Origin of the sequence: Serratia sp. CY47444 (assembly GCF_052168635.1) — a bacterium.
GTDB classification, from domain to species: domain Bacteria; phylum Pseudomonadota; class Gammaproteobacteria; order Enterobacterales; family Enterobacteriaceae; genus Serratia; species Serratia bockelmannii.
In genome coordinates, this window is the sequence record NZ_JBJNMH010000016.1 from 1 (window position 1) to 57,416 (window position 57,416).

A 57,416-nucleotide genomic window follows, 5' to 3' on the forward strand; every position below is an offset into this window, starting at 1 on the left:
GTCGGTGAACCTCTACAACACGCGGCGGCCGCACTTGTCGCTGAAATACAAAACGCCCGATGAGGTTCATCGGGCGTTATCCGGTTGAAAAGTGTCAACCTATATCAGGACTAGTCACTACCGTTTTGACAGACGTTCGCCGATGCGGCTGGCGTAATTCATCACGTGGAAAGTGTAGTTCTCTTCTACCGTACCCTGGAACAGATGGGCCCAGGGGCCGATGGCGTAGATGCCGAGATCTTCCCCGCCATGCGTCTCGCTTTTCAGCGGCACCAGCGCCGGCTGAATAAAGTCGGGCGCGGTGGCCTGCTCCATGGTCAATGTCGGGCGTTCGGCCAGCGGGATTGTGCCGCCGGGGCCATTGGCGAAGCCGACGGTGGTGTAAGGCTTGCCGTCGCTGCCCAGCCGTGGTTTGCCGTCGACGCCGACGGAAATGCCGAGGATAGGATTGCCCCGCTTGGCATAGCCGGCGATGGTCAACGTGTGGCTGTGATCGCCGGTCACGATCACCAGGGTTTCGTCCAGATTGACCTTGTCGACGATGGTTTTCACCGCCTCGTTCAGGGCGACCGCGTCGCTCAGCGTGCGGTAGGCGTTGCCGTTATGGCTGCCGTGATCGACGCGCCCGCCTTCTACCAGCAGCAGATAGCCTTCGGGGTTCTTGGCCAGAATATCGATGGCCTTGTCGGTCATCTCTGCCAGTGAAGGTTCTCCCGCCGCGTCTTGCCGCCGATCGTGCTCGAAGTTCATGTGTGATGGCTCGAACAGGGCCAACAGGTGGTCGACCTTACCCGGCTCGATTTTATCGAACTGCGCCTGATTCCATACGTATTGCCCACGCTCGCCGTAGCGCTGCAGCCAGGCCTGCGTCAGATCGCGGCCATCCTTTCTGGCGCCTGTTTTGGCGGGATATTCCGGATCGCTCACGCTGTCGGGCAGGAAGTTGGCGCGCCCACCGCCCATCGCCACGTTCAGCCCGTTGCCGTACTTCATTTCCACCAGCTGGCGCGCGATGTCGCGGCAGCCTGCGGCCAGGGCGTCCGCCGGCATTTTGGCGTCAGATTCCCAGTCGCGGTTGGCGATATGGGCATAGGTGGCGCCCGGCGTGGCGTGGGTGATGGTCGCGGTCGTCACGGCGCCGGTGGCCATGCCGAGCGTTGCGGCCATCTCCCAGAGCGTGGTGACGGCCTTGGTTTGCTGGTCATCGCAATTGTTGAGGGTAGCCGTATGGTTGAGGCCCATCAGGTCGTTGATGGTTTTGACGCCGGTGGTCATCGCCACCGCGCTGGGTGCGGAGTCGGTGATTTGGGCGTCGGCGGAGTAGGTTTTGGCCGCCGCCAGATAGGGGAAGGCCTCCCAGGCCAGCACGTTGGACTCACCGTCCACGCCGCGCTGCTGCCCTTCAAAAATGCGGGCGGCGGTCACGGTGGAAAATCCCATGCCGTCGCCGACCACCAGAATGACGTTTTTGGCACGGTTGGTGTTTGGCGTCTGCTTCAGCCGCTGTTGCAGCTGGGCTTGCGCCTGAAGGAAGTAAGGGTCTTCGCGCTGCGTCAGCGGCGCGTTGTCCGTCGCTTTGGCGGCAGCCGCCCCGGTGGCTAACAAGGACATGGAAAGCGCCAGGCGGGTTGCCAGTGTGAGTCTGAACATGAATTCCTCCTTGGTGAGACGTGATTCCCGTAGCGCCGACGAGCTGCCAACAACCTGTCGACGGAAGGAGGAGTGTATAGATTGCGTTAACAAAGAGTACATAAATTGTTCACAAATTAGATCTGTGTGGCAGTAATGCCATGGTATTCACAGAATTTATTAATTAATTGAAAAGTATGTATTTTTTAACTTTCTGTTGGCCGGTGCATTTTTGTGCTTTTTAATTCAAATTTATTGAATATCATCATCACGGTTATCCGGCTGTGTTGCTGCGGCAAAGCGCGTAATGTAACGCCATAGCACAATTTGAACTAAGGATCCCCCTATGAACACCTCTCGTATGCCTGCACTGTTTCTTGGCCACGGTAGCCCGATGAACGTGCTGGAAGACAACCGTTACACCCGGGCATGGCGTGCGTTGGGTGAGTCATTGCCGCGTCCGAAGGCGATCGTGGCGGTTTCCGCGCATTGGTACACCCGCGGCACTGCGGTCACCGCGATGGAAAAACCCAAAACCATTCACGACTTCGGCGGGTTCCCGCAGGCGCTGTTTGATACCCGCTATCCGGCGCCGGGCTCTCCCGCGCTGGCCACGCAGCTGCAGCAAATCCTGGCGCCAGTGCCGGTAACGGCGGATCTCGGCGAGTGGGGATTGGATCACGGCACCTGGGGCGTATTGATCAAAATGTATCCCGATGCTGATATTCCGGTGGTGCAGCTCAGCGTCGACGGCACACAGTCGGCGGCCTATCACTATGAGCTGGGCCGCAAACTCGCCGCGCTGCGGGACGAGGGCGTGATGATCGTCGCCAGCGGCAACGTGGTGCACAACCTGCGCATGGTGAAATGGCAGGGCGATACCAGCGCTTACCCGTGGGCGGAATCATTCAATAACTTTGTCCGGGATAACCTGCGCTATCGGGGCGACAACCACCCGCTGGTGGATTTCATGCGCCATGAGGGCGCGGCGTTGTCGAATCCGACGCCGGAGCATTATCTGCCGTTGCTGTACGTGCTCGGCGGCTGGGATGGCAAAGAAGCCATCAGCGTGCCGATCGACGGTATCGAAATGGGGGCGCTGAGTATGCTGTCGGTGCAGGTAGGGTAAAGAAAAAACGCCGGTCAGAGACTGGCGTTTTTGTCTTCAGCGGGGCGATCAGCCGAGGATGGTGTGCGGATAGAAGCGCGACAGATCCTGCGTGATCAGCTCGCGATCTTCGCGCAGGCCGATGCCGCAGGGTTGATCGTTCACCAGCCAGCTGCCGATCAGCGTGTAGCTGTCTTCGAACTTTGGCAGCGGATGGAATTGCTGCACGATCATGCCTTCTTCACCGTACGGCCCATCGACGCGCGCCACTTCCTGACCGTTTTCGACGATCTGAATATTGGCGCCTTCGCGTGAGAACAGCGGTTTGGTGACGTAATGATCCATCGGCGGATGATCGTCTTGCGCGAAATAAGCCGGCAACAGGTTAGGGTGGTTAGGGAACATTTCCCACAGCAACGGCAGCAGCGCCTTGTTGGAGATGATGCTCTTCCAGGCCGGCTCCAGCCAACGCACGCCGGCGTCTTCCAGCTTGGTGGAGAACATCTCGCGCAGCATGAATTCCCACGGGTAGAGCTTGAACAGGTTGCCGATCACCTGATCCTGCAGATCGGTGAACTGACCTTTCTCGCCAAGACCAATCTCTTCCATGAACAGGAACTCGGTCGGCAGACCGGCTTCCTGCGCGCAGTCCTGCAGATATTGCACCGTGCCGCGATCTTCTTCGCTGTCCTGGCAGCAGGCCAGGTGCAACAGGCCGAAGCCGTGATGCGCTTTCAGCTCGGCGAAACGCTCGATCAGCTTCTCCTGCAGGCTGTTGTACTGATCCGATTCCGGATCCAGCTTGCCGGCGTTGATCTGGTCTTCCAGCCACAGCCACTGGAAGAAGGCCGCCTCATACAGCGAGGTTGGCGTATCGGCGTTGTTCTCCAGCAGCTTCGGCGGGTTGACGCCGTCGTAGGCCAGATCGAGACGCGAATACAGCGACGGCTGGTTGGTGCGCCAGGAACTGCGCACGAACTCCCAGGTGTGTTTCGGAATGCAGAACTTGGCCATCAGCTCATCGCTGCCGACCACCTTTTCCACCACCTGCAGGCACATCTGGTGCAGCTCGGCGGTGGCGTTTTCGATCTCTTCAATCTGCACCAGCGTGAACTGGTAATAGGCGTCTTCACACCAGTACGGCTCGCCGTACATGGTGTGGAAACGGAAACCGAACTCGGTCGCTTTTTCACGCCAGTCCGGGCGCTCGGTAATAGCAATACGTTTCATGCATCAACCGCCCATGCTGCGAGAGCCGGAGTTGGAAGTGGCGCTGCTGCGCTGCATGCTGGTCTGCTTGGCCACGGTCTCGCCGAAACCACCGCGGGTCACGGTGTTGGTGACCGCAGGCTTTGGCGCCATGGCGGTTTTCGGCACCGTCATGGTGCGGCCGCCGGCGGTGGCCGGGCCGTAGCTCTTGCCGCTGGCGTCGACAAACTTGCCGTTCGCCGGGCTGGCGGCGTTCTTGGAAGTGAACAGTGGCTGCTGCGCGAAGCCGGAACCGCCCATCAGGCGGCCCATCATGTAGCCCGCCATCAGCGGCATCCAGAAGCTGCCGCTGCTTTGCGATTCCGCCGCCATGCCGGCCTGTGCCGGCGCTTGGGTGCACTGCGCTTCGCCGAACTCGGCGACGCAGTCTTCGCGGGTGGCGTATTTCGGCGCGGTTTTCGCCGCTTCTTGCAGGGCGTTGTTGTAGGAGGTGGTGCACTGCTCGCTCATTGAAGGATTAGCGCGCGAACAGTCATCGGCATTCTGATACAGGGAGACCGTTTCATCGCTCTTCTCGCAGCCGGCCAGCATAAAGACGGCGCTGATCGCCAAGGCCACGGGCGCGACACGGTAGCTGCGCCAGGATTTGCGGAACGTCTCTTGGTTGATGTTTTTTGTCCGTTTCATCGTTATCAATCCCATCATGCGGGCTGTTTTCGCCCTTTCCCAGTAGTGGCGCTAAGGATAGGGGAAACATGGTCAAAATTAAAGCTGAAACGCCCGTAGAATCCACTCTTTACGCAGTTATACGTTGGGGTGTGCGCCAGTTCGCTTTCGCGGCGAAAAAACGCGCGTTGGCGTTTCATCATGAAACGTTATCGCTATGATGATGTTCCATAATGGAACAAAAATCGCGAAGCTCGCCAGGCGGGTGGCAGGCGCTCATAGTCGAAGCACAACAACAAGCCGACGGCGAAGTCGGCGCGTCATCACCTGATATCTGAACGTTACCATCGCCAACTCCCTACAAGGATCCGGTTATGTTGAGAATCATCCAGTCACCAGGTAAATACATTCAGGGCGCCAATGCGCTAGCCGTCGTCGGCGAATACGCCAAATCCCTCGCCGATCATTACCTGGTGATCGCCGACGACTTCGTGATGCAGCTGGCGGGCGACACCCTAATGGGCAGCCTGCAGCAGCACGGCGTGAAACATCACGCGGCCCGCTTCAACGGCGAGTGCTGCCGCAAAGAGATAGACCGGCTCGGCCGCGAGCTGCAGGCCCACGGTTGCCGCGGAGTGATCGGCGTCGGCGGTGGTAAGACGCTCGACACCGCCAAGGCCGTCGCCCACTACCAACAGCTGCCGGTGGTGCTCATTCCCACCATTGCTTCCACCGATGCGCCGACCAGCGCGCTGTCGGTTCTCTACACCGAACAGGGCGAATTCGCCGAATACCTGATCTACCCGCGCAACCCAGATATGGTGGTGATGGACAGTTCCATCATCGCCAACGCGCCGGTGCGCCTGTTGGTCGCCGGCATGGGCGACGCGCTTTCCACCTATTTCGAGGCGCAGGCCTGCTTCGACGCTCAGGCCACCAGCATGGCCGGCGGCAAATCGACGCTGGCGGCGCTCAGTCTGGCGCGGCTGTGCTATGACACGCTGCTGGCCGAAGGGGTGAAGGCCAAGCTGGCGGTCGAGGCCGGCGTGGTAACGGAAGCGGTGGAGCGCATTATTGAGGCCAATACGTATTTGAGCGGCATCGGCTTCGAGAGTAGCGGGCTGGCGGCGGCGCACGCCATTCACAACGGTTTCACCGTGCTGGAAGAGTGCCACCACCTGTATCACGGCGAAAAAGTGGCGTTCGGCACCTTGGCGCAGCTGGTATTGCAGAACAGCCCGATGGCGCAGATTGAAACCGTGTTGGCGTTTTGCCATGACATCGGCCTGCCGATCACGCTGGCGCAGATGGGCGTCACCGGCGACGCGACGGCGAAGATGATGGCGGTGGCCGAGGCCAGTTGCGCTGCCGGCGAAACCATTCACAACATGCCGTTCAAGGTCACCCCTGCGGGCGTGCAGGCGGCGATCCTGACGGCGGACAGACTGGGCGCCGCCTGGCTGCAGCGTCATTGATACCGTTGGGGCGCGGTGCGCCGCGCCCCTGGGCTTACAGAGGAAATCATCGTGAAAAAACTGATTAATCAGGTCGAGTCGGTGTTGGAAGAGCAGTTGCAGGGGCTGGCGGAGGCCCATCCCGAGTTGCTGGTGCACGCGGATCCGGTGTTCGTGACCCGCGCCGACGCGCCGGTGGCGGGCAAGGTGGCGATCCTGTCCGGCGGCGGTAGCGGCCACGAGCCGATGCACTGCGGTTTCGTCGGCGAAGGGATGCTCGACGGCGCCTGTCCGGGCGAGATTTTCACCTCGCCGACGCCGGATAAAATGTACGAGTGCGGTCAGGCGATCGACGGTGGCGCCGGCGTGTTGCTGCTGATTAAGAACTACACCGGCGACGTGCTCAACTTCGAAACCGCCACCGAACTGCTGCACGACAGCGGCGTCGCGGTGGCGACGGTGCTGGTGGATGACGACGTGGCGGTCAAAGACAGCCTGTTCACTGCTGGGCGACGCGGGGTGGCCAACACCGTGCTGATGGAGAAACTGCTGGGCGCCGCCGCAGCGCGCGGCGACGATCTGGACAGCGTGGTGACGCTGGGACATCGCATCAACAACCACGGGCATTCGATTGGCATTGCGCTGGGTGCCTGTACCGTCCCCGCCGCCGGCAAACCGTCGTTCACCCTGGCGGAGAACGAGATGGAGTTCGGCGTCGGCATTCACGGCGAGCCGGGCATTGCGCGCCGCACGTTCACCACGCTCAACGCGGCGGTGGACGACATGTTCCATACGTTGATCGACCACGGCCACTATCAGCGCACGATCCGCGTCTGGGATCGTCAGCAGGGCGAGTGGCGCGACGAGATGCAGACCAAGCAGCCGCTGACGCGCGGCGATCGGGTGATCGCGTTGGTCAATAACCTGGGTGCCACGCCGCTGTCCGAGCTGTATGGCGTCTACCATCGATTGGCAGAGCGTTGCGCCGAGGCGGGCATCATTATCGAACGCAACCTGGTGGGTTCTTATTGCACCTCGCTTGATATGCAGGGCGTGTCCATCACGTTGTTGAACGTGGACGACGAGCTGTTGTCCTTGTGGGATGCGCCGGTGAAAACGCCTGCGCTGCGTTGGGGTTGCTGAGGAGGAATTATGGCGTTGACCAAACAACAGGTCGTCGATTGGCTGATGCGTTGCGGCGAAGTATTCAGCCGGGAGCGCGATTTTCTCACCCAACTGGACACCGAGATCGGCGATGCCGACCACGGTCTGAACATGAATCGCGGTTTCAATAAGGTGGTGGAAAAGCTGCCGTCGGTGGCGGACAAGGATATCGGCTTTATCCTGAAAAACACCGGTATGACGCTGCTGTCGAGCGTGGGCGGCGCCAGCGGTCCGCTGTTCGGCACCTTCTTCATCCGCGCGGCGCAGGCGGCGAACGCCAAGCAAAGCCTGGATCTGGTGGAGCTGCATCAGGTGATGCAGGAAGGGGTGGAAGGCGTGGTGATGCGCGGTAAGGCGGAGCCGGGCGACAAGACCATGTGCGACGTCTGGTGGCCGGTGGTGGAAAGCCTCGGCCAGTCCGCGCAGCAGAACCTGAGCGTGGCGGAGGCGCTGCAGCGCGCCGCCGACAGCGCCGAGCGGGCGGTGGAGAGCACCATTACCATGCAGGCGCGTAAAGGGCGGGCCAGTTACCTGGGCGAGCGTAGCATCGGCCACCAGGATCCCGGCGCCACTTCGGTGATGTTGATGATGAAAACGCTGGCCGAGGTCGCCGGCAGTTAGCAGGAGGCGAGATGATTAATATCGTGGTGGTTTCGCACAGCGCGTTGCTGGCGCGCGGCGTTGAGCAGTTGGCGCGGCAGATGATGCGCGGTGACGGCTGCAAATTGGCGCTGGCGGCGGGCGTGGATGACGAGCAGCACCCGATCGGTACCGACGCGGTCAAAGTGATGGAGGCGATCGAAGCGGTCGCCGGCGGCGACGGCGTTCTGGTGCTGATGGATCTGGGCAGCGCGCTGCTCAGTGCCGAAACCGCGCTCGATCTGCTGGACCCGGACCTGGCCGCCAAAGTGCGGCTGTGCGCGGCGCCGCTGGTTGAAGGCACCCTGGCGGCGGTGGTGGCCTCCAACTCCGGTGCTTCGCTGGAACAGGTGGTGGCGGAGGCGCAGGGGGCGCTGCAGGCCAAGCAGGCACAGCTGGGTGAGGCTTCACCGACGGCGAAAAGCGTGGCCTTGCCGCTGGCGCAGGGCAAAAGCGTAACCTGGACGGTGCAGAACCCGCACGGGCTGCATGCGCGCCCGGCGGCGCGGCTGGTCGAGACGCTGGCGCCGTTCAAGGCCGAGCTGGTACTGGAGAAGCAGGGGCAGTGCGTCGATCCGCGCAGCCTCAATCAGCTGGCGCTGCTGCAGGTGCGTCACGGCGACACCGTTCGCCTGATTGCCGACGGTGCGCAGGCGGACGAGGCGCTGGCGGCGTTCAAAGCGCTGGCGGAACAACATTTCGGCGAGACGGTCTCCGAGCGGCAGCAGCCTTCGCTGCACGGTATCCCGGTGGCGGAAAGCGTCACCAGCGGACCCGTGTTCCAGGCCCACAGCTTTTGGCCGCCAACCGTCGATCGACGGATTGGTGCGGACGAGGTGTTGGGCGAACAGCAACGCCTGCGGGAGGCACTACAGCACACGCTGAGCGATCTGAACCGGCTGGCGGAGCGTACCGGCACGCTGATCGGCAAGCCGCAGGCGGCGATCTTCGGCGCCCACAGCATGCTGCTGGACGATCCGGATCTGCAGCAGGCGGCTTACACCCGCATCGCGCAGCAGCTGTGCTGCGCCGAGCAGGCCTGGCGGCAGGTGCTGGGGGCGATCGCCGAAGAGTACCGTGAGCTGGATGACGACTACATGCGGGCGCGCGAATTGGACGTGCGCGACATGCTGCGCCGCACGCTGTGCCATCTGCAGGGGCTACCGCTGCCGGCCATGGCGCTCGCAGAACCGTCAATCTTGGTGATGGACGAGCTGATGCCCTCGGAGGTGGTGATGCTCGACAGGCGGCTGGTGCTCGGCATCTGCCTGAGCGGCGGCAATGCCCTGTCGCACAGCGCCATTCTGGCGAAGGCGATGGGCATTCCGATGGTGGTCGGCATGCAGGATTGCCTGAGCAAAACCCGCAGCGGGCAGAAGGCGATGCTGGACGCCGCGCGCGGGGTATTGCAGCTCAGCCACTAGGCACGCAGCTTGAACTGGCGGATGTCGATCCCGTGCTGTTTGATCTTCCGCCACAGCGTGGTGCGGCCGATGCCCAGCAGCTGCGCCATCTCCGTCACCTGGCCACGGCTGACGGTCGCCGCGCGCAGGATCGCCTGGCGTTCCATGTCCGTCAGCGTCAACAGCGGTGCGCCGGGCTGCGGATCGCTTTCCAGCAGCGACGGCTGGCCGAGCAGGTGCGCCGGCAGATCCGCCAACTGGATGTGGTGGCCGTGGCAAATCATTGCCGCGCGCTCCACCACCCCTTTCAGTTCCAAATCGTTGCCCGGCCACAGATAAAGCGCCAACTGGGCCATCACCTCGTCATCGACCCGGAAGCGACACTGAAAATGCAGCTCCAGCGTGCGCAAATGGTGTTTGACCAGCAGCGGAATATCGCTCAGCCGCTGGCGCAGAGGCGGGATCAGGATTTCGAACGCCTGCAGGCTGTAAAATAGCTGGCGGCGGAAACGGTTTTGCTGCACCAGCAGCGGCAGATCGGCGGCGCTGCCGGCGATCACACGCACATCGACCGGGATCACCCGGCTGGAATTGAGGCGGATCACCACGCCGGTTTTCAACACCTGCAGTAGCGCCGACTGCATCTCCGCCGGCAGGTATTCGATCTGTTCGAGGTACAGCGTGCCGCCGTTGGCCAATTCGAATTTACTGAGCTGGCCCGCCTCTTCTTCGCTGGCGTCGTTGCCCAGCAGCTCACGCAGCCCCTGCGCCTGCGTCAGCAGCTGGCAGTTGAGGGCGATATACGGCCCGGCGGCGCGTTCGCCGGCGTTGTGGATAGCCTGGCTGAGCAGCTCTTTGCCAACGCCTTCTTCCCCGCGCAACAGGATCGGATGCTGGCCTTTGGCCGCCTGCTGCCCGTAACGGATCAGTCGCCGCATTTCCAGCGAAGTGGAGGGCATCTGTTCGAAGCTGTGGCTGACGCGCCCCAGCTGGCTGCTGACATACTGGCGCAGCCGTTCGAGCGGGTGCAGCAGGGCGATGAAACTGCAGCGATCGCCGTCGAAAATCGGCTTGAGCGTCAGCAATGCGGCGATAAATTGTCGCTGACTTTCGAAGGTGACTTCGACGTGTTGCAGCGGTTGGCGATCGGCGATGGCGCGCTTGAGCAGCGCGGGCAGCGTCAACAGTTGCGTCAGCGGCTTGCCCTGGCTCTGCTGTTCGTCCAGCTTCAGCAGGCCGGCGGCGCGCTGGTTGATGTATTGCAGGTAGCCGCGGTGATCCCAGGCCATGACGCCGTCGTCCACGCCGTCCAGCAGGCCGTAAAGCTGATTCAGATGGCGGTTGGATTCCGCCAGCAGGCCGTCGGCGTTCAGCGAGTTACCGATTTCGCGGGCGATGGCCAGCGTCAGCGACAGATCGCCGGCGGCGCAATCGGGCAGCAGGCAACCCAGGGCGATCGAGCCGCGTTGGCGGCCGCTGTTGTCGTAGACCGGCGTGGCGCAGAACGACCAGCCGTGCAGCGCCTGGCGCACATGCTCTTCACCGCTCACCCGTACCGGGTGGCCTTCCGCCGCCGCCAGCGCCGGTGCATTGGTGCCGATCTGTCCCTCGGCCCAGTAAGCGCCGGGGGCGAATCCCAGTTGCTGCAAATGCTCCCAGGTTTGGGCGTCGCCGCAATGCCACAGCGTGCAGCCGCTCTCGTCGAGGATCAGCAACAGACAACGCCGCGGCTCCATGTATTCGCAGGCGTCTTCCAGCGCCGCCTGGCCAAGCGTCAGCAGATCGTTCTTGCGGCGGCAAATCGATTCGAAGGTGGCGCCCTGAGCGCGGTGCGGTGCCTGCCAAACGTCTGGCTGCATCAGGCTGCGGCAGCGCAGCCAGGAGGCGTAAACGGCTTGTGTCGGGCGCAGCGGCGGCGGCAGTTCACCGTCGTTAATCAGCCGCTGCCAGCGTGAATCGTTGTCCATCGAACCTCATCCAGACTGCGAAAACGAGAGTGAAGATGATACCACCTGGTGTAGCGGCGGCTGTGAGGCGGTGGGCAGAAGCGGGGAAATCGGGGCAAAAAAAACGGGGCGCGGCGCAGGCCGGACCCCGTGTTTATCAACGTGCGCGCATCAGTTACGGAATGGGTTGCCGCTGTGGCGAGCCGGTTGGCTGGTGGTAACGGCCGGCGCGGATACGCGAGTGGCCGCCGGTGCCGGCGCCGCGGTTTGTTGCATCGGCGCATTGTCCTGATAACCGTCCGCATAGGCGTCCTGCGCGCGGTTTTGCGGTGCGACGGCGTCAGGCGCGGTTGACACCGGTTTGCCCAACGCGCCATTCAGCAGCAGCAGATCGTTCTGGTTCAGTGTGCCGAGCGCCGACTTGATGTTCAGTTGGTTGATCAGATAGGTATAACGCGCGTCGGACAGCTGACGTTTGGCGTTATACAGCGTGGTGGTGGCGTCCAGCACGTCGACGATGGTGCGGGTACCGACCTGATAACCGGCTTCCATCGCGTCCAGGGAGCTTTGCGCGGAGATCACCGCCTGTTTGTAGGCGTTGATGCTGCTGATCGAAGCGTTAACGTTGTTGAACGACGAACGCACGGTCTGCACCACGCTGCGGTGTGAGCTTTCCAACTGCTCGCTGGCGCCGACGAAGCCGTACTGCGCTTGTTTCACCTGCGAATTGGTCGCGCCGCCGCTGTACAGCGGCAGGTTGAAGCTGATGCCGACCTTATTTTGGCCCGCATCGGAGTCGCTGTAGCGTGCGGCATTCGCGCCGCCGGTGTTGGAGCCGTTGTATTTGGTATTGCTGATGCCGGTCGACGCGCTGACGTCAATCGTCGGCATATAGCCAGTTTGGGCTGCACGGATTTGCTCACGCGCCAGATCCTGGCTCAGACGGGCGGACAGCAGGCTCAGGTTGCGCGCTTCCGCTTCTTTCAGCAGGTTGTTCACCGCTTCCGGGCGCTGGGTACTGAAGCGATCGGTATTCAACGAGGCCAGCTCCGGGTAGAAGGCCCCGGTCACCTGGCGCAGCGTTTCCAGCGCGTTATCCAGATCGTTGCGGGCGGAGACTTCGGCCGCCAGCACGGTGTCATAGTTCGAACGGGCGTTCTGCACGTCGGTGATCGCCACCAGGCCCACGTTGAAGCGTTGGGTGGTTTGATCCAGCGTGCGGTAGACCGCGTCTTTCTGCGCCTGGGTATAGGACAGCGTGTCGATCGCTTTCAGCACGTTGAAGTAAGCGGTGGCGGTGTTGAGAATCAGCGACTGCTCTGCGGTCTGGAAGGTGACGTCAGAGATGCCGGCGGTCTTTTCCTGCAGCGTCAGCTGGCGCCATTTCGACATGTCGAAGAGGGTTTGCGTCAATGCCAGCGAACCGCTGGTCACGTTGCTGTTAACGCCATTGCTGTCACGATAACCGTTGGTGTAATCGTAACCTGCGGTTAAACCGAGCTGCGGCAACAGCGGGCTGCGCGCTTCATTGATCTTTTCGAATGCGGCGTCGCGGTCAGCAGCACTTTTGCGCAGATCCGGGTTACTTTCCCTGGCCTGTTTGTAGACCTGCAGCAGGTTCTCTGCCTGGCTCATTGCACTGAAGCCGCCCAGGCTCAGTCCGATAAGAAGGGGGAGCAGTTTCTTCATTTGCATTCCTTGTTGTGCAGCAATATTGCTATGTTAGCGCTGACGATAGACGAAATAGTTGCCGATTCTAGCAGAGTCTGCGGTACGCATCAGGTGGCTGAATGTGCCATCTCACGTAACTTTTACCTTTCAGACCGCCCATTTACCTTGGCGTACTGCCCCGGTCGACTGCAGCTGATATTATGGCTGACAATCCGGATTGTTTCCCGCTATTACCTGCGAGCGCACAAACGTGCCGCATCCGGCGGCGAGAAACAGCCTAACATAAAGCCGCGGCGGAGAGTCCCGCTGTTTCTGTCATCAAAACCGTTTATTTTATCGGCATACTCAAGCAGGAGAATTCGCGCATGAACCGTTCGCAGCCATCGCCCGTTACTTTCGATAAAAAAGATGTAGAAATTATTGCACGCGAGACGCTGTACCGTGGTTTTTTTTCACTCAATTTATACCGGTTTCGCCATCGGTTGTTCAATGGCGAAATGAGCCCTGAAATCACGCGTGAAATTTTCGAGCGCGGCCATGCGGCGGTGCTGCTGCCCTATGATCCGGTGCGCGATGAAGTGGTGCTGATTGAACAACTGCGCATCGCCGCGGTCGATACCCGTAATTCGCCCTGGCTGCTGGAAATGGTGGCGGGTATGATCGAAACCGGCGAAAGCGTCGAAGACGTGTGCCGCCGCGAAGCGCAGGAAGAGGCCGGCGTGGTGGTCGGGCGCTGTAAGCCGGTGCTGAGCTACCTGGCCAGCCCCGGCGGTACCAGCGAACGTTTGTCGATCATGGTCGGCGAAGTGGACGCCCGCACCGCCGAGGGCATCCACGGTCTGGCGGAAGAGCATGAAGATATCCGCGTCCACGTGGTCAGCCGCGAGCAGGCTTACCGCTGGGTAGAGGAGGGCGCGATCGATAACGCCGCATCAGTGATTGCATTGCAATGGCTGGCGTTGCACCATGAATCGTTGAGAAAAGAGTGGGCCAACTAATGAAACAGCGCTATACCCCTGATTTCCCCGAAATGATGAGATTGTGCGAAACCAACTTCGCGCAATTGCGCCGCTTGCTGCCGCGCAACGATGAAGCGGGCGAAACGGTGACTTATCAGGTGAACGGCGCCGGCTATCGTTTGACCATCGTTGAGTCCACGCGTTACACGTCGCTGGTGGAGATCGAGCAGATCTTTCCGGCGGTCAGCTACTGGAGCCTGCCCGCGATGACGGTGCGGTTGTACCATGACGCCATGGTTGCGGAAGTGTGTTCCAGTCAGCAGATCTACCGCTTTAAAGCGCGTTATGATTATCCTAATAAAAAGTTGCATCAACGCGACGAAAAGCATCAAATTAACCAGTTTCTTGCTGATTGGCTGCGCTACTGTTTGGCGCATGGAGCGATGGCGGTTCCGGTTTGTTAGACAGACTGAAATAACAAAGGACACCATTTGGAAAGCCTGTTTAAACTGCCCGTGGCGAGTGGGGCCGCGGTCAGGATTCTACAAATAACAGATACCCACCTTTTTGCCGGCGAACACGAGACGTTGCTCGGCATCAATACCTATCGCAGCTATCACGCGGTGCTGGACGCCATCCAGGCGCAGCGCCGCGACGTTGATTTGATCGTCGCCACGGGAGATTTGGCGCAGGATCATTCGCAAGAGGCGTACCGCCACTTCGCCGCCGGCATCGCGCAATTGCCGGCCCCCTGCGTGTGGCTGCCGGGTAACCACGATTTCCAACCGGCGATGGTCGACGCGTTGGCCGCCGCCGGCATTGCCCCTTCCAAACAGGTGTTGCTGGGCGACGACTGGCAGGTGCTGATGCTGGACAGCCAGGTGTTCGGCGTGCCGCACGGCGAATTGAGCGAGTATCAGCTCGAGTGGATGGAGCGCTGCCTGCAGGCTCACCCCGAGCGCTATACGCTGTTGCTGCTGCACCATCATCCGCTGCCGTCCGGTTGCACCTGGCTCGATCAGCACAGCCTGCGCAACCCGCATATGCTGGGCGCGATCCTGCTGCGTTATCCGAAAGTGAATACCGTAGTGTGCGGGCACATTCATCAGGATCTGGATCTGGAATGGCAGGGCCGGCGCCTGTTGGCGACGCCGTCCACCTGCGTGCAATTCAAGCCGCACTGCACTAACTTTACCATCGACGACGTCTCCCCCGGCTGGCGTTACCTCGATCTGCTGCCGGACGGCCGCGTCGAGACGCAGGTGTTCCGCCTGGAAAACGACGATTTCCGCCCCGATATGGACTCGGATGGATACTGATGCCTTCGACGCTGCTCTACCTGCACGGTTTCAATAGTTCGCCGCAGTCGGCCAAGGCGGTGGCCTTCAAGGCCTGGCTGGCCGAGCACCATCCCGACATCGAGATGCTGGTGCCGCAGCTGCCGGCCTTTCCGGCGGAGGCCGCCGAGATGCTGGAAAATATGGTGCTGGAACGCGCCGGGCAAACGCTCGGGCTGGTCGGCTCATCGCTGGGCGGCTATTATGCCACCTGGCTGTCGCAGTGTTTTTCCCTGCCGGCGGTGGTGGTCAACCCGGCGGTCAAGCCGTTTGAGCTGCTGGTGGACTATCTCGGCGCCAACGAGAACCCCTACACCGGCCAGCAATATGTGTTAGAGTCTCGGCACGTTTACGATCTGAAAGTGATGCAGATCGATCCCTTGGAGTCGCCGGATTTAATCTGGCTGCTGCAGCAAACGGGCGATGAAATTCTCGATTACGGCCAGGCAGTGGCGTATTACACCGCGTGTCGGCAAACGGTGGAGTCGGGTGGAAACCACGCCTTCGTCGGTTTCGAGCACTACTTCCCCCAGATTGTGGATTTTTTAGGGCTAAACGCGGTCTGACGGACCGTTCCGGCACCTCCCTTTAACCACGAAAAAATAATCAACGATGACTCAATCCAGCTATAACGCTGATGCCATTGAAGTACTCAGCGGTCTAGAACCAGTGCGCCGTCGTCCCGGCATGTATACCGACACGACGCGCCCAAACCACCTCGGCCAAGAGGTGATCGATAACAGCGTCGACGAAGCGTTGGCTGGTCACGCCAAGCGTATCGACGTGATCCTGCACGCCGATCAGTCGCTGGAAGTGATCGACGACGGCCGCGGCATGCCGGTGGACATCCACCCGGAAGAGGGCGTGCCGGCGGTTGAGTTGATCCTGTGCCGGCTGCACGCCGGCGGTAAATTCTCGAATAAAAACTACCAGTTCTCCGGCGGCCTGCACGGCGTTGGGATCTCGGTGGTCAACGCCCTGTCGAAGCGGGTAGAAGTCAACGTGCGCCGCGACGGCAACGTCTATGGCATCGCCTTCGAAAACGGCGACAAAGTGCAAGACCTGACGGTGACCGGCACCTGCGGCAAACGCAACACCGGCACCAGCGTGCACTTCTGGCCGGACGAACAGTTCTTCGACAGCCCGCGTTTCTCGGTATCGCGCCTGACTCACCTGCTGAAGGCCAAAGCGGTGCTGTGCCCCGGCGTCGAGATCTATTTCATCGACAAGGTGAACAACACCGAGCAGCGCTGGTGCTACCAGGACGGCCTGACCGACTACCTGATGGAAGCGGTTAACGGCCTGATCACCCTGCCGGAAGCGCCGTTCGTCGGCAATTTCGCCGGTGATACCGAAGCGGTGGACTGGGCGCTGCTGTGGCTGCCGGAAGGCGGCGAGCTGCTGACCGAAAGCTACGTCAACCTGATCCCAACCATGCAGGGCGGCACCCACGTCAACGGCCTGCGTCAGGGGCTGCTGGACGCGATGCGCGAGTTCTGCGAATTCCGCAACATCCTGCCGCGCGGCGTGAAGCTGTCGGCGGAGGATATCTGGGATCGCTGCGCCTACGTGTTGTCGGTGAAGATGCAGGATCCGCAGTTCGCCGGGCAGACCAAAGAACGTCTCTCTTCGCGTCAGTGTGCGGCCTTCGTTTCCGGCGTGGTGAAAGACGCCTTCAGCCTGTGGCTGAACCAGAACGTTCAGGCGGCGGAACAGCTGGCCGAGCTGGCGATTTCCAGCGCCCAGCGCCGCCTGCGCGCGGCCAAGAAAGTGGTGCGCAAGAAGCTGACCAGCGGGCCGGCGCTGCCGGGCAAGCTGGCGGACTGCACCTCGCAGGATCTGGCCATGACCGAACTGTTCCTGGTGGAAGGGGACTCGGCGGGCGGATCGGCCAAGCAGGCGCGCGATCGCGAATATCAGGCGATCATGCCGCTGAAGGGCAAGATCCTGAATACCTGGGAAGTGTCCTCGGACGAAGTGCTGGCCTCGCAGGAAGTGCACGACATTTCCGTGGCGATCGGCATCGATCCGGACAGCGAAGATCTCAGCCAGCTGCGCTACGGCAAAATTTGCATCCTGGCGGATGCGGACTCCGACGGCCTGCACATCGCCACGCTGCTGTGCGCGCTGTTCGTGCGCCACTTCCGTTCGCTGGTGAAAGGCGGCCACGTTTATGTCGCCATGCCGCCGCTGTACCGCATCGATCTCGGTAAAGAAGTGTTCTACGCGCTGGATGAAGAAGAGAAGGCCGGCGTGCTGGAACAGCTGAAGCGCAAGAAGGGCAAGCCGAACGTCCAGCGCTTTAAAGGGCTGGGTGAGATGAACCCGCTGCAGCTGCGCGAAACCACCCTCGATCCGAATACCCGCCGGTTGGTGCAACTGACGGTAGCGGAAGATGATGTCGATCAGACGCTGGCGGTGATGGACATGCTGTTGGCCAAGAAGCGTTCGGAAGATCGCCGTAACTGGCTGCAAGACAAGGGCGACATGGCCGAATTGGCGGTCTGAGCCTGACCCTGGCCCGGTGAACGCCGGGCCTGCTTTCCCGCAGGGCGTTCATGCGGCGCCCGATAACCTGGGCCGAAATGCATGAAGATCACGCTCGAAGAATTGCTGGCGTTCACCTCGGTGGTCGACAGCGGTTCCATCACCTCCGCTGCCGATCGGCTCGGCCAGACGACATCCGGCATCAGCCGCGCGCTCAGCCGCCTGGAGAACAAGCTCGATACCACCCTGATGCGCCGCACTACGCGTCGCCTGGAGCTGACCGAAGAGGGGGAAAGCTTCCTGAGCCATGCGCGTACGATCATCAACTCGGTGGAAAATGCCGAAGAACAAATGGCGGTGCGTCGGCAGATGCCGGCCGGGCGGTTGCGGATAAATGCGGCTGCGCCTTTTATGGAGCACGTCATCGTGCCGCTGGTAGCGGGGTTCAGGGAACGTTATCCGCAAATTTCGCTCGAGCTGAACACCGACAACCTGGTTATCGATCTGCTGGAAAAACGCACGGATATCGCTATTCGCATCGGTGCGTTGCGCGATTCGACCATTCATGCGCGCGCGCTGGGCGCCAGCCGGTTGCGCATCCTCGCCAGCCCGGCTTATCTGCAGCAGCACGGCACGCCGCAGAGCGTGGAGGCGTTGCATCGGCATTGTCTGCTCGGTTTTACCCAGCCGGAATCACTGAACCAGTGGCCGTTGCGCTATCGCCAGGCGCCGCATTTCACCATCACGCCAACGATCTCGGCGTCCAGCGGTGAAACGCTGCGGCAATTGGCGCTGCGGGGCGAGGGGATCGTACAGCTGGCAGACTTTATGACCCGTCGCGATCGGGAAGCCGGCAGGTTGGTGACATTGCTGGAGCAGGAGACGCTGGACGTGCGCCAGCCGATCAATGCGGTGTATTACCGCAATACGCAATTGGCGGCGCGTATCACCTGTTTTCTGGACTACGTCAGCGCGCACATCGACGCGCAGACGTTATAAGACACGGATTACAGGGCGTTTTCCAGGATGTAGATCTCGGTGTCCAGCACGCTGTCCTTGAGGGTGTCGCGGTGTTTGAGCATGTGCTCAATGGCCAGGTGTTTTTCCAGATGCGCCATGCTTTCCCATTTCTCCAGCATGAACACCGAATCCGGCGACCGCTTCTGCCACGGCGCCTGGGTATTGCTGTCGACCATCGGCGTGTATTCGCCGCAGCCGTCTTCCGCCAGCACCAGCGGCACTAGTTTTTCAATGGCTTGCAATACGGTGGCGCGGTGGCCGGGTTTCACTTTGATTTCTGCGATTACGGTGATCATGCTTACCTCGTTGATGAGAATGTTCTGCGCCAGTTAAGCAAAAATTTTCGCCAGATGCTCGCGATAACGCGTGATGTCGTCCGCGATATTCGGCTCTTTGATCACATTGTTGCAGATGAAGGTCGGCAGCGCTTCCATCCCCAGGAACTGGTTGGCCTTGTGGAAGTGCAGGTAAACGCCGTCGACGCCGACGCCGTGGAAGAACTGATCGGGATCGGTGAAGGCCTCCAGCGGGGCGTTCCAGGTCAGGCTCAGCAGGTATTTTTTGCCCTGGATCAGGCCGCCGGAGCCATATTTTTTGCTTTCGTCAGAACGAGAGCGGCCGTCGTTGGCATACAGGCTACCGTGGCCGGCGGTGAACACTTCATCGATGTATTTTTTCAGGATCCAGGGTTCGCCCATCCACCAGCCCGGCATCTGATAGATGACCGCGTCGGCCCACAGGTATTTCTGTACTTCGGCTTCGATGTCATAGCCGTCGTCGACCACGGTGACCTGCACATCGTGCTGCAGATCGCGCAGGAAGCTTTCCGCCACGTCGCTCAGGGTTTGGTTGAGTTCGCCGTTGGAATGGCCGAATTGTTTTTTAGCGTTGATAATCAGGATATTGCTCATCTTTCGCGGCTCCCGTCAGAGTTAAGATATGGCATGCTTCCCGCCGAAAAGGCGGAAACCATCTCGCTGGTGACGAGTGTAATCGTTAGTCAGGCAAGTAAAAATGCGATCCGGCGCACAACAGTGTTGACTGCCAGTCAATAAAGAAGCCGCCAGGTAGCGAAATTTTGCATAAACCGCATCGCGGAATTGGCCGTCGCCGGCGATCCTTGCGCCAACTGTGACAGCTACCCCGCAGATGGGTTACTATCGCGGGCAGAATCGACAAGCGATGCCTTTTGTCGTCCAAGGGATTGCCAAGCCACGGTCTGAGGATAATTGAGTAATGAGTGATCTGACTCATGACGGTGTAGAGCGTTTACCGCTGCACACATTCACTGAAAACGCCTATCTGAACTATTCCATGTACGTCATCATGGATCGGGCGTTGCCGTACATTGGCGACGGTTTGAAGCCGGTACAACGCCGTATCATCTACGCCATGTCTGAGCTGGGGCTGAACAACAGCGCCAAATTCAAGAAATCCGCCCGTACCGTGGGCGACGTGCTGGGTAAATACCACCCGCACGGCGACAGCGCGTGTTATGAAGCCATGGTGCTGATGGCGCAGCCGTTCTCGTATCGCTATCCGCTGGTGGACGGCCAGGGGAACTGGGGCGCGCCGGACGATCCCAAGTCGTTCGCGGCGATGCGCTATACCGAATCGCGCCTGTCCAAATACGCCGAAGTCTTGCTGGCCGAACTGGGCCAGGGCACGGTCGACTGGATCCCGAACTTTGACGGCACGCTGCAAGAGCCGAAGATGCTGCCGGCGCGTCTGCCAAACATCCTGCTGAACGGCACCACCGGCATCGCGGTCGGCATGGCGACCGACATTCCGCCGCACAACGTACGTGAAGTCGCCGCCGCGGCGGTGGCGCTGCTCGACAAACCGGGCGCCTCGCTCGATGATCTGCTCGAGTTCGTGCAGGGGCCGGACTTCCCGACCGAAGCCGAGATCATCACTCCGCGCGATGAGATTCGCAAAATTTACCAGAGTGGCCGCGGCTCGGTGCGCATGCGCGCCGTGTGGAAGAAAGAGGATGGCAGCGCGGTGATCACCGCCTTGCCGCATCAGGTTTCCGGCGCCAAGGTGCTGGAGCAGATCGCCAGCCAGATGCGCGCCAAGAAGCTGCCGATGGTCGAGGATCTGCGCGATGAATCCGACCACGAAAACCCGACGCGTCTGGTGATCGTGCCGCGTTCCAACCGCATCGATCTGGAGCAGGTGATGAATCACCTGTTCGCTACCACCGATCTGGAACGCAGCTACCGCATCAACATGAACATGATCGGTCTGGACAACCGCCCGCAGGTGAAAGGGCTGGTGGAGATCCTCACCGAATGGCTGGCCTACCGTCGTGATACGGTGCGCCGCCGCCTGAACTACCGCCTCGAGAAAGTGCTCAAACGTCTGCATATCCTCGAAGGTTTGCTGGTGGCGTTCCTCAACATCGACGAGGTGATCCACATCATCCGCAGCGAGGATGAGCCGAAGCCGGTGCTGATGCAGCGTTTCGGCATCTCCGATACCCAGGCGGAAGCGATCCTCGAGCTGAAACTGCGTCACCTGGCCAAACTGGAAGAGGTCAAGATCCGCGGTGAGCAGGATGAGTTGGCGAAAGAGCGCGATCAGCTGCAGGCGCTGCTGGCGTCCGAGCGCAAGCTGAATACGCTGATCAAGAAAGAGATCCAGGCCGATGCGCAAACCTATGGCGACGATCGCCGTTCACCGCTGACCGAGCGTGCGGAAGCCAAGGCGATGAGCGAGCATGACTTCGTGCCGTCCGAGCCGGTGACCATTGTGCTGTCGGAAATGGGCTGGGTGCGCAGCGCCAAGGGCCACGATATCGATCCTGCCGGGTTGAGCTACAAGGCCGGCGACAGTTTCCGTGGTGCGGCACGCGGCAAGAGCAACCAGCCGGTGGTGTTCATCGATTCTACCGGGCGCAGCTATGCGCTCGATCCGATGACGCTGCCGTCGGCACGCGGGCAGGGCGAGCCGTTGACCGGCAAGCTGACACCGCCGCCGGGCGCCACCATTGAGCAGGTGCTGATGGCGGCCGACGATCAGAAGCTGCTGATGGCGTCCGACGCCGGTTACGGCTTCGTCTGTACCTTCAACGATCTGGTGGCGCGCAACCGCGCCGGCAAGGTGATGATCACGCTGCCGGACAACGCCAGAGCGCTGCCGCCGATGGAAATTCACGGCGCAGACGATATGCTGCTGTCGATCACCGCCGCCGGGCGCATGCTGATGTTCCCGGTCGCCGATCTGCCGCAGCTGTCGAAGGGCAAGGGCAACAAGATCGTCTCCATTCCTGCGGCGCAGGCCGCAGCCGGTGAAGACAAGCTGGCCTGGCTGTTCGTGCTGCCGCCGCAGGCGTCCGTCACGTTGCACGTTGGCAAACGCAAGCTGACGCTGCGCCCGGAAGATCTGCAGAAGTTCCGCGCGGAGCGCGGCCGCAAGGGTACCCAGCTGCCGCGTGGCCTGCAGCGCATCGATCGCGTCGAAGTGGATGCGCCGGTGCGGGCGTCGGGTGGCGACAGCGAAGAGTAAGCGTTGGCGCTAGCGTTAACGGGCGGTCGCAGCATGCTGTGGCCGCCTTATTTATTTTTGCTGGCGTTTATTTTCCAAATAGTTAACATTTCTGCGCATAAAATTATTGTGCGTACTGCCGCCTGGCAGGAAAATAGCGAGAAATGCGGGCGACATGGGCGTGCTTATCGCCCGGCCGGCAAATAATGAGTAAAGGAATCTGCGCAGCGAAGTAAACTGCGTTGGCAGTGTGCTAATGAGGTTGTTATGTTATTGATTTTGCGTGCCGTTCTCGCCACTCTCTTCTGTATTCTGGTGTGTATTTTCGGTTCTATTTATTGCTTGTTCAGCCCGCGCAACCCCCGCCATGTGGCGACCTTCGGCCATCTTTTCGGCCGCCTGTCGACGCTGTTCGGCATCAAGGTTGAAACCCGTGTGCCGGCCGATGCGGCCAACAACGGCAAGTGCATCTATATCGCCAACCACCAAAATAACTACGACATGGTGACGGCTTCTAATATTGTGCAGCCGCGCACCGTGACCGTCGGTAAAAAAAGTCTGGTATGGATCCCGTTTTTCGGCCCGCTGTATTGGCTGACCGGTAATCTGCTGATAGATCGTGATAATCGCGCCAAGGCGCACGGCACCATCGCCCAGGTGGCGGAGCAGTTCAAAAAGAAAGACATTTCTATCTGGATGTTCCCGGAAGGAACCCGCAGCCGTGGCCGTGGGCTGATGCCGTTTAAAACCGGCGCGTTCCACGCGGCCATCGCCGCCGGCGTGCCGATTGTACCGATCTGTGTATCCACCACCAGCGGTAATATAAATCTTAATCGCTGGAATAACGGGCATGTGATCGTCGAGATGTTGGCGCCGGTGGATACCAGCAAATACGGCAAAGAAAACGTGCGCGAGCTGGCGGCCCATTGCCGCGAGCTGATGGAGGCGAAAATCGCCGAATTGGACGCTGAAGTCGCCCAGCGCAACGCCGCCAAAAAATAAGAGTCTACCGGCTTCAAAGAATAAGGTTTTAATTGGCGTTCAGCGCCGTTAACGCCTGAACGCCTGCTAATCTTGATTGGCGGGCGTTTGGGTTTTGCACACGGTTTAGTTATTGCTTTTCATGGAGAAGATATGTCACTCAGTCGACGTCAGTTTTTACAGGCATCGGGCCTGGCGCTGTGCGCGGGCGCCGTGCCGCTGAGGGCTGAAGCGAGCGGAACGCAGACCCCGTTACCTATTCCTCCGCTGCTGGAGTCTCGCCGCGGTCAGCCGCTGTTCCTGACCTTGCAGCGCGCCCACTGGGCGTTTATGGATAACCGCAAAGCGGCGGTGTGGGGCATCAACGGCATGTACCTGGGGCCGACGGTGCGGGTTTACAGCGGTGACGACGTCAAATTGATTTACAGCAACCGTCTGCAGGAGCCGGTGGCGATGACCATCAGCGGTCTGCAGGTGCCGGGCACCCTGATGGGCGGTGCGCCGCGCATGATGTCGCCCAACGTCGACTGGTCGCCGGTGCTGCCCATCCGTCAGGCGGCGGCTACCTGCTGGTACCACGCCAACACCCCAAACCGTATGGCGCCGCACGTTTACAACGGGTTGGCCGGGCTGTGGCTGGTGGAGGATGCCGTCAGCAAAGCGCTGCCGCTGCCCAACCACTATGGCGTCGACGATTTCCCGTTGATCATTCAAGACAAACGCTTCGATAACTTCGGCACGCCACAATACGACGCGCCGTCGGAGGGCGGCTTCGTCGGCGATACGCTGTTGGTTAACGGCGCGCAAAACCCGTATGTCGACGTATCGCGCGGCTGGGTGCGTTTGCGCCTTCTAAATGCCTCCAACGCGCGGCGTTATACCCTGCAGCTCAGCGACGGGCGGCCGTTCAACGTGATCGCCAGCGATCAGGGCTTCTTGCCTGCGCCGGTCGCGGTGCAACAGCTTTCGCTGGCGCCGGGCGAACGCCGGGAAGTGCTGATCGACATGTCGAAGGGCGAGGAGGTGACCATCACCGCCGGTGAAGCGGCGGGCATCATGGATCGCCTGCGCGGCCTGTTCGAGCCGTCGAGCATTCTGGTGTCCACCCAGGTGCTGACGCTGCGCCCGACCGGCCTGCTGCCGCTGGTGACCGACAACTTGCCGATGCGCCTGCTGGCGGATCAGCTGTTGGACGGCAGCGCCAGCCGCACCCGCGATTTCCGCCTGGGCGACGGCGGCGCCGGCATCAACGGCGCGATTTGGGACATGAACCGCATCGACGTACAGGCACAGCAAGGCACCTGGGAACGTTGGAACATTCATGCGGATACGCCGCAGTCGTTCCATATTCAGGGCGTGCAGTTCCTGATCAAACGCGTCAACGGCGCGCAGCCGATGGCGGAAGATCGCGGCTGGAAGGACACCGTCTGGGTCGATGGCGACGTCGAGCTGTTGGTGTATTTCAACCAACCTACCTCCGAACACTTCCCGTTCCTGTATTACAGCCAGACGCTGGAGATGGCCGATCGCGGCACCGCCGGCCAGCTGATGGTGCAGCCGACAATGTAACCCGCTCTGCGGGCCGCTTAGGGCGCCCGCAGCATCTCCAGGAAGGCCTGCACCACCGGCGTGACGCTGTCTGCGCGGTAAACCGCGTACAGATCCGCCGGCGGCGCCTGTTGCAGCGAGCAAAAGCGTACGCCGGGCCACGGAATGCGGCCGTAGCTGTCCGGCAGCAGCGTAATGCCGCAGCCTTCCGCCACCAGCGCCAGCAGGGTTTGCGGCTCGTTAACCTGATAAGCGACGTCCGGCAAAAATCCCTGCTGCAGGCACAGATTGTGCAGATACAGCCCCAGGCTGGCCTCATGCGGCGGCAGCACGATGAAGCTATCGTTCTGCAGCGCCGCCAGCGGAATGTTTTCCTGCTGCGCCAGCGGATGATCAAGCGGCAGCACCACGGCGATGCTTTCGCTTGCCAACCGTTGGCAGGTCAACCCCGGCAGCGTCTGTTGCTGTGCCTCTCGCCAGACCCCGATGTCGATATGCCGCTTTTGCAGCGCGATGATTTGCTGGCTGGGCGTCAGCTCGTTCAACGACCAGGTGACGCCGGCGCTCCGCTCGCTGAATCGCCGCAGCGCCGCGATCAGCCCGCCCCAGGCCGAGGTGCCGACCATACCGACCACCATATGGCCGCCTTCGCCACGCCCCATCTGTTGCACCTGATGCAGCGCGCTGTCGGCCTGATCCAGCAGTCGCTCGACGTTGCGCAGCAGCGTGCGGCCGGCCGGCGTCAGCGTCATGGAGCGGGTGGTGCGTTTGAACAGCACCACCCCGAGTTGGCTTTCCAGATCCTTGATGTGCTTGCTGAGCGGCGGCTGTGACATATTCAGCCGTCGCGCCGCTTGGGTGAAGTTCATCTCTTCCGCCACCACGCGGAAATAGTGCAGCAGGCGGAAGTTAATCCGGCCGGGATCGGGCAGGGCTTGGGGCGGGTTCATCCGGGGTAACGCCTCCTGTGACGCAGCTCAACTTATAGGTAAATGGAATAAATCGGCCGCCAAGAATGTATTGGTCTCGGCCGCGCCTCGCTCTCTACTATGGGGATTATTATCCCCCGCTGAAAGAGAGAATACGATGTTTAATCAAGAAGATGCTTTTACCTGCGCCGATGTCGTCCGCACCCGTTTGCCGGGCTTCCAGCCGAAAGCGGCCTTGATTCTCGGCTCCGGGCTCGGCGCTTTGGCGGAGGTGATGACCGAAACCGTCACCCTCGACTATGCGGAGCTGCCGGGTTTCCCGGTGAGCGGCGTCGCCGGCCACGCCGGGCAACTGGTCGCCGGCAAGCTGGAGGGCGTGCCGGTATTGTGCATGAAAGGGCGCGGTCATTTCTATGAAGGGCGCGGCATGCAGGTGATGACCACCGCAGTGCGCACCTTCAAACTGCTGGGCTGCGAATTCCTGCTGGCGACCAACGCCGCCGGTTCGCTGCGCCGCTCGGTGGCGCCGGGCAGCCTGGTGGCCATTACCGATCACATCAACTTCATGCCGGAATCGCCGCTGGTCGGCGCCAACGACGAGCGCTTCGGGCCGCGCTTCTTCAGTCTGGCGAACGCCTACGATCGCGATCTGCGCGCCCAACTGGCGGCGGTGGCCGAAAGCGCGGGCATCCCGCTGGCGGAAGGGGTATTCGCCGCCTACACCGGGCCGAATTTCGAAACGCCGGCGGAGATCCGCATGATGCAGACCCTGGGCTGCGACGTGGTGGGCATGTCGATCGTGCCGGAAGTCCTGACGGCGCGCCACTGCGGTCTCAAGGTGTTGGTGGTGTCCGCGATGACCAACTACGCCGAAGGGTTGTCGGACACGCCGCTCTCCCATGAACAAACGCTCAGCTGCGCGGCGCTGGCGGCGGACGATTTCATGCGCCTTATCCGCGAGCTGTTCAAAACGCTGTAACACCGCAAGCAAACCGGCGGCGGGCTGCAGGGGGCCCGCTGCACCAATCATCGTTGAAAGCATAATAACAAGGTGATGGCGATGGCGATAAAAACACGATTAAAAATCATGATTTTCCTGCAGTTCTTTATCTGGGGCGCCTGGCTGGTGACGCTGGGCTCCTACATGATCAACACGCTGCATTTCAGCGGCATGCAGGTGGGGATGGTCTACAGCGCCAAAGGCATCGCCGCGCTGATCATGCCGGGGCTGGCGGGCATCATCGCCGATCGGTGGATGAAGGCCAACTACCTGTATGCGCTTTGCCACCTGTTCGGGGCGCTGGCGCTGTACTGCGCGGCGCAGGTCGAGCAACCGATGCTGATGTTCTGGGTGATGCTGTTCAATGCCATGGTCTATATGCCGACCATCGCGCTCTCCAACGCCATTTCCTATTTTTGCCTGGAGAAGCACGGCTTTGACACGGTGAGGGACTTTCCGCCGGTGCGGGTGTACGGCACCGTGGGATTCATTCTGGCGATGTGGTTGGTCGGCTTCAGCCGTATCGAGCTCAGCAATCTGCAGCTGTATCTGGCTTCTGCGGCGTCGCTGCTGTTGTCTGCCTATTCGCTGACGCTGCCGCGCTGCCCGACCAACCGCGCGGCCGAGTCGAAGAGCTGGGTGAGCGTGCTGGGGCTGGATGCGCTGGTGTTGTTCCGCCAGCGGCGCATGGCGCTGTTTTTCCTGTTCGCCATGTTGCTTGGCGCGGCGCTGCAGATAACCAATACTTTCGGTAACCCGTTTCTGCACGATCTGTCGCTCAATCCGCTGTATCAGGACAGCCTCAGCGTCCGGTATCCGGCGGTGCTGCTGTCGCTGTCGCAGATCTCCGAAGTGTTCTTTATCCTCACCATTCCCTTCTTCCTGCGCCGTTACGGCATCAAGCAGGTGATGTTGATCAGCATGGCGGCCTGGACGCTGCGTTTCCTGTTCCTGGCGTACGGCACGCCGGTCGGCTTTGGTTTCGTTCTGCTGCTGCTGTCGATGATCGTCTACGGCTGTGCGTTCGACTTCTTTAATATCTCCGGCGCCATCTTCGTCGAGAAAGAGGCCGATCACCGCATCCGCGCCAGCGCGCAGGGGCTGTTCATGACCATGGTGAACGGGTTGGGCGCCTATGTGGGTGCGCTCGCCAGCGGCGAAGTGGTGGATTTCTTCAGTCATGACGGCGTGAAAGACTGGCAGAGCATCTGGCTGGTGTTTGCGCTGTATACACTGGTACTGGGGATTGTGTTCGCGTTGAGCTTCAACTATCGCCACTCGCCGCAGGAGAGTGCGGCGGCGGCGGCGCAGTAAGGCTGAGGGCGCTGGATGGCGGCGCCCTGAAACGTCAGGCCTGCGGGAAGCGCTGTTGCAGGTGATGCCGGTCCGGCGGATTGGCGGCGCCGAGGCTGGCCACCACGCAGGCGGCGACCCGGTTGGCCAGATCGACCGCCCGCGGCAGCGGCCAGCCGGCGGACAGCCCCGCCAGCAAACCGGCGCAGTGGGCATCGCCCGCGCCTATGGTATCGACCACGTCCACCGGATAGGCGGGAATGTGCAGCGGCGGCGTGCGGCCGTCACAGATCCACGCGCCGTCGCGATCCAGGCGGCAGATCAACGTCAGGTTACGGGCGGCGGCGTAGCGCTGCGCGGCATCCACCGCGTCGCCGGCGCCGCACAGTGCGGCCACTTCGTCGCGGTTGAGCGTCAGCAGGGTGTGGCTGTCGCTGAGCATAGCGAAGAAATCTTCGCTGAGCTGGGCGATGCGCGGGCCGGGATCGATCAGACGCGGTTGGTCGAACGGCATGCGCGTCAGCCACTCGCGCAGCGCTTCGCCGTTTTCGCCCGCCAGCTCATAGCCGCTGGCGTAGATCAGGGTGTGTTCCGTCAGCGGCAGCGTGGCCAGCTGCGCTTTATTCCATTGGCTTTCGCAACCGGAAACCGTGATGAAGGTGCGTTCGCCGTTCGGCTCCACCAGCGCCAGGCACCAGCCATTGTCCATCTGGCCATGGCGCAACAGCACCTCCAGCCCCAGTTCGCCCATGGCGGCTTCGACAGCCGCGCCCCATTCGCCGTTGCCAACCGGCATGCCGTTAATCACCGGCACTTCAAGGCGCGTCAGCGCGCGCGCCACGTTGAACGCGCAACCGCCGATTTGCCGCGCCTGCGGCTGGGCTTCGATATCTTCGCCGCTGGTCGGCAGGCGGGGCAGCGTCATCACCAGATCGCCGACCGCGCCCCCAATCACCAGGACAGGTGTTACAGCTTCCCACTCACTCATTGATGTTCTCTGCGTTGGGTCAGGTACAGACCGTAAGCGATCAGACTCACCGCAAACGACACAAACAGCCCCAGGCTGGAATCGGCAAACAAGCCTTTGGCCAGCGGGCCGTCGATAAAACCAGTTTTAGTGACCAGCAGGCCGCACAGGGCGCCGAGGAACCAGCAAAACAGCGGGGCTTTGCGCACGCCGCGGTTCTGGCCATGCAGGCCGTACAAAGCGTTGCCATCATACCCGTGGCGACGGCGCAGGCACAGGTAATCGAGCAGGAAAATCGCCTCCCAGGCCGCCAGGAACACCCCGCAGAAGACCAGGAAGGAGATGAACGGCCCCATAAAGTCGCCGGAGATGAACAGCACATACAGGGCGATGCCCAGCACCACGACCGCGTCGATCGATACCGCCAACCACTGTTTGACCTGCACGCCGATGGTCAGCAGATTAAGGCTGGCGGAATACAGGCTGAGCACCGCGATGGTGACGATGCCGGCGGTGGCGGCTAGCAGATAAGGGATCGCCATCCAGGCGGGCAGCACCGAGCCAATCAGCGCGATGGGGTTGGCGGCGCTGGCCAGATCGGGCAGCTGCACGGAAAGCAGAATACCGGCCAGCATCAGCAGCATTAGCGGCAAACAGGCACCGCCCATCACCGCGGCGAAAATGCCTTTGCTCGACGAGCTCGGGCTTTGATAGCGGCTGTAATCGGCGCCGGCGATCGCCCAACTGATGCCGGTGCCGGCGGCGATCACCGATACCGCCGGCAGGAAGCCGGTCAACCAGCTGCCGGAAGGCAGCGCCAGCACCTGGCTCCATTCGGTGTTGAACAGGATATAGAGCACCACGATCAGCGTCATGGTGCCGAAGATGCGGCTGAACCAGCTTTGCATCCAGACCACGGTATTTTGCCCCAGCAGGCTGACGACGACAGTGAGCCCGCCGAACAACAATAGGCTGAGCGCGGTCAGCAGGTGGCTGGCCCCCAACCCGAAGGCCTCGAACAGCGCCGCCAGCGTCAGGGTGCCGGTGATCACGTTGACCGCTTCCCAGCCCATCAGGTTGATCCAACTGAACAGGGTGGGCGCCACGTTGCCCTTCAGCCCGAAAATCACCCGCGACAGCGTCAGCGTAGAGGTGCGCCCGCGCTTGCCGGCGAAGCTGGTGAGGCCGACCAGCACGAAGCTGGCGACGCCGACCAGCGCGGCGAGCACCGATTGCAGAAAAGATAAGCCGAAGCCGACGATGATGGCGCCGTACACTACGCCGAGGATGCCGATATTGGCCGCCGACCAGATCCAAAACAGCTCGATGGGCTTGCCGGTCTGCTCCGCGTCCGGCACCCGGTCGATACCGGTGCTTTCTACCTTCCATGCTTCATTGCGATTGATATCGGTCATAGCAAATGATCCCTGTTGCGCAGGGCCGCGAGGGCCGCCGCAGTTGACTGAAAATCGATTCCGTTGGCGCGGTTGAGGCCGGCTATCCCGTTGTCGGGGGACGACGCCGATTCCGCGCAGTGTGTAGCGGCTGAGACCGCCAGGTCTGTCAAAATGAGGGCGGTATCCGCCTTATCGGGTGAGGCACGTCGGCCGCACGGCGCCAATGAGTGTAGCCAAAGAGTGGGTCTGCAGCGGGGGTTGGCGAAGCGGGTACGTTTCTATTTGCCGACATCAGTCCGGTTCGCTCACGCGATAGGATCCTGTGACGCGGCTATGAGCCGTGAGCAAGCTATCCATTAGCTCCGTTGCTTATTATCGGCCGTTTGTGCTGGCAGTATATGCCCGCTGCCGGCCATCAAGGGTATCCTTTAGGGCTGGCAGCGGGTTTTTTATTGTTTTTAAAGTGGGTCCCTGGTGTTGGTGCTATTGATGTATCAACATCAATAAGCACAGATTACGCGCGATCTAGATCCAATGAAAGTCCATTAGGCAAAAATTGTGATGCCACTCTGAAAACATTAGCGATATTTTAGTTAAGGTGAGGGGCTTATCGCTGGACAGGCGATAGGATAAAAATGAAATTCAGACAAATGGCATAAGCAGGAGGGCGGGCGAATGACGGATTTTATGGCCTGGCTGCGTGGCCATCTGGCGCAGGGGGCGGTAGCGCCGCGTTATATTCAGCTGGCGACGGCGATAGAAACTGCAATCAGGCAGCAGGTGTTGGCGGCGGAGGCGTTTTTGCCGCCGGAACGGCAGATGGCGGAAGGCCTGGCGCTGTCGCGCGTCACCGTCAGCAAGGCGATGAAGCTGCTGGAGGAGAAGGGGCTGATTTCTCGGCAGCAGGGCGTTGGTACCCGCGTGGCGATGCACATTGGTTATTCCCTCGATAAGGACAGCGGTTTCACCGCTCAGGCGCTGCGCCACGGCAGCCGCGTCAGCAATCGATGGCTGCTGCGCACCCGGGTCGGCGCACCGGCCAAGGCCGCGGCGGCGCTGGGGCTGGCGGAGGGAGACGAGGTGATTAAACTGCGGCGGTTGCGCTTGCTGAACGGCAGCCCGGTCTCGCTGGAAACTACCTATATACCGCAGCGCTTCCTGCCAGAACCGGGGCAGCTGGAACATTCGCTGTATGCGCTATGGCAATCGCGCGGCATCGTGCCTGAAGATAAACACTTTCTGTTGAAGGCGGTATCCTGCAGCGACGAGGTTGCCGAACTGCTCAACGTACCGTGCGGCGCGCCGTTGTTGCACATCATCCAGACCAGCCGCAACGCCCGGGGCGAGGCATTGGAGTACAGTGATATCTTGTGCCGCAGCGATGTTTATGAATTCGAGGTGAATGGTTAGCGAAATAACCATGCTCTTTTTGTCACTAGTGCGTATAATCGCCGCCCGGCGATTAATTAACCTGTAAAAAGAGCGGCAGAATGAGCACCACCAGCCTGATCCAACCCGATCGTGAACTGTTTTCCTATAAGCCTTATTGGGCGGAATGTTATGGCACCGCGCCGTTTTTACCGATGTCGCGAGCCGAGATGGATCAACTGGGCTGGGACAGCTGCGACGTGATCATCATCAGCGGCGACGCCTATGTCGACCACCCGAGCTTCGGCATGGCGATCATCGGCCGTATGCTGGAAGCGCAGGGCTTCCGCGTCGGCATCATCGCGCAGCCGGACTGGAGCAACAAAGAAGACTTCATGCGGTTGGGGAAACCGAACCTGTTCTTCGGCATCACCGCCGGCAACATGGACTCGATGATCAACCGCTATACCGCCGATCGCAAACTGCGCCACGACGATGCTTACACCGCCGGCAACGTCGGCGGCAAACGCCCGGATCGCGCCACCCTGGTCTACAGCCAGCGCTGCAAAGAAGCCTATAAAGACGTGCCGATCGTGTTGGGCGGCATCGAAGCCAGCCTGCGCCGCATCGCCCACTACGATTATTGGTCGGATACCGTGCGCCGTTCGGTGCTGGTGGACTCCAAAGCCGACATGCTGATCTACGGCAACGGCGAACGCCCGCTGGTGGAAGTGGCGCACCGTCTGGCCGCCGGCGAGAAAATCGGCGATATCCACGATATTCGCAATACCGCGGTGATGCGCAAAGAAGCGCTGCCGGGCTGGAGCGGCGTGGATTCCACCCGCCTCGACAAGCCGGGCCGCATCGAACCTATCCCGAACCCGTACGGCGAGGATCTGCCGTGCGCCGACGGCGCCAAACCGAAAGAGCCGGAAGCCAAGCCTGTCACGGTGCGCGCCGCCAAGCCGAAGCCGTGGGAGAAGACCTACGTGCTGCTGCCGTCCTTTGAGAAAGTGAAGGGCGACAAGGTGCTGTATGCGCACACCTCGCGCATTTTGCACCATGAAACCAACCCAGGCTGCGCCCGCGCGCTGATGCAGAAACACGGTGACCGCTACGTGTGGATCAACCCGCCGGCGATCCCGCTGACCACGCCGGAGATGGACAGCGTCTTTGCCCTGCCTTATCAGCGTGTGCCGCACCCGTCCTATGGCCAGGATCGCATTCCGGCCTATGACATGATCCGTTTCTCGGTGAACATCATGCGCGGTTGCTACGGCGGCTGTTCGTTCTGTTCGATCACCGAGCATGAAGGGCGCATCATCCAGAGCCGTTCGGAAGATTCGATCGTTCGCGAAATCGAAGAGATCCGCGACAAGGTGCCGGGCTTTACCGGCGTGATCTCCGATCTGGGCGGCCCGACCGCCAACATGTACATGCTGCGCTGCACTAACCCGCGCGCCGAGCAGACCTGCCGCCGCGCCTCGTGCGTGTATCCGGAGATCTGCACTTATATGGACACTAACCACGAGCCGACCATCAAGCTTTACCGCCGCGCGCGTTCGCTGGAGGGCATCAAGAAGATCCTGATCGCCTCCGGGGTACGTTACGATCTGGCGGTGGAAGATCCACGCTATATCAAGGAACTGGCGACCCACCACGTCGGCGGCTACCTGAAGATCGCGCCGGAGCACACCGAAGAAGGTCCGCTGTCGAAAATGATGAAACCGGGCATGGGCAGCTACGATCGCTTCAAACAGCTGTTTGATCACTATTCGAAGCAGGCGGGCAAAGAGCAGTACCTGATCCCGTACTTCATCTCGTCGCACCCGGGCACCCGCGATGAAGACATGGTGAACCTGGCGCTGTGGCTGAAGAAGAACCGTTTCCGCCTCGATCAGGTGCAGAACTTCTATCCTTCGCCGATGGCCAACTCCACCACCATGTATTACAGCGGCAAAAACCCGCTGAGCAAGGTGGGGTACAAGAGCGAAGACGTGGTGGTGCCGCGCGGCGAGCGCCAGCGTCGCCTGCATAAGGCGCTGCTGCGTTACCACGATCCGGCCAACTGGGCGCTGATCCGCACCGCGCTGGAAGAGATGGGGCTGAAGCACCTGATCGGCAGCCGCCGCGAGTGTCTGGTGCCGGCGCCGAGCATCGACGAGCAGCGCGAGGCGAAACGGCTGCAGCGCCACACCCGGCCGGCGCTGACCAAACATACCGATATTAATCGGCAGCGCACGCCGTCCAACCGGCCGCCGCGCAAGCCGATTCGCAAGGCCAAGCCGTAACGACCACGCCGCGTGCGCAAACAAAAAGGAGAACCCCCGGGTTCTCCTTTTTACTTTAGCTAATTACAACCGTTCGTAAGCGGCTTCCACTTTCATCAAATGGCGCGGCGCCTGCGGTGCGGGATGGTATTTGCGCACGTGCCAGTTAAAGGCTTCTGGCGACAGGTTGTTGATCATCGCGATCGCCTGCTGGCGGTTGCTGGAGAAGGTGCGCAGCAGCGCGCCGGTGCCGTTGACGTAGGCGATGATGGTGGCGTAGCGCAGCGTGACGGGATTGGCGATCCCTTTAAGCTGTTGTTTTTGCAAGGTGGCCAGATAGGCGGCGCCGAGATCGATATTGGTGTCGGGATCCCGCAGGTCATCGTCGTCCGGGCAGCCGCGTTTGCCTTTGTAGCGGTAGGCATCGCAGCCGGCGGTATCGGCTTTCAGCTGCATCAGGCCGATCGCATTGGATCTGCTCACTGCGGAAGGGTTGAAGCCGGACTCCACCTGGATCATGGCGGTGATCAGCTTGGCGTCCACGCCGTATTCGCTGGCGGCGTCTTTGATGGCGCTATCGAAGGCGTGGCGATCGTAGCTGACGCGCTGTTTCTTGCCGGCGCAACCCGCCAGCACCAGCATGATGCAAAGCATGCCCAGCCGTGACCCGTGTGAGAAAGAGAATTTCATGGTGCTCCGTGCTTGTCTGTTTTTTAACGGCGTTAACCGGTGGCCGGAGCCTCCGGCGTCGTCATCATAACGTCAGGCGGCGCAAAGGAGCAATGTGTGGGAAGGAAAAGCCCCCTCCGGCGGGAGAGGGCTTGAGCGTGGGTTTACAGGGTATCCGGATCCGGCCCCAGGCGGTTGCCGACGTCCAGCTTGGCGATCTCGCCCAGTTCGTCCTTATCGAGTTTGAAATCAAACACCTCGAAGTTTTCGCGAATGCGCGACGGCGTGACGGATTTCGGGATCACGATAAGACCGCTGTCCAGGTGCCAGCGCACCACGATTTGCGCCGGGGTTTTCTCGTATTTCTCGGCCAGGGCCTTGATCAGCGGCTGGTCGAATACCCCTTCACCGCCCTGCGCCAGCGGGCTCCAGGATTCGGTGGCGATATGGTGCGTAGCGTTCCAGGCGCGCAGTTGGCGCTGTTGCAGCAGCGGGTGCAGCTCGATCTGGTTGACGACCGGCGCCACGTTGGTTTCATCCAACAGACGCTGCAGGTGCGGCGTATGGAAGTTGCATACGCCGATGCTTTTCACCAGGCCTTGTTCGCGCAGTTTGATCAGCTCGCGCCAGGCGGAGACGTATTGATCCTGCTGTGGGCGCGGCCAGTGGATCAGATACAGATCCACATAGTCCAGCTTGAGCTTTTCCAGACTGGTTTCCAGCGCCGCCAGCGGATCGCCCTGATCGTCGTTCCACAGTTTGGTGGTGATGAACAGGTCGCTGCGCGGCAGCGCGCTGGACTGCAGCGCGGCGCCGACGCCTTCCTCGTTCTTGTAGATCGCGGCGGTGTCGATGGAGCGGTAACCGATCTCCAGTGCTTTGCTGACCGCGTGGGTGGTCTCTTCAATACTCGCCTGCCAAACGCCGAGACCCAACTGCGGCATCAGATTACCATCGTGGAGTTTGATGATGGGTTGTTGCGTTGTCATGCGCATCTCCTTGTGTACGGATTGCGGCGCCTGCGGCACCGAAACGGCTATAGATAAATTCTAGTTGGCAAAGTGGGCGGTTGCCGGGTTTGCCAGCCTAATTTCAGCGGTGGCGGGAGGGCGATTCTCTCCCCGCTCTCCCTGCGAATGAGCGGTAAGACGAGGGGTGCGAAACGATCGGCGGCGCGCTGAGGCGCCCGACGACGCCCGGCGATCGGCCGGGCGCCGGATGCGGCGAAAAATGGCTGACGGAGACTAAAGCCTAGCAAAAAATCGCCGTTTTGCGATTAACGCGCCGCTTCATAAATGCGGCGGCTGACGTCCAGGGTGATGTCTTGATGCTCGCCCAGGGCGGTCATGCCGTGCTGATGCAGCTTGTCGAGCAGCGCCGGAATGCTGCTGCCGTCGAGCTGATAATCCGCCATGCGGGTCGGTACGCCCATCTGTTCGAAGAAGGCGCGGGTGGCGGCGATGGCGCCGTCGATGCGGCTGTCTTCGCTGCCTTCGCGCAGGCCCCAGATGCGGTCAGCGTACTGCAGAAGTTTTTCGCGCTTCTGCGCTTTCTTCTCGTGCAGCAGCGCCGGCAGCACGATGGCCAGCGTTTGTGCGTGGTCGAGATCGTGCATGGCGGTCAGTTCATGGCCCAGCATGTGGGTCGCCCAGTCCTGCGGCACCCCGGCGCCGATCAGGCCGTTCAGCGCCATGGTAGCGCTCCACATCACGTTGGCGCGCACCGCATAGTTTTCCGGCTCGGCCAGCGCGCGCGGGCCGTCTTCCAGCAGGGTCAGCAGCAGGCCTTCGGCGAAGCGATCCTGCACCTTGGCGTCGACCGGGTAGGTCAGATACTGCTCCAGGGTGTGTACGAAGGCGTCGACCACGCCGTTGGCTACCTGGCGCGGCGGCAGCGAGTAGGTCACGACCGGATCCAGCACGGCAAAGCGCGGCTGCACCAGCGGCGAGAAGAAGTGCTGTTTGTCGCCGCTGCTCTTCCGGGTGATCACCGCGCCGCTGTTGGACTCGGAACCGGTGGCCGGCAGCGTCAGCACGCAGCCCATCGGCACCGCGTCAGTGATGTGGCTGCCGACGGTCTGCAGAATATGCCAGGCATCGCTGTCGGCCGTATAACGGGCCGCGGCGGCGATGAACTTGGTGCCGTCAACCACCGAACCGCCGCCGACCGCCAGCAGGAAATCGATGTTTTCCGCTTTCACCACCTCGACCGCTTTCATCAGGGTTTCGTAGGTCGGGTTCGGCTCGATGCCGGAGAACTCACGCACGTCACGGCCGGCCAGCGCACTGTACACCTGATCCAGCACGCCGTTTTTCTTCACGCTGCCGCCACCGTAGGTGATCAGGATGCGTGCGTCCGCTGGGATCTGGCCGGCCACGTCGGCAATTTGGTCCTTGCCGAACAGGATTTTGGTTGGGGTATGCAGAATGAAGTTTTGCATGGTTGATTTCTCTCTTTCTGTCAGGCGGGCGCCAACGCGGCGCAAAGGTGTCTGGCCCGTATTGTCAGGAACCTGGCGGCAACGCACAATGCACATTCCTGTTTGGTTCTTGCCTATTTCTACAACTGCCTGTAGAAATGGAGAGCTTTAAATTATGATTTATGCCGAATCGTTCTGACTGTAAGAGGGTGTTTCCGTGACTGAAATCGATGCGCTGCGCAGCCGCATGGCGCGCCAGGCGATGGCTATCGCCACCGGCAATGGCTACACGTCCTCACCGGTGCCGCGGGTGAAGATCCTGTATGTCGATCGCCACTGCCCGCGCCAACCGGTGATGTACGAACCGGGGATCGTCATCATCTTTCAGGGGCACAAGGTCGGCTATTGCGGCAACAAGGTGTTCCAATACGATCCGCGCAACTACCTGCTGATGACGGTGCCGCTGCCGTTCGAGTGCGAAACCTTCGCCAGCCCGGAGTTGCCGCTGGTGGGGTTGGCGGTCAATATCGATACCCAAATGCTGCAGGATTTGCTGATCGACATCGGCGACGACGACTACCTGATGCAGCCGCGGGCGGAGAGCAACGGGGTAAATCTGGCCGAGCTGACGGAAGCGCTGCTGTGTGCCACTGAACGCCTGCTGGACGTGATGGCCAAGCCGCTCGACGCCCGGGTGCTGGGGCCGCAGATCGTGCGCGAGATCCTCTACTATGTGCTGCGCGGCACCTGCGGTGCGTCGCTGCAGGAGCTGGTTAATCGGCATACCCACTTCAGCCAGATCGCCAAGGCGCTGCGGCGCATAGAAAATCAGTATGCCGACAATCTCAACGTCGAGCAGTTGGCCAGCGAGGTCAACATGAGCGTGTCGGCGTTTCACCATAACTTCAAGGCGGTGACCAACACCTCTCCGCTGCAGTACGTGAAATCGTACCGGCTGCATAAGGCGCGCCTGTTGATGGTGCATGACGGTCTGAAGGCCAGCACGGCGGCGATCCGCGTCGGTTACGAGAGCGCGTCGCAGTTCAGTCGTGAATTCAAACGGCTGTTCGGCATGACGCCGAGCGATGAAGTCGCCCGGCTGCGCGATGCCAATCCGCTGCTGCTGGAGGGCTGAGCCGCGTTTACGGGGTCAGAACGATCTTGCCGAACGGCCCGCGATCGAGATGATCCAACGCCTGCGGCAGCTGGTCGAAGCGGTATACCTGATCGATCACCGGCTGCAGGTTGACGGCGTCCACGGCGCGCACCAGATCTTCCAGCGCGCGGCGATGGCCGACGCCGATGCCCTGCATCTGCGCCGATTTCAGCAGCAGCAGGCCGGCGGGCGCGGAAATCTCGGCGCCCGCCAGCACGCCGATCACCGAGATGCGGCCGCCCACCGCCACGGCGCGTACTGAGTTGCCGAGATTCGGGCCGCCGACGGTGTCGATCACATGGTCGATGCCGCGATCCTGCGTCAGCGCATAAACCGCCTCCACCCAATCGCCGTTCAGCCGGTTGATGCCGTGACTGGCGCCCAGTGCCCGGGCGCGCGCCAGCTTTTCATCGCTGCCGGAGGTCACGTACACCTCGGCGCCGTGCGCTTTGGCGATCTGCAGCGCGAACAGCGCCACGCCACCGGTGCCTTGCACCAGCACCGTCTCGCCGGCATGCAGTTTGCCTTGCTCTACCAGCGCGAACCAGGCGGTCAGCCCGGCGCACGGCAGGGTGCTGGCCTGCGCGTCGTCCAGCGACGTCGGCGCCGCCACCAGCCAGTCTTCATGCAAAATCACGTATTCCGCCAGTACGCCCTGATAGAAGCCGCCAAGGGTGTGGTAAGGCACCTGGCGCGCATCGCCGTACGGTTTTTGCCGGCCGTCGAGCCAGCCGGGGCTGAAGGTAGAGATGACCCGGGCGCCGGGTTGGAACCGGCTGACGCCGGGCCCGACGGCGTTGACCTCGCCGGCCATGTCAGAGGCGGGGGTGAACGACTGCGGCAGCGTCAGCCCCATGCCGCTTTCAATCATCATTTTGTCGCGGTAGTTGAGCGCTACCGCCTTCACTTTCACTCTGATTTCGTGTGGCCCCGGCTGCGGGATCGCGTCGGTGGTCAGCTGCAGGTGTTCACGCCCCAGGGTATCCATCGTCCAGCGTTGCATCGTGTCGGTCATGATGTTCTCCAAAGTCAGCGATTAACGACCTGTCGATAATATCGTTGATAGAGGTTCGCCAGTGGCGATAAGATTTCCGCAGATTGTTTCTTTCAGAGCGACAAATCATGAGCGATCGATTGAGCGGCATTTCGGTATTCGTCACCGCCGTGGAGTCGGGCAGTTTTGCGTTGGCGGCCAGTCGGTTGCACCTGTCGCGTTCGGCGGTAGGGAAAACCATCGCCCGGCTGGAACAGCGGCTGGGCGTGCGGCTGTTTCATCGCACCACCCGCAGCCAGAGCCTGACCGACGACGGTGCGTTGTTCTATGAGCGCTGCCTGCGGGCGCTGGAGGAGATCCGCAGCGCGGAAACGTTGCTGGAGTCGGGCAAGCGGCAGGTCAGCGGCCGGCTGCGGGTGTCGATGCCGGTGCTGTTTGGCCGCATGTGTATTGCGCCGTTGCTGACCGATCTGACGCGTGAGCACCCTGGCCTGGAGCTGGAGCTGTCATTCAGCGATCGGGTGGTGGATCTGATTGAGGACGGTTTCGATATGGCGATCCGTAACGGCACGCTGGCCAACAGCAGCGGGCTGGTGGCGCGTCGTATCGGCGATCACCGCATGACGCTGTGCGCCTCGCCGGCCTATCTGCAGCGGTGCGGCGAACCGCACAGCATTGAGCAACTGGCTCAGCACGAGGCGGTGACCTATATGCGCGCCGGCGCGCGGCGCAGCTGGCGGGTGCTGGACGAGAACGGCAAACCGCAGGACGTGATGCCGAATAACCGGTTACAGATGGACGATTTGCAGGCGATTGCGGATGCAGCGACGGCGGGTTTCGGCATCGCCTGGCTGCCGTGCTGGCTGGTGCGTGAGCAGCTGTTGAGCGGGGCGCTGGTGCGCTTACTGCGCGATCGGCCCGGCGCCGCCTTTGATGCGCATGCGGTATGGCCACACACGCCCCACCTGCCGCTGAAGGTGCGGCTGGCGGTGGATACGCTGGTGAGCAAGTTGCCCGCCAGTCTGGCGTTGGTCGAGAAGGCGCTGTAGTGCGCCTGGATTCAGGAGGAGGAGGCGCGCTTTTTACGCCAGATCACCAGCATGGCGCCCAGCAGGCCGACGAACAGCAGCAACAGCGGCAGCAGCATCAGGCCGGTCATCACCTGGCTTTCGTAGCGTTTCACCAGAGGGATTTGGCTGAACGCGTAGCCGAGGCCGACCAGCGCGCAGACCCAGATCGCCGCACTCAGCCAGTTGAACACCTGGAAGCGCGAACTGTTGAGCCCGGAAATGCCGGCCATGGTCGGCAGCAGCGTGCGCACGAAGCCGAGGAAACGGCCGATCAGCAGCGCCGTCAGCCCGTGGCGATTGAACAGGTTATGAGCGCGCTGGTGATATTGCGCCGGCAATTGCAGCAGCCAGCCTTTCACCAGGCCGGTGTGGCCCAGCCAGCGGCCCTGGATATAGCTCAGCCAACAGCCGAGGCCGGCGGCGGCGGTCAGAATCAACAGGGTGGGGGCAAAGCCCATCACGCCTTTGGCGATCAGCGCACCCGACAGCAGCAGCAGGCTGTCGCCGGGGAGGAAGGAGGCGGGCAGCAGTCCGTTTTCCAAAAACAGGGTGGTGAAAAGCACGGCATAAACCACCCAAATCACGCTAGGATCGGCGAGGGCGATAAAGTCCTGCTGCCAAAGCGCATGAATAATCTCTCGTAATACATCCATTTTATGTCCTGTTGCATGCCGGTTGCGCCCGGGGTCACGTTCTCCAGGATGCGGCGGTTACCGTATCTGACAGTTATCCGGTTAGTGTACCGCTAATAGCTTAAGCCGACATTAAACGAGACGAAGAAAATTACCGGAATCCGCCTTAGCGCACGCCGTTGAGGCGATCGAAACCGGCCGCCAGATCGGCGATCAGGTCTTCGACGTTCTCCAGGCCGATGTGTATGCGCACCAGCGTGCCGGAGAAATCGACCCCGCCCGCCGGACGGATGGCTTCCAGCTCTTCCGGCTGATTGGCCAGGATCAGCGACTCGAAGCCGCCCCAGGAGTAGGCCATGCTGAAGTGGCTGAAGTTGTCCAGGTAAGCGGCCAGCTGTGCATCATCCAGCCGCTCTTTCAGCACAAAGGAGAACAGCCCGTTGCAGCCGCTGAAGTCGCGGCGGTAGAACTCGTGGCCCTTGCAGCTGGGCAGGGCCGGGTGATTGACCGTCGCCACCTCCGGTCGTGCCGCCAGCCAGTTGGCGACTTCGATGCTGCTGCGCTCGTGCTGTTTCAGGCGCACGCTCAGGGTTCGCAGGCCGCGGCTCGCCATGTAGGCGGTGTCGGCATCCACCATCTGCCCCATCAAATAGGAGTATTCGCGCAGCCGATCCCAACAGCGCGCGTTAGCGACGGCGGTGCCGAGCATGTAATCGGAATGGCCGATCAGGTATTTGGTGCCGGCCTGAATGGAAATGTCGATGTCGAAATCCAACGCCTTGAACAGCACGCCCGCCGCCCAGGTGTTGTCGATCATGATCACCACCTCCGGCGCCACGGCACGAATGGCCTGCACCATCGCCGGGATATCCTGCACTTCCAGAGTGATGGAGCCGGGGGATTCCAGGAACACCACGCGGGTATTGGGTTGGATCAACGTGGCGATATCGGCGCCGATCAACGGATCGAAATAGGTGGTGCTGACGTTCATGCGACCGAGGATGTGAGTGCAGAAATCTTGGGTCGGTTCGTACGCCGAACCGGTGACCAGCAGGTGATCGCCGGCGCCGACGAACGACAGGATCGCATTGGCCACCGCCGCCGCGCCGCAGGGGTACAGCACGCAGCCGGCGCCGCCCTCCAGTTCCACCATTGCATCCTGCAGGGCGAAGTGGGTCAGCGTGCCGCGTCGGCCGTAAAACAGCTCGCCATGGGCGCGTTGCGCAGTGGCGTGCTTTTTGGCGGCGACGGAGTCGAAGACCAAGGAAGAGGCGCGTTGCGTAACGGGATTGACGGAGCCCTGGGTGTAGCGTTTGCCGCGGCCGGCGCCGATCAGCGTGGTTTCGATGTGTTTTGACGTCATGGTACCTGGCTCACCTCTGGTTGCTCTGCACGTGCCCGTTTACGATAGCCCTTACGTTAGCATGAGTTGATATAGCCATCCAGACGTTTTAACTTCTGGATATAGAAACGGCTATAATTGGCTGTCAGCGGCGCATTTCTCGCCTCATCCTTCTGCCGAGCGGCGAGAGAGAAGCCCATTCATCGGTCGAGACGTCGTTCGGCAGGGTGGTCTTGTTGCACCGTTGTGGGAGAAAAGTAACGAAATAACCCCATAAAAGGAGCGTTTGGCGGTGAACGGGCGCGGATTGGCGCTTTGCCGCGGGGCTGGCTAAAATTTTCGCGTTTATTTGGTAAATAATAATGAGAACTACTATCAATCCCCGGTTGGTTTGATATGATCGCACGCTGAATTATTCCTTAATTTTGATCGGTAATGGGTGGAGGCACAGCGTGAAAACGGCTGGCAAGAATTTAAATCAAGGATCGTTCGGCCAGGGCCGGGCGCAGTGGGGCAAGGCCTTTGGCCGCAGCCTGATGGCTTCTATGGTGCTGGTCGTGGGGCTGGCCGGCAGCGCGCAGGCAGCGCCGGCGGCCAATCCGGCCGTTACCGAAAGCGTTGCGCCGACCACCGCGCCGGCACCTGCAGCCGCCGCGCCGGAGAGCATCACGCCGGTGAACCCGGCACCGACGATCCAGCCACCGGAAACCCGCGGCATGGACCTGTCCATTTGGGGCATGTACCAGCACGCCGACGCGGTGGTGAAAGCGGTGATGATCGGCCTGGTGCTGGCGTCTATCGTGACCTGGACCATTCTGTTCGCCAAAGGCAGCGAACTGCTGCGTGCCAAGCGCCGTCTGCGCCGCGAGCAGCTGGCGCTGGCCGAAGCGCGTTCGCTGGATGAGGCTTCCGAGCTGGCGCAAAACTTCTCCCCGGAGAGCGTCAGTGCTGTCTTGCTGAACGATGCGCAAAATGAGCTGGAGTTGTCTGCGGAATCCAATGACAACAACGGCATCAAAGAACGTACCGGTTTCCGCCTCGAGCGCCGCGTGGCGGCCTACAGCCGCAACATGGGCCGCGGCAACGGCTTCCTGGCCACCATCGGCGCCATCTCGCCGTTCGTCGGCCTGTTCGGCACCGTCTGGGGCATCATGAACAGCTTCATCGGCATCGCCCATTCGCAGACTACCAACCTGGCGGTCGTGGCGCCGGGCATCGCAGAGGCGCTGCTGGCGACCGCGATGGGCCTGGTGGCGGCAATCCCTGCGGTCGTTATCTACAACATCTTCGCCCGCGTCATCAGCGGCCATCGCGCCCAGGTAGGCGACGTGGCGGCGCAGGTCTTGCTGCTGCAGGGCCGCGATCTGGATCTGGCCGCAACGGCGGAAGCCAAGCGCTCACAGCACGCACACCAACTGCGGGCGGGGTGAGTCATGGCGATGCGCTTAAATGAAGATCTGGACGACAGCGGCGAACTGCATGAAATCAACGTGACGCCGTTTATCGACGTCATGTTGGTGCTGTTGATCATCTTTATGGTGGCCGCGCCGCTGGCAACGGTAGATATTCGCGTCGATCTGCCGGCCTCCTCCGCCAAACCGCAGCCGCGGCCGGAAAAACCGGTGTTCCTGTCGGTGAAGGCCGACAAGCAGCTCTACGTCGGCGATCAGCCGGTGAATGCCGATCAGTTGACTTCGGTGCTGGATCAACGCACTCAGGCGAACAAAGAAACCACCATCTTCTTCCAGGCAGACAAGAGCGTGGACTATGAAACGCTGATGAGCGTGATGGACACCCTGCGTAAAGCCGGCTACCTGAAAGTGGGGCTGGTGGGCATGGAAGGCGCCGCCAAATAGCGGCAGCACAACGATAAAGGGCGCTCAGGCGCCCTTTTTTATTGATTCAGAAATATCACTCCCCGGCCAACAACGCCCGGGAACCGGCATGACGCCAGTGGATACGGCCCGGCAGATAAAGCGCATGCTGTTCCAGCGGCCGCTCGTCGATGAGCGCGGTCACCTGGTCGAAGCTATGCTGCGCCAGCGCCCGGCAGTCTTGCGCGACCGTATCTATTTTCAGCGTCATGCAATCGAACAGGTAGTGATCGTCGAAGCTGCACAGGTGGATATCGCTCTCCATCAGCTGATGCTGCGTCAGATAACGCAACACCCCTTCCAGCAGGCCACAGGCGGCGGTGAACAGCGCTTTGGGCGGACGCCCCAGCTGTGCGCACAGCTGAGCGAACATCTCGTAACCCGAACTGGGGTGGTAGCTGCCGTTGATGATCCATTCCGGTTTGCACGTGATGCCGGCGCGCTCCAGGCCAAGCTGGAAGCCGGCGAGGCGATCGCGGGTCGGCGAAATGCGCGGCTGCCCGCCGAGAAAATAGATCTCATCCGGATGTTGGCGCGCGACCTTTTCCACCAGGTCGGCGGTCGCATTAACCGAGTCGGTGATCACCAGCGGCAGTTCGGAACCGGCGATCAGGCGGTCCATCTGCACCACCGGTAGCCCGGCGTTGATCTTCTGGTATTCGGCATCGTTCAACTGGCTGGAGGCGACGATCAAGCCGTCCACCTGCCGCTGTACCAGACTGTTCACCGCCATCATCTCCTGCGCCGGGTTTTCATCGGTGCAGGCGATCAGCAGCTGCAGACCGGCTTCGCGGCACAGCGTTTCCAGCTCGCGCGAAATCACCGCAAAGCCGTAGTTGGTCATCTCCGGCACCACCAGCCCCAGCGTGTGGCTGCGGTTGGAGCGCAAAGAGCGGGCGTGGATGCTGGGCTGATAATGGTGTTCGTGCGCCAGCGCCAGAACGCGGTCGCGGGTGTCGTCGGACACCCGATATTCCTTGCTGCGGCCGTTCAGCACCAGGCTGGCGGTCGATTTCGACACCCCGGCCAGCGTGGCGATGTCACTGATGGTAATGCGTTTATTTTTTTTCACTGACGCCATCTGAAGTCATCGGAGGATGCGTCATTCTAGCATGCATGGCGTCAGCGGCCAGTATTCCAACGCCAGCGGCGCGCTTCCGGACAGCCGCAGTTGCGGCTCGCTGGCCGGGAAGTAGCGCGCGCTCATCACCGCCTCGCCGCGGTTGATGAAGATCTCCACGCTGGAACGATCGAACAGCAACTGCAGATGTGTGACCGGGCCGCGCCAGTAACGGTGCTCCGGCTGGCCGTCGGCCAGGGAAGCGCGCGTCAGCTGCAGCCTTTCGCCGTCCCAGTTCAGCGTCATTGCCTCGCCAAACGCGGCGCTGAACGCGCCCTGCGGCGTCAACTGCAGCTCCGCAGCCCCCAGCGCATAGGCGGGGGCATCATCGGCACGGCCTTGCCAGCATGCTCGCTCGCCGCGCAGCTGTTGCAGCTCGCGCGCCGGGCGCTGGTGGAGGCGGCCATGCCGCAGCGACAGCTCGCGCGGGCAGGTCATGGTGTGGAGCCAGCCGTAACGGCGCGTCGGATGGGCTTCTTCATCTTGCTCGGGCACGCCCATCCAGCCGAACAGCAGGCGGCGGCCATCTTCCGCCAGCGTCGTCTGGGGCGCGTAGAACTCGAAGCCGGCGTCCAGCTCGCGAAATTCGCCGTGGCTGAAGGCCGCCTGCCGATAATCCAGCTCGCCGAGCAGATAGCCGGCCTGATAACGGTTGAGATAGCGTTCCGGCTGCGGCGCCAGCCCCTGCGGGCAGCAGATCAACACGTCGGCGTCGTCCAGCGAGAACAGATCCGGGCACTCCCACATGTAGCCGAATTCACCCAGGTCGTGCAGGCCGGAACCGGCGATCTCGCCCAGCGGTTGCCAGGCGCGCAGATCGCTGGAACGCAGCAGCAGCACCTTGCCGCGATCCTGCAAGTCACGCGCGCCGAGCACCATGTACCACGCATTCTGATGACGCCACACTTTGGGATCGCGTACGTGCCCGCTGTAGCCGTCCGGCAGCGGCAGCACCGGCCCGAGCTTGCGGTATTCGCCCCGATCGCTTTCCTGAGCCAGGCATTGATAGGCAGTGCGTGAGCCGTCGGGGAATTTCACATTGCCGGTGTAGATCAGCGTGATTTTATCTTCTGCCACCACCGCCGAGCCGGAATAACAGCCGTGGCTGTCGTAACAGGCACCTGGTGCCAGGGCGAGCGGCTGATGCGCCCAACGCAGCAAGTCGGTCGACTGCCAGTGTCCCCAGCACTTGTTGCGATGATCGCAGCCCAGCGGATTCCACTGATAGAACAGATGATAAACGCCGTTGTGCTGGATGAAGCCGTTGGGATCGTTCAGCAGGCCAACGCTGGGCGCCAGATGCCAGGCCGGGCGGTGCGGATCGCGCAGCGCGCGTGGCTGGCCGTTCATGACCGCCTGCATCGCCTGTTTGATTAAGCTGAGTTCTTCCATCATTGCGCGTCCGTTTTATATTTCAACAGGAGGGAGAGTATGAAGGCGGTGCCAAACGCGATCGCCAGGCCGATGATATAGCTGACCAGCGAACTGGCCTGCACAATCGCCATGCCAGGGATCGCCGTCAGCCCGACCGCGTTCATGCCGACGTGATTGGCCACCACCCAGGCGCCGCCGAGCGCACCGCCCGCCAGCGCTGCCAGGAAGGGTTTCACGAAGCGCAGGTTGATACCAAACAGCGCAGCCTCAGTGATGCCGAGCATGGCGGAAAAGGCGGAAGGCACCGCGATGGCTTTGATTTTGGCGTCGCGGGTTTTGAAATACACCGCCAGGCAGGCGCCGCCCTGAGCGATGTTGGCCATCGACCAGATCGGCAGCAGGAAGTTGACACCGATATTGGGGTTGCCGAGTAACCCGGCCTCTACCGCATGGAAACTGTGGTGAATGCCGGTGATGACGATAGCGGAATAGAGGCCGCCGAACAGCAGCCCGGCGAACCACCCCGCATGGGCAATCAGCGTGCTGAGCACGAAGGAGATGCCGTCGCCCAGCGCCCGGCCGGCGGGGCCGATAAACAGCAGGGCGACAAAGCCTGAGATGACCACCGTCAGGAACGGCGTCAGGATCAGATCGAGCGCGTTGGGGATCACCTTGCGCAGCCGCTTTTCCAGCACGCTCATGAACCACACCGTCAGCAGCACCGGGAACACGGTGCCCTGATAGCCGATCATGGCGATGTCCAGACCGAAGAAGTTCATGGTGTGGAACCCTCCGGCGACGCCCCAGGCGTTGGTCAGCGCCGGATGCGTCAGAATGCCGCCTAGCGTGGCCCCCAGGTAGGGGTTGCCGCCGAATTCGCGTGCGGCGGTGAAGCCGATCAGAATCGGCAGGATAATGAACGCCGCCGAGCTGAACATATCCAGCATGATGAACAGCGCGCTGTTGGCATCGGCCCAGCCATAGGTTTTCACCATGCCGAGCAGCCCCATCAACAGGCCGGAAGCGACGATCGCCGGGATGATCGGCACGAAGATGTTCGACAGCAGGCGGGCGATGCGCTGCAGCGGGTTGAGCTTTTTCGCCGCAATATCGGCGGCTTCGGCCTTGCTGGATTCGCTGACGCCCGCCGCCTTGATGAATTCCGCATGCACCTTGTTGACCAGCCCGGTGCCGAAGATCACCTGGATCTGACCGGCGTTGCTGAAGCAGCCTTTGACGCCGTCCAGTTTGCCGATGGCCTCTTTATCCACTTTGCTGTCGTCCACCAGTACCAGGCGCAGGCGCGTGGCGCAGTGGGCGGCGCTGGCGATGTTCTCTTTACCGCCGAGCAGCGGCAACAGCGCGTTGGCGGTTGCGGTAATGTCCATGTTGTCCCCTTGCTAAATAAAAATGCCGCCGCGCAGTTTGCGACGCAGCGTCGTGAATCGATGTCAGAAGAAATACTTGAATCTGGCGCGCATGCCGTAACGTTGATCGTTGTCGCCGTTGGCGATCTTGTTGTCGGCGTTGGCTTCCAGCAGCGACACATAGGCGCCTAAATACAGATTGAAATTCTTCATATTCATAATGTTAGGTATCTGATACGACGCGTGAACGGTATGGATGTCGTAGTTGCCCGGTTCGCTGAGCGGGTTGTGGATATCGGCGGCGATCCCGGCGGTATTGAACTCTTTGATATTGTTATGGGCATAGATATAACCCAGTTCGAAGCGCCGCCACAGCACGTTCACGCCGGCGGTGAAGTCTTGCTCGCCTGAGGCATCCAGATAGGCGGTGCTCAGGTTGGCCACCACACCGTTATCCGGGTTGGCGGCGCTGTTGTTCCAGCTCATCGTCATGCCGTAACCGTTGCGCTTGGACTGATCGACGAAGCGGCCCTGGCTGTCCTGATACCCGTAGGCGTTATTTACCACGTTGCTTTCCATTGCCGCCGCGATGCTGAAGGCGTCTTTTTTCCAGGCGATCACCGGGCGCAAATAGGCGACGTTTTTCTTATTGTCCAGGGCGTTGCCGTGATAGCGGCTGTCCTGGAACAGCGAAGTGCCGTCCTCCACCAGCGTGTTCAGCTCGAAATAGACATCACCGGCGTATTTGCTCAACATCAGGTTGCCGCCGCTGCTGCTGCGGCCGCGGCCTTCTTTCATCATGTAGATATAGCCGAAGCCGTCGGCGTACAGATCGTTGGCGGTATTGCCGGAGTATTGAATGAAAGTGTCCTGATTCAGCGGGAACATGTCGTAGGCTTCGAAGCGGCCGATTTTGGTTTGCCAGTTCTTTTCATTGCCGAAGAAGAAGGCGGCGTCATCCAGGTTCATTTTGCCGCTCATGTCTGCCAGCGGTTGCACGCTGAAGCCGGAGAAGTTGCCGTCCGGATTGCGGCGGTAGCCGTCCAGCCCGACCAGAATGCGGCCGTTGATATCCCAGCGTTCTTTGTTGCCAGGCTTCCAGTCTTTGTGGTCGCTGCCTTTCAGCGACGTCAGCTGGCCGCTGCGGCTGGCGCCGTCCAGATTGAACTCCACGTCGCCGTACAGTTTTAGATCATTGAATCCATTCAGTTTCAGTGCGCTGATCGGGGCAATTGGCGTTTGCGGCGCGGCGGTATGCTGCGCAATCTGCGCGGTTTGCCGTTCCGTGTTGGCGGTGCGCTGCTCCAGCTGTTGCGCCCGGCGTTCCGCCGCCGTCGCGCGGGTTTCAGCCTGTGCGGCGCGCCGTTCCGCCTGCGCCAGGCGCTGTTCCAGCGCGTTGAGGCGCGCCTCGATGCTGCCGCTGCCCGAGGCCGCTGCATTGGAAGCAGAGAGGAAAAGCCCTGTTGTTATCGCCAAATAGCTGAGTTTTTTCATCATCGTCTATCATCCGGGTAAGGGTTGTTATTATTTTTTGCTAAATTGCTAAACCGGTTTTTCATGGCGAAAGATAACGATCAAGAAGCGGGCTGGCAATCAAGTTTGCTAACCCGATTCAGCTATTGTGATCGAGTGCGCAAATCGTGGGGGTAAAAGACCACGGCGCCCAGGGGATCGCCGTGGATGCAGGATCAGCGCAGAAAAGCGGTGAGCTCTTCGGCGCGGGGCAGGGCGGTCATGGCGCCTTTGGCGGTGGTGGCCAGTGCGCCGCAGGCCTGAGCCTGGGCGATAACCGCCGGCCACTGCGTTTCCTGCGGCAATTCGTGAAGGCGTGCCAGCGCCGCTAACAGCCCGGCGACAAACGCGTCGCCGGCGCCGGTGGTATCGACCGGCACGATCGACGGCGCGCGGAAATGGCGCAGGCGATGCCCATCGTGTACGCAGACGCCGTCGCCGCCCAGCGTCACCAGCAGCAGGCGTGTCGGGTAGGTTTGCATCATCCAGCGGATGCCGTTCTCTACATCGTCAAGGTGGCTGATGAAAGCCAGCTCTTCGCGCGACAGTTTCACCACGTCAGCCAGCAACAGCGCCTTTTGCAGGCAGAGGCGCAGCGCTTCCGGCTGGCGCCAGACCTCTTCGCGGATGTTGGGATCGAAACTGACCCGGCCACCGGCCGCCCGAATGCGTTCCATCGCCGCAAAGGCCGCGCTGCGGCTGGGTTCTTGTGAAAGCGCGATGGAGCAGAGGTGCAGCCATTCGCCCCGTTGGAAAGCCGGCAGATCGTCGGGCTGCAAAAACAGATCGGCGCTGGGCTGCACCATAAACGTGAATGAGCGCTCACCCTGCAGATCGAGATCCACCACCACCGTGGAAGTGTGGTGGTCGGGATCCGGTCTCATATGACCGATATCCACCCCTTCATCGCTCAGTACCTGCTGCAGAAAGGCGCCGAAGCCGTCTTGCCCCACACGCCCGATAAAAGCGCTGTCGCCACCGAGCCGGGCGATACCCACCGCCACATTCGCCGGCGCGCCGCCGGGGCATTTGAGATAACCGTTGGCATTTTCCGGCACCAGGTCGATCACGGCGTCGCCCAGTACCCATACGCGATTCATCATGCTTAATCCCTATTTTTGTCGTTGTCAGATGGTTAGCTAAAATAGAAGAACCGATTTAGCAAGGCAATGAAATAATCCTCAGAGCCGCTTGGGCAGTGAGGAAGATCAATCTTTCTACTGGGCTTGGGGGGAGGGAATCTGCCCCGCGAACCAGCGCGGGGCGAGATAGCAGAGCGTTTAGCCCAGCTTCGGATAGACGCCGGGACCGATTGGCAAGCCTAGCGCATACCAGACCAGCAGCAGCAAAATCCACACGCTGAAGAACACCAAAGGATAGGGCAGGATCAGCACGTAATAGGTGCCGAGCTGCGCGTCTTTGCGGTAGCGCTGCAGGAAGCCGAGGAACAGCGGCAGGAACGGCGACATCGGCGCCAGCGGCAGCACCGCAGAGTCGGCGATGCGAAAGATCATCTGGGCGAACGCCGGGTGGAAACCGAGCAGCATAAACATCGGCACGAAGATCGGCGCTAAAATTGACCAGATCGCCGAGCCGCTGGCGATGAACATGCACAGGAAGGCGGAGAGGAACATCAGGCCGAGAAATGCCGGTGCGCCACTCATGCCGGCGGCTTCCAGCATATCGGTCAGGCCGACGGCCATAAACTTGCCCATGTTGCTCCAGTTAAAGAACGCCACGAACTGCGACAGCGGAAATACCATCACGATAAAACCCGCCATGCTTTTCATCGGATCGAGCAAGTGGTGGGGAATATCGTCCGGCCGACGGATCTGTTTGGTGACTACGCCATAGGTAATGGCGACGGTGAAGAAGAACAGGATGATGATCGGCACGATACCCTTGATGAACGGGGAAGGGATCACCGAACCGGTGTTCGGGTCACGCAGCGGCGCGGCCTCCGGCACCACCAGAGCGGCGATGATGGCGATAAACACCAGCGCGGCGATACCGCTCATCATCAGCCCCCGGTTTTGCAGCGGGGTCAGCGCTGCGATTTTGTCTTCGGCGCTGCCTTGCCACTTCGGCAGACGGGGCTCGATAAATTTGTCGGTGAGCAGCGCACCTGCGATGGTCAGCACGACCACTGAGGTGGCCATAAAGTACCAGTTGTCGATCACGCTGACGTGAACCGCGCCATCCACCGCTTTGGTGGCTTCGGTACTGATACCGGAAAGCAATACGTCGGTGGTGACGATCAACAGGTTGGCGGTAAAGCCGGAGGCGACGCCGGCGATCGCCGCCAGCAGTCCGGCTATTGGGTGGCGGCCCACCGCCACGAACATCAGTGCGCCAAGGGGCGGCATCACCACCAGCGCGGCGTCCGACGATATATGACTGAAGAAGGCGATAAACAGCACCATATAACTGGCGTAGCGGGCGCTGACGCGCGAGGCCATTTTGTACATCAGCGCCTGCAGCAGGCCGACCTTTTCCGCCAGGCCGGCGCCTATCACCAGAGCCAAAATAGCCCCCAGCGGCGCAAAGCTGCTGAAGTTATGGATGATGTTGGGAAATATCCACTGCATGCCCGCCACGCTCATCAGATTATTCACCTTGATGAGCTCGCCGGTGGCCGGATTTTTCACCGCCACGTCGAGCCAGGAAAATAGCGCGGTGGCCAGCATAAGCACCAGGATCAAATAGACGAACAGTAAAAACGGATTAGGGATCTTATTGCCGATGCGTTCCACCCAGTAAAAAACGCGTCCGGGGCTTTTATTGATTGGCGTTGTGGCCTCACTCATGATTTTACCCTCTGTGTTTGCTCTGTTGTGTGATTGTTATTATTTGATTTATTTATAATTATTCTTAGTGACCCGGTGAACCGGGCCCTGTCTGTTCATGCTATTTCAATGGGGAGGGTTTTACCCCCTGTGGGATAGGGCATCGATACGGCTGTTCGGCGCGTTGGTGCTCAAACTCGCTGCGGCAGCTCGCCAGCAGGGCGCTGTCGCTCAGCAGATCGATGGCGGTCGCCGCCATCACCTTGCCGGCCAGGCACATGCCCTTATGGGCGATAGCGGTGCGGCCCTGCGCCACCAGTTGCCAGGTGTGCAGAGGAGTGCCGAGTGCGAAACAGGGGCTAAAGCATTGGGCGGTTGGCGCCACCCAGCTCACGTCGCCAACGTCGGTAGAACCGTACAGCAGGTCGTCGGACTCCACATAAGGAGCGACCTCGTCCATCAGCACCTTATCTCCCAGCAGTTGTACCCACTCGCGCCCGGCTGCGCCACCGGTGCGGGCTATGTTGAGTTTGGCGTTGCGCAGATCGTCGCGGCTCAGCGTCTGGCGGATTTCCTCGGCGAAGCGGCGTTCGGCGTCGCTGTACTCGGGCAGACCGAAATCACACAGGTTTTGATACATCGCGCGTTCCAGACTGCGGTTCGGCACATAGTTGGAGCAGGCTTTGTCGAAGCGCACGTCCATCTGGGTGTCAGTCATCAGCGCTGCGCCCTTGGCGATGTTAATCACCCGTTGGTAAATGTCCTGCGCCTGGTCGAGCTGCGGTGCGCGGATCAGGTACAACACCTCGGCGTCGGCCTGCACCACGTTGGGAGAGCTGCCGCCGGTGTGGGTGACCGCGTAGTGCAGCCGCGCTTCCTGCACGATATGTTCGCGCAGGAAGTTGGCGCCGGTATTCATCAGCGTCACCGCGTCCAGCGCGCTGCGCCCCAGGTGTGGCGAGTTGGCGGCATGGGCGGCGACGCCCTTGAAGTGAAACGCCGCCTGAATGTTGGCCAGTGTGCTGGTGTTGAACATGCCGCTGAAGCCTTCTGGGTGCCAGGTGAGGGCGGCGTCGACGTCGTCGAACAGACCTTCGCGCACCATAAAAGTTTTGCCGGAGCCGCCTTCTTCGCCTGGGCAGCCGTAGAAGCGTAGGGTGCCGGTCAGCCGGTTCTGCTGCATCCACGCCTTGGCGGCGAAGGCGCCCGCCAGCGCCGCAGTGCCCAGCAGGTTGTGGCCGCAGCCATGGCCGTTGCCGTTTTCCACCAGCGGCTGCGGCGTGGCGCAACCGGACCGCTGGCTCAGCCCGGCCAGCGCGTCGTACTCGCCCAGCAGCGCGATAACCGGGTGGCCGCTGCCGTAGCTGGCGATAAACGCCGTCTCGATGTCGCCCACGCCGCGTTCGACCGAGAAGCCTTCCTGTTCCAGCGCATCGGCCAGCAACGTGGCGGAATAGGTCTCGTTGAAGCGCGTTTCCGGGTGATCCCAAATCGCGTCGCTCAGCGTGCTGAAGCGGGGTTGACGTTGGTCAATGTAGTCGTCGATAAATGCCTGCAGTTCTGAGTTGCTCATGCTCCGCTCCCGAATGTCGGCAGGTTCAGCGCCAGCGACGCCAGCGTTTTCACCGCCACCGCCATCACCTGTTCGTTGAAGTCGAATTTCTCGTTATGGTGCCCGGCGCTCAGCTCGGTGCCGAAAATGACGTATGAGGCCTGGCCGCCGCGGGATTTCACCCGTTCCATCATGTAGGTGGCGTCTTCTGAACCCGCCGCCTGTTCGCGGCGATCGACCACCGAGGTCAGCTCGGTTATCTGCTGCGCCTGGCGGCGGATATAATCCACCCACGGTTGGGTCGGTTTGCTGCTCTGCGCCGCGCCCATCAGCGCGATGTCGCAGGCGACGCCGTGCATTTTGGCGGCGCCTTCGATGGCGTTCAGGGCCTGCTGATAGACGAACGCGTTGATCTCATTGGTAGCGCCGCGCGTCTCCACCTTCATAAACGCCCGATCGGCGATCACGTTGCGGCCGGTGCCGGCCTGCAGCACGCCGACATTGATGCGTGAGCTGCCTTCGCTGTGGCGCGGGATGGCGTAAAGCCCTAGCGCAGCCTGCGCCGCCGCCAGCAGTGCGTTGCGACCGTCTTCCGGCTTGGCGCCGGCGTGGGAGGCGACACCGCGGAAGGTAACGTCCAGCTTGCTGGTGGCCATAAAGCTGTCGCTGCCACATACCAGCTCACCGGCCGGCACGCCGGTGCCGATATGCACCGCGGTGAAGAAATCGACGTCGTCCACCACGCCGGCCTCCACCATCGATTTTGCGCCGCGTGTGCCTTCCTCCGCCGGCTGGAAGATCAATTTGACGGTGCCGCTAAGCAGGGACTCCAGGCTTTTGAACACGTGCGCCAGCCCCAGGCCGATGGTGGTATGGCCGTCATGACCGCATGCATGCATCATGCCGCTGTTGCAAGAGGCGAAGCCTTCACGGAACGGCAGGTGTTCGGGTTCCAGCAATTCGTTGAGATCGAGGGCGTCCATATCCACGCGGTAGGCGATAGTCGGGCCGGGGCGGCCGGTATCGAGCGTTGCGACGATGCCGGCGAAGCCGCCGGAAAAATGCGGCAACCATTTTTCCAACGCGCCCTGATTGCGGGCGCGCAGTTCCTGCGCCTCCAGCTCATCGGACGAGGGTAGTCCCATGCGCGCCTCGGCCTTGATGACCTCGCGGCCTAGCTGCAGGCGGTAACCCAGCCGATCGAGTTCTTCCGCCACCAGGGTGGCGGTGCGGAACTCAAACCAGCCGGATTCGGCATAGCGGTGGAAGTCGCGGCGCCAGGCCTGCAATTGCGGGTACAGATCGGCCACCAACATCGAAAGCGAATTAGTCATAGTGATATCTCATAAGTTATCGCGCGCTGGATCGCTCCAGGCAGCAGTTATGCTCTGAACTGAAATCAGACGGTGATGCTCTTGCAAATAAAAAGGTGTATTTGGTTACTAACTGCCGTGAATGGCGCTTATTGGCGCAGAAAATGCGCTTAATTAAGCGAAATAAGAATTTGGTTATTTATTATGTTTTTTCCGAATGTACACAATGGAATCTGGCTAAATAAGATGCCAATATCTTGCTATTGATAAATAACGGTTATCGCCTTTCGCCTATGCCAGCCTCGATAAAATTGCACCAATTACGTGCATTTGTGGACGTTAGCCGCCAGGGCAGCATCCGCGCCGCTAGCCGTACCTCGCGCCTTTCCCAGCCTGCACTGACCAAAGCCATTCAGGAGCTGGAAGAGGTGCTGGGCGCCAAGCTGTTTATTCGCCGTAGCCAGGGGGTGGTATTGACCGACTGTGGCGATAACTTTTTCCAGCATGCCAGCCTGATCCTTGAAGAGCTGCGGGTGGCGCAGGAAGATATCCAGCAGCGGCTGGGGTTGGCGGGCGGCACGGTGAATATCGGCGTTGGTGGCAGCATTGCGCGCACCGTGATGCCGCAGGTGGTCACTCAGTTTCATCGTGAGTATCCCAACGTGAAGGTGCGCATCGTCGAGGGGCAGCTGGTGTCGATGATCCCTGAACTGCGTCAGGGCGAGCTGGATTTTACCGTCAATACCTACTACCCCAGCAGCCTCGACAACGAGTTGCAGTACGAACGGCTGATGGAAAAAGAGTATCGGGTGGTGGTACGTAAAGGGCATCCGATGGAAGGGGCAACCTCGCTGAAACAGCTGCAGCACTGCGACTGGACCATGCCGACGCCGAAAGGCAGTTATTACCGGCTATTGCACGATCTGTTCGGGGACTTGGGCATGGCGCCGTCGATCAGCGTGACCTGCGAGACCTTTATGGCCTGTACCAGCCTGGTGGCGCAGAGCGATTTTGTCAGCATTCTGTCGGTGGACGTGATTTCGGATCCGATTCTGGGCAAGCATTTGGTGCCGCTTGAGCTGGAAGAGAGTTTGCCGAAAGCGACGTTTTATCTTATCCAACGCAAGGACACCACCTTGACGCCGATGGGCGCGCACTTGGCGCGCCTGTTTCGTCTTTACTGTCGGTGATACCGAAGCCCCATCGGGGGCCCGGGTATCAGAAGGCGATCGACCCCTGCACGAAGAAGGTGCGCGGTTCACCGACGTACTTGCCGAAGTTATTGTCGTTGGAGCGGGTAAAGTAGCGCTGATCGAACAGGTTTTTCACCCCGGCGCCCAGCGTCAGGTTCGACAGCTGCGGCCCGAAGTTATATTCCCCGCGCATATTCCACACCATGTAACCGGCGATGTTGCCGAACTGGCCATCGGCGCTTTCCTGCGTGATGTACTCCGGCCCGGTGCCCGGCGAATGCTGTTTCGACTGCGCATAACCGTCCAGATTCCATACCCAGCTGCCGGTGGCGTAACGCGTGCCGACGGTATAGACCTGGCGCGAGTAGAACGGCAGATCTTTACCGGCGAAGTCGCCCTTGTCGGTGCTGGCTTTGGTGTAGGTATAGCTGGTGTAGACGCTGGCGCCGTCGAGCGCCCGATTCAGCTCGCTGAGATCGTAGCTGAGCGCCAGCTCGATGCCTTTGTGCTTGGTGGCGCCCATGTTGGTCCAGCCCACGTCGTTGCTGATGTACTGCAGCTGGTTATCGAAGTCGATGTAGAACAGCGTGGCCTCGGCCTTGACCACGGTGTCGTCGTAGCGGGTGCCGAACTCATAGGTGCGCGCTTTTTCCGCCGTCAGCCCCGGCGCCGGCTGGTTGCCGTTGCCGCCTTTGGTCAGTTGGAAATACTGCATGCTGCCGAACGAGGTGTTGGCGTTGGCGAACAGTTTCCAGGCGTCGGACAGGTGGTACATCACGTTCAATGACGGCAGCGGCTCGCTGTAGCTTTTCTCGCGGCTGATGTTGTTGAACGAATCGTCCACGTGGGTGCGAATGCTTTCATAACGCAGGCCCGGCGTGACCGTCCAGTTGCCGACGTTAATGGTGTCGTCGATATAGAACGCGTTGGCTGCGGTACCGCCGGAGGTATGCTGGTAATAGTCCGGGGTATCCGGCGTCGAGCCGATATTCGCCGGATTATACCAGGCGGAACGCGATGCTTTTTCGTCCATGGTTTCATTCAGGTAGCGGTAACCGAGGGTGATCTCGTGCGCCATATTCCAGAAGCGAAACAGCTGCGAATAGCTT

Annotated in this window: 48 protein-coding genes (1 of these 48 running past the window's edge); 23 read left to right on the top strand and 25 right to left on the bottom strand. The window is 61.1% G+C overall.

Annotated elements, in window-relative coordinates:
• Positions 1-117 precede the first annotated feature (117 nt).
• Positions 118-1,650, bottom strand: a complete 1,533-nt coding sequence (locus ACJ8IL_RS18685; RefSeq protein WP_435967888.1) for an alkaline phosphatase — start codon at positions 1,648-1,650, stop codon at positions 118-120.
• Positions 1,651-1,975: 325 nt separating this feature from the next.
• Here ACJ8IL_RS18685 and ygiD point away from each other — a divergent pair, with 325 nt between their 5' ends.
• Positions 1,976-2,758, top strand: coding sequence for a 4,5-DOPA dioxygenase extradiol (gene ygiD / locus ACJ8IL_RS18690; protein ID WP_060434584.1), 783 nt, complete (start codon positions 1,976-1,978; stop codon positions 2,756-2,758).
• Between the two features lie 48 nt (positions 2,759-2,806).
• On the opposite strand, the gene ACJ8IL_RS18695 is transcribed toward ygiD, so the two are convergent.
• Entirely contained in the window at positions 2,807-3,967 is a 1,161-nt protein-coding gene (locus ACJ8IL_RS18695) for a glutathionylspermidine synthase family protein (RefSeq protein WP_060434583.1), read from the bottom strand.
• Positions 3,968-3,970: 3 nt separating this feature from the next.
• Entirely contained in the window at positions 3,971-4,633 is a 663-nt protein-coding gene (locus ACJ8IL_RS18700) for a DUF1190 family protein (RefSeq protein ID WP_025304315.1), read from the bottom strand.
• A gap of 353 nt (positions 4,634-4,986) precedes the next feature.
• Between ACJ8IL_RS18700 and ACJ8IL_RS18705 the strand changes: the two genes are divergently transcribed.
• The 4 genes from ACJ8IL_RS18705 to dhaM are packed head-to-tail and all read left to right on the top strand — an operon-like array spanning position 4,987 to position 9,293.
• Positions 4,987-6,087 carry a glycerol dehydrogenase gene (locus tag ACJ8IL_RS18705; protein ID WP_049296259.1) on the top strand — a complete coding sequence of 367 codons (1,101 nt, stop codon included), beginning with the start codon at positions 4,987-4,989 and terminating at the stop codon, positions 6,085-6,087.
• A gap of 51 nt (positions 6,088-6,138) precedes the next feature.
• Positions 6,139-7,209 (top strand): dihydroxyacetone kinase subunit DhaK, encoded by a 1,071-nt coding sequence (dhaK, locus tag ACJ8IL_RS18710; protein ID WP_025304313.1) that lies wholly within the window; start codon positions 6,139-6,141, stop codon positions 7,207-7,209.
• Positions 7,210-7,218: 9 nt separating this feature from the next.
• Positions 7,219-7,851 (top strand): dihydroxyacetone kinase subunit DhaL, encoded by a 633-nt coding sequence (gene dhaL, locus ACJ8IL_RS18715; protein WP_025304312.1) that lies wholly within the window; start codon positions 7,219-7,221, stop codon positions 7,849-7,851.
• An 11-nt stretch (positions 7,852-7,862) separates the two neighbouring features.
• Positions 7,863-9,293, top strand: a complete 1,431-nt coding sequence (gene dhaM / locus ACJ8IL_RS18720) for a dihydroxyacetone kinase phosphoryl donor subunit DhaM (protein WP_147823208.1) — start codon at positions 7,863-7,865, stop codon at positions 9,291-9,293.
• On the opposite strand, the gene dhaR is transcribed toward dhaM, so the two are convergent.
• A complete protein-coding gene (gene dhaR / locus ACJ8IL_RS18725) occupies positions 9,290-11,239 on the bottom strand; it encodes a dihydroxyacetone kinase operon transcriptional regulator DhaR (RefSeq protein WP_197836184.1) in 1,950 nt (649 codons plus the stop codon). The two genes, dhaM and dhaR, sit on opposite strands and share 4 nt — an antisense overlap.
• Positions 11,240-11,389: 150 nt before the next feature.
• Complete coding sequence (gene hasF / locus ACJ8IL_RS18730) at positions 11,390-12,907, bottom strand: multidrug efflux transporter outer membrane subunit HasF (protein WP_164063356.1); 1,518 nt, start codon at positions 12,905-12,907, stop codon at positions 11,390-11,392.
• A gap of 347 nt (positions 12,908-13,254) precedes the next feature.
• Here hasF and nudF point away from each other — a divergent pair, with 347 nt between their 5' ends.
• From nudF to ACJ8IL_RS18760, 6 genes are all read left to right on the top strand, one after another.
• The gene (gene nudF, locus ACJ8IL_RS18735; RefSeq protein ID WP_043142088.1) at positions 13,255-13,887 is read left to right on the top strand and encodes an ADP-ribose diphosphatase; all 633 of its coding nucleotides are present in this window, start codon (positions 13,255-13,257) and stop codon (positions 13,885-13,887) included.
• Complete coding sequence (locus tag ACJ8IL_RS18740) at positions 13,887-14,312, top strand: DUF1249 family protein (RefSeq protein ID WP_004937244.1); 426 nt, start codon at positions 13,887-13,889, stop codon at positions 14,310-14,312. Before nudF ends, ACJ8IL_RS18740 begins: the two co-directional genes overlap by 1 nt.
• 27 nt (positions 14,313-14,339) lie before the next feature.
• The gene (gene cpdA / locus ACJ8IL_RS18745) at positions 14,340-15,167 is read left to right on the top strand and encodes a 3',5'-cyclic-AMP phosphodiesterase (RefSeq protein WP_060434581.1); all 828 of its coding nucleotides are present in this window, start codon (positions 14,340-14,342) and stop codon (positions 15,165-15,167) included.
• Positions 15,167-15,751 carry an esterase YqiA gene (gene yqiA / locus ACJ8IL_RS18750; protein WP_025304306.1) on the top strand — a complete coding sequence of 195 codons (585 nt, stop codon included), beginning with the start codon at positions 15,167-15,169 and terminating at the stop codon, positions 15,749-15,751. Before cpdA ends, yqiA begins: the two co-directional genes overlap by 1 nt.
• 46 nt (positions 15,752-15,797) lie before the next feature.
• Positions 15,798-17,693 (top strand): DNA topoisomerase IV subunit B, encoded by a 1,896-nt coding sequence (parE, locus tag ACJ8IL_RS18755; protein ID WP_025304305.1) that lies wholly within the window; start codon positions 15,798-15,800, stop codon positions 17,691-17,693.
• 81 nt (positions 17,694-17,774) lie between these two features.
• A complete protein-coding gene (locus tag ACJ8IL_RS18760) occupies positions 17,775-18,671 on the top strand; it encodes a LysR substrate-binding domain-containing protein (protein ID WP_060448052.1) in 897 nt (298 codons plus the stop codon).
• A gap of 8 nt (positions 18,672-18,679) precedes the next feature.
• Here the strand turns inward: ACJ8IL_RS18760 and ACJ8IL_RS18765 are convergent, their stop codons facing one another.
• Positions 18,680-18,988: a putative quinol monooxygenase gene (locus ACJ8IL_RS18765; protein WP_025304303.1), complete on the bottom strand. Its 309-nt coding sequence runs from the start codon at positions 18,986-18,988 to the stop codon at positions 18,680-18,682.
• Positions 18,989-19,021: 33 nt separating this feature from the next.
• Entirely contained in the window at positions 19,022-19,603 is a 582-nt protein-coding gene (locus ACJ8IL_RS18770; RefSeq protein ID WP_049204421.1) for an NAD(P)H-dependent oxidoreductase, read from the bottom strand.
• Positions 19,604-19,928: 325 nt separating this feature from the next.
• On the opposite strand from ACJ8IL_RS18770, the gene parC reads away from it, so the two are divergent.
• The 3 genes from parC to ftsP all read left to right on the top strand — a co-directional run bounded on the left by parC (position 19,929) and on the right by ftsP (position 24,731).
• A complete protein-coding gene (gene parC, locus ACJ8IL_RS18775; RefSeq protein WP_025304301.1) occupies positions 19,929-22,202 on the top strand; it encodes a DNA topoisomerase IV subunit A in 2,274 nt (757 codons plus the stop codon).
• 246 nt (positions 22,203-22,448) lie between these two features.
• Positions 22,449-23,183 carry a 1-acylglycerol-3-phosphate O-acyltransferase gene (locus tag ACJ8IL_RS18780; RefSeq protein WP_025304300.1) on the top strand — a complete coding sequence of 245 codons (735 nt, stop codon included), beginning with the start codon at positions 22,449-22,451 and terminating at the stop codon, positions 23,181-23,183.
• A gap of 132 nt (positions 23,184-23,315) precedes the next feature.
• Complete coding sequence (gene ftsP, locus ACJ8IL_RS18785) at positions 23,316-24,731, top strand: cell division protein FtsP (protein ID WP_148123765.1); 1,416 nt, start codon at positions 23,316-23,318, stop codon at positions 24,729-24,731.
• A 17-nt stretch (positions 24,732-24,748) separates the two neighbouring features.
• Here ftsP and ACJ8IL_RS18790 read toward each other — a convergent pair whose 3' ends face one another.
• Positions 24,749-25,660 (bottom strand): LysR family transcriptional regulator, encoded by a 912-nt coding sequence (locus tag ACJ8IL_RS18790; protein WP_043142098.1) that lies wholly within the window; start codon positions 25,658-25,660, stop codon positions 24,749-24,751.
• Positions 25,661-25,796: 136 nt separating this feature from the next.
• On the opposite strand from ACJ8IL_RS18790, the gene xapA reads away from it, so the two are divergent.
• Both xapA and ACJ8IL_RS18800 read left to right on the top strand, forming a co-directional pair.
• Positions 25,797-26,618 carry a xanthosine phosphorylase gene (gene xapA / locus ACJ8IL_RS18795; RefSeq protein ID WP_142591165.1) on the top strand — a complete coding sequence of 274 codons (822 nt, stop codon included), beginning with the start codon at positions 25,797-25,799 and terminating at the stop codon, positions 26,616-26,618.
• Positions 26,619-26,699: 81 nt separating this feature from the next.
• Positions 26,700-27,953, top strand: a complete 1,254-nt coding sequence (locus ACJ8IL_RS18800) for a nucleoside permease (protein ID WP_435967887.1) — start codon at positions 26,700-26,702, stop codon at positions 27,951-27,953.
• Positions 27,954-27,987: 34 nt separating this feature from the next.
• On the opposite strand, the gene ACJ8IL_RS18805 is transcribed toward ACJ8IL_RS18800, so the two are convergent.
• Both ACJ8IL_RS18805 and ACJ8IL_RS18810 read right to left on the bottom strand, forming a co-directional pair.
• Positions 27,988-28,920, bottom strand: a complete 933-nt coding sequence (locus ACJ8IL_RS18805; protein WP_173888584.1) for a PfkB family carbohydrate kinase — start codon at positions 28,918-28,920, stop codon at positions 27,988-27,990.
• Positions 28,917-30,314 (bottom strand): purine-cytosine permease family protein, encoded by a 1,398-nt coding sequence (locus tag ACJ8IL_RS18810; RefSeq protein WP_049204426.1) that lies wholly within the window; start codon positions 30,312-30,314, stop codon positions 28,917-28,919. The genes ACJ8IL_RS18805 and ACJ8IL_RS18810 overlap by 4 nt, the downstream gene beginning before the upstream one ends.
• A gap of 657 nt (positions 30,315-30,971) precedes the next feature.
• Here ACJ8IL_RS18810 and ACJ8IL_RS18815 point away from each other — a divergent pair.
• Together ACJ8IL_RS18815 and ACJ8IL_RS18820 are read left to right on the top strand one after the other, a co-directional pair.
• Positions 30,972-31,706, top strand: a complete 735-nt coding sequence (locus tag ACJ8IL_RS18815; protein WP_442516733.1) for a GntR family transcriptional regulator — start codon at positions 30,972-30,974, stop codon at positions 31,704-31,706.
• Between the two features lie 80 nt (positions 31,707-31,786).
• Positions 31,787-33,955: a YgiQ family radical SAM protein gene (locus tag ACJ8IL_RS18820; protein WP_025304292.1), complete on the top strand. Its 2,169-nt coding sequence runs from the start codon at positions 31,787-31,789 to the stop codon at positions 33,953-33,955.
• 63 nt (positions 33,956-34,018) lie between these two features.
• Here ACJ8IL_RS18820 and ACJ8IL_RS18825 read toward each other — a convergent pair whose 3' ends face one another.
• The 3 genes from ACJ8IL_RS18825 to yqhD form a co-directional block, all read right to left on the bottom strand.
• Complete coding sequence (locus ACJ8IL_RS18825) at positions 34,019-34,624, bottom strand: transglycosylase SLT domain-containing protein (protein WP_025304291.1); 606 nt, start codon at positions 34,622-34,624, stop codon at positions 34,019-34,021.
• Positions 34,625-34,767: 143 nt separating this feature from the next.
• On the bottom strand, positions 34,768-35,592 hold the full coding sequence (gene dkgA / locus ACJ8IL_RS18830) for a 2,5-didehydrogluconate reductase DkgA (protein ID WP_046687817.1): 825 nt from the start codon (positions 35,590-35,592) through the stop codon (positions 34,768-34,770).
• A gap of 287 nt (positions 35,593-35,879) precedes the next feature.
• On the bottom strand, positions 35,880-37,043 hold the full coding sequence (yqhD, locus tag ACJ8IL_RS18835; RefSeq protein ID WP_060434573.1) for an alcohol dehydrogenase: 1,164 nt from the start codon (positions 37,041-37,043) through the stop codon (positions 35,880-35,882).
• Positions 37,044-37,269: 226 nt separating this feature from the next.
• Here yqhD and ACJ8IL_RS18840 point away from each other — a divergent pair, with 226 nt between their 5' ends.
• Complete coding sequence (locus tag ACJ8IL_RS18840) at positions 37,270-38,157, top strand: AraC family transcriptional regulator (RefSeq protein ID WP_212637121.1); 888 nt, start codon at positions 37,270-37,272, stop codon at positions 38,155-38,157.
• 7 nt (positions 38,158-38,164) lie between these two features.
• Here ACJ8IL_RS18840 and ACJ8IL_RS18845 read toward each other — a convergent pair whose 3' ends face one another.
• Positions 38,165-39,193 (bottom strand): zinc-binding dehydrogenase, encoded by a 1,029-nt coding sequence (locus ACJ8IL_RS18845; RefSeq protein ID WP_197769517.1) that lies wholly within the window; start codon positions 39,191-39,193, stop codon positions 38,165-38,167.
• 107 nt (positions 39,194-39,300) lie between these two features.
• Between ACJ8IL_RS18845 and ACJ8IL_RS18850 the strand changes: the two genes are divergently transcribed.
• A complete protein-coding gene (locus ACJ8IL_RS18850; protein WP_435967885.1) occupies positions 39,301-40,221 on the top strand; it encodes a LysR substrate-binding domain-containing protein in 921 nt (306 codons plus the stop codon).
• An 11-nt stretch (positions 40,222-40,232) separates the two neighbouring features.
• Here the strand turns inward: ACJ8IL_RS18850 and ACJ8IL_RS18855 are convergent, their stop codons facing one another.
• Both ACJ8IL_RS18855 and metC read right to left on the bottom strand, forming a co-directional pair.
• Positions 40,233-40,895, bottom strand: a complete 663-nt coding sequence (locus tag ACJ8IL_RS18855; protein ID WP_025304285.1) for a DedA family protein — start codon at positions 40,893-40,895, stop codon at positions 40,233-40,235.
• Between the two features lie 145 nt (positions 40,896-41,040).
• Positions 41,041-42,237 carry a cystathionine beta-lyase gene (gene metC / locus ACJ8IL_RS18860; RefSeq protein ID WP_060434572.1) on the bottom strand — a complete coding sequence of 399 codons (1,197 nt, stop codon included), beginning with the start codon at positions 42,235-42,237 and terminating at the stop codon, positions 41,041-41,043.
• Between the two features lie 431 nt (positions 42,238-42,668).
• Between metC and exbB the strand changes: the two genes are divergently transcribed.
• On the top strand, positions 42,669-43,646 hold the full coding sequence (gene exbB, locus ACJ8IL_RS18865) for a tol-pal system-associated acyl-CoA thioesterase (RefSeq protein ID WP_072269874.1): 978 nt from the start codon (positions 42,669-42,671) through the stop codon (positions 43,644-43,646).
• A 3-nt stretch (positions 43,647-43,649) separates the two neighbouring features.
• Complete coding sequence (gene exbD, locus ACJ8IL_RS18870; protein ID WP_004937307.1) at positions 43,650-44,072, top strand: TonB system transport protein ExbD; 423 nt, start codon at positions 43,650-43,652, stop codon at positions 44,070-44,072.
• Between the two features lie 55 nt (positions 44,073-44,127).
• On the opposite strand, the gene ACJ8IL_RS18875 is transcribed toward exbD, so the two are convergent.
• The 8 genes from ACJ8IL_RS18875 to ACJ8IL_RS18910 form a co-directional block, all read right to left on the bottom strand.
• Positions 44,128-45,171 (bottom strand): substrate-binding domain-containing protein, encoded by a 1,044-nt coding sequence (locus ACJ8IL_RS18875; RefSeq protein WP_025304281.1) that lies wholly within the window; start codon positions 45,169-45,171, stop codon positions 44,128-44,130.
• Positions 45,172-45,192: 21 nt separating this feature from the next.
• A complete protein-coding gene (locus tag ACJ8IL_RS18880) occupies positions 45,193-46,602 on the bottom strand; it encodes a glycoside hydrolase family 32 protein (protein WP_442516759.1) in 1,410 nt (469 codons plus the stop codon).
• Complete coding sequence (locus ACJ8IL_RS18885; protein ID WP_197811693.1) at positions 46,602-47,972, bottom strand: sucrose-specific PTS transporter subunit IIBC; 1,371 nt, start codon at positions 47,970-47,972, stop codon at positions 46,602-46,604. Before ACJ8IL_RS18885 ends, ACJ8IL_RS18880 begins: the two co-directional genes overlap by 1 nt.
• Before the next feature lie 63 nt (positions 47,973-48,035).
• Positions 48,036-49,445 (bottom strand): carbohydrate porin, encoded by a 1,410-nt coding sequence (locus ACJ8IL_RS18890; RefSeq protein WP_025304278.1) that lies wholly within the window; start codon positions 49,443-49,445, stop codon positions 48,036-48,038.
• Positions 49,446-49,639: 194 nt separating this feature from the next.
• Positions 49,640-50,566 (bottom strand): aminoimidazole riboside kinase, encoded by a 927-nt coding sequence (locus ACJ8IL_RS18895; RefSeq protein ID WP_435967883.1) that lies wholly within the window; start codon positions 50,564-50,566, stop codon positions 49,640-49,642.
• A gap of 177 nt (positions 50,567-50,743) precedes the next feature.
• Complete coding sequence (gene abgT / locus ACJ8IL_RS18900) at positions 50,744-52,270, bottom strand: p-aminobenzoyl-glutamate transporter (protein WP_025304276.1); 1,527 nt, start codon at positions 52,268-52,270, stop codon at positions 50,744-50,746.
• Positions 52,271-52,370: 100 nt separating this feature from the next.
• Positions 52,371-53,822, bottom strand: a complete 1,452-nt coding sequence (locus tag ACJ8IL_RS18905) for a M20 family metallopeptidase (RefSeq protein ID WP_025304275.1) — start codon at positions 53,820-53,822, stop codon at positions 52,371-52,373.
• Positions 53,819-55,135, bottom strand: a complete 1,317-nt coding sequence (locus ACJ8IL_RS18910) for a M20 family metallo-hydrolase (RefSeq protein WP_435967882.1) — start codon at positions 55,133-55,135, stop codon at positions 53,819-53,821. Before ACJ8IL_RS18910 ends, ACJ8IL_RS18905 begins: the two co-directional genes overlap by 4 nt.
• 272 nt (positions 55,136-55,407) lie before the next feature.
• Between ACJ8IL_RS18910 and ACJ8IL_RS18915 the strand changes: the two genes are divergently transcribed.
• A complete protein-coding gene (locus ACJ8IL_RS18915) occupies positions 55,408-56,304 on the top strand; it encodes a LysR family transcriptional regulator (RefSeq protein WP_025304273.1) in 897 nt (298 codons plus the stop codon).
• 28 nt (positions 56,305-56,332) lie between these two features.
• On the opposite strand, the gene ACJ8IL_RS18920 is transcribed toward ACJ8IL_RS18915, so the two are convergent.
• On the bottom strand, positions 56,333-57,416 hold the 3' portion of the coding sequence (locus ACJ8IL_RS18920) for a TonB-dependent receptor family protein (RefSeq protein ID WP_089181349.1). It continues 1,040 nt past the right edge of the window; 1,084 of the gene's 2,124 nt are visible here — the last part of the coding sequence; its start codon lies beyond the right edge, outside the window; its stop codon occupies positions 56,333-56,335.

Coding starts and splice junctions, on each gene's coding strand:
- ACJ8IL_RS18685 (WP_435967888.1), bottom strand. CDS start 1,650: ATGTTCAGACTCACACTGGCAACCCGCCTGGCGCTTTCCATGTCCTTG.
- ygiD (WP_060434584.1), top strand. CDS start 1,976: ATGAACACCTCTCGTATGCCTGCACTGTTTCTTGGCCACGGTAGCCCG.
- ACJ8IL_RS18695 (WP_060434583.1), bottom strand. CDS start 3,967: ATGAAACGTATTGCTATTACCGAGCGCCCGGACTGGCGTGAAAAAGCG.
- ACJ8IL_RS18700 (WP_025304315.1), bottom strand. CDS start 4,633: ATGAAACGGACAAAAAACATCAACCAAGAGACGTTCCGCAAATCCTGG.
- ACJ8IL_RS18705 (WP_049296259.1), top strand. CDS start 4,987: ATGTTGAGAATCATCCAGTCACCAGGTAAATACATTCAGGGCGCCAAT.
- dhaL (WP_025304312.1), top strand. CDS start 7,219: ATGGCGTTGACCAAACAACAGGTCGTCGATTGGCTGATGCGTTGCGGC.
- dhaM (WP_147823208.1), top strand. CDS start 7,863: ATGATTAATATCGTGGTGGTTTCGCACAGCGCGTTGCTGGCGCGCGGC.
- dhaR (WP_197836184.1), bottom strand. CDS start 11,239: ATGGACAACGATTCACGCTGGCAGCGGCTGATTAACGACGGTGAACTG.
- hasF (WP_164063356.1), bottom strand. CDS start 12,907: ATGAAGAAACTGCTCCCCCTTCTTATCGGACTGAGCCTGGGCGGCTTC.
- nudF (WP_043142088.1), top strand. CDS start 13,255: ATGAACCGTTCGCAGCCATCGCCCGTTACTTTCGATAAAAAAGATGTA.
- ACJ8IL_RS18740 (WP_004937244.1), top strand. CDS start 13,887: ATGAAACAGCGCTATACCCCTGATTTCCCCGAAATGATGAGATTGTGC.
- yqiA (WP_025304306.1), top strand. CDS start 15,167: ATGCCTTCGACGCTGCTCTACCTGCACGGTTTCAATAGTTCGCCGCAG.
- parE (WP_025304305.1), top strand. CDS start 15,798: ATGACTCAATCCAGCTATAACGCTGATGCCATTGAAGTACTCAGCGGT.
- ACJ8IL_RS18760 (WP_060448052.1), top strand. CDS start 17,775: ATGAAGATCACGCTCGAAGAATTGCTGGCGTTCACCTCGGTGGTCGAC.
- ACJ8IL_RS18765 (WP_025304303.1), bottom strand. CDS start 18,988: ATGATCACCGTAATCGCAGAAATCAAAGTGAAACCCGGCCACCGCGCC.
- ACJ8IL_RS18770 (WP_049204421.1), bottom strand. CDS start 19,603: ATGAGCAATATCCTGATTATCAACGCTAAAAAACAATTCGGCCATTCC.
- parC (WP_025304301.1), top strand. CDS start 19,929: ATGAGTGATCTGACTCATGACGGTGTAGAGCGTTTACCGCTGCACACA.
- ACJ8IL_RS18780 (WP_025304300.1), top strand. CDS start 22,449: ATGTTATTGATTTTGCGTGCCGTTCTCGCCACTCTCTTCTGTATTCTG.
- ftsP (WP_148123765.1), top strand. CDS start 23,316: ATGTCACTCAGTCGACGTCAGTTTTTACAGGCATCGGGCCTGGCGCTG.
- ACJ8IL_RS18790 (WP_043142098.1), bottom strand. CDS start 25,660: ATGAACCCGCCCCAAGCCCTGCCCGATCCCGGCCGGATTAACTTCCGC.
- xapA (WP_142591165.1), top strand. CDS start 25,797: ATGTTTAATCAAGAAGATGCTTTTACCTGCGCCGATGTCGTCCGCACC.
- ACJ8IL_RS18800 (WP_435967887.1), top strand. CDS start 26,700: ATGGCGATAAAAACACGATTAAAAATCATGATTTTCCTGCAGTTCTTT.
- ACJ8IL_RS18805 (WP_173888584.1), bottom strand. CDS start 28,920: ATGAGTGAGTGGGAAGCTGTAACACCTGTCCTGGTGATTGGGGGCGCG.
- ACJ8IL_RS18810 (WP_049204426.1), bottom strand. CDS start 30,314: ATGACCGATATCAATCGCAATGAAGCATGGAAGGTAGAAAGCACCGGT.
- ACJ8IL_RS18815 (WP_442516733.1), top strand. CDS start 30,972: ATGACGGATTTTATGGCCTGGCTGCGTGGCCATCTGGCGCAGGGGGCG.
- ACJ8IL_RS18820 (WP_025304292.1), top strand. CDS start 31,787: ATGAGCACCACCAGCCTGATCCAACCCGATCGTGAACTGTTTTCCTAT.
- ACJ8IL_RS18825 (WP_025304291.1), bottom strand. CDS start 34,624: ATGAAATTCTCTTTCTCACACGGGTCACGGCTGGGCATGCTTTGCATC.
- dkgA (WP_046687817.1), bottom strand. CDS start 35,592: ATGACAACGCAACAACCCATCATCAAACTCCACGATGGTAATCTGATG.
- yqhD (WP_060434573.1), bottom strand. CDS start 37,043: ATGCAAAACTTCATTCTGCATACCCCAACCAAAATCCTGTTCGGCAAG.
- ACJ8IL_RS18840 (WP_212637121.1), top strand. CDS start 37,270: ATGGCGCGCCAGGCGATGGCTATCGCCACCGGCAATGGCTACACGTCC.
- ACJ8IL_RS18845 (WP_197769517.1), bottom strand. CDS start 39,193: ATGACCGACACGATGCAACGCTGGACGATGGATACCCTGGGGCGTGAA.
- ACJ8IL_RS18850 (WP_435967885.1), top strand. CDS start 39,301: ATGAGCGATCGATTGAGCGGCATTTCGGTATTCGTCACCGCCGTGGAG.
- ACJ8IL_RS18855 (WP_025304285.1), bottom strand. CDS start 40,895: ATGGATGTATTACGAGAGATTATTCATGCGCTTTGGCAGCAGGACTTT.
- metC (WP_060434572.1), bottom strand. CDS start 42,237: ATGACGTCAAAACACATCGAAACCACGCTGATCGGCGCCGGCCGCGGC.
- exbD (WP_004937307.1), top strand. CDS start 43,650: ATGGCGATGCGCTTAAATGAAGATCTGGACGACAGCGGCGAACTGCAT.
- ACJ8IL_RS18875 (WP_025304281.1), bottom strand. CDS start 45,171: ATGGCGTCAGTGAAAAAAAATAAACGCATTACCATCAGTGACATCGCC.
- ACJ8IL_RS18880 (WP_442516759.1), bottom strand. CDS start 46,602: ATGGAAGAACTCAGCTTAATCAAACAGGCGATGCAGGCGGTCATGAAC.
- ACJ8IL_RS18885 (WP_197811693.1), bottom strand. CDS start 47,972: ATGGACATTACCGCAACCGCCAACGCGCTGTTGCCGCTGCTCGGCGGT.
- ACJ8IL_RS18890 (WP_025304278.1), bottom strand. CDS start 49,445: ATGAAAAAACTCAGCTATTTGGCGATAACAACAGGGCTTTTCCTCTCT.
- ACJ8IL_RS18895 (WP_435967883.1), bottom strand. CDS start 50,566: ATGATGAATCGCGTATGGGTACTGGGCGACGCCGTGATCGACCTGGTG.
- abgT (WP_025304276.1), bottom strand. CDS start 52,270: ATGAGTGAGGCCACAACGCCAATCAATAAAAGCCCCGGACGCGTTTTT.
- ACJ8IL_RS18905 (WP_025304275.1), bottom strand. CDS start 53,822: ATGAGCAACTCAGAACTGCAGGCATTTATCGACGACTACATTGACCAA.
- ACJ8IL_RS18910 (WP_435967882.1), bottom strand. CDS start 55,135: ATGACTAATTCGCTTTCGATGTTGGTGGCCGATCTGTACCCGCAATTG.
- ACJ8IL_RS18915 (WP_025304273.1), top strand. CDS start 55,408: ATGCCAGCCTCGATAAAATTGCACCAATTACGTGCATTTGTGGACGTT.